Source organism: Luteimonas changyuni (genome assembly GCF_039548395.1).
GTDB lineage: Bacteria > Pseudomonadota > Gammaproteobacteria > Xanthomonadales > Xanthomonadaceae > Luteimonas.
In genome coordinates, this window is sequence record NZ_JBCLUZ010000003.1 from 110,740 (window position 1) to 158,078 (window position 47,339).

At 70.6% G+C, this 47,339-nt stretch carries 43 protein-coding genes (1 of these 43 running past the window's edge); 29 read left to right on the forward strand and 14 right to left on the reverse strand.

The features are described from left to right. The 3 genes in view from murD to WCD84_RS02205 are tightly spaced (each overlapping or abutting the next) and all read right to left on the reverse strand, a layout consistent with a single transcriptional unit that may run on beyond the window. Positions 1-1,173, reverse strand: partial view of a UDP-N-acetylmuramoyl-L-alanine--D-glutamate ligase gene (gene murD, locus WCD84_RS02195; RefSeq protein ID WP_343280268.1) — the 5' portion only. The gene continues 267 nt to the left of window position 1, outside the view; the window shows 1,173 of its 1,440 coding nt (coding positions 1-1,173); its start codon is at positions 1,171-1,173; its stop codon lies off the left edge, out of view. Further along, the gene (murL, locus tag WCD84_RS02200) at positions 1,154-2,530 is read right to left on the reverse strand and encodes a UDP-N-acetyl-alpha-D-muramoyl-L-alanyl-L-glutamate epimerase (protein ID WP_343280269.1); all 1,377 of its coding nucleotides are present in this window, start codon (positions 2,528-2,530) and stop codon (positions 1,154-1,156) included. Before murL ends, murD begins: the two co-directional genes overlap by 20 nt. Next, a complete protein-coding gene (locus WCD84_RS02205) occupies positions 2,527-5,160 on the reverse strand; it encodes a bifunctional aspartate kinase/diaminopimelate decarboxylase (RefSeq protein ID WP_449280051.1) in 2,634 nt (877 codons plus the stop codon). The genes murL and WCD84_RS02205 overlap by 4 nt, the downstream gene beginning before the upstream one ends. A 161-nt stretch (positions 5,161-5,321) precedes the next feature. Between WCD84_RS02205 and WCD84_RS02210 the strand changes: the two genes are divergently transcribed. Continuing rightward, entirely contained in the window at positions 5,322-6,197 is an 876-nt protein-coding gene (locus tag WCD84_RS02210) for a PhzF family phenazine biosynthesis protein (protein WP_343253823.1), read from the forward strand. Positions 6,198-6,311: 114 nt separating this feature from the next. Here the strand turns inward: WCD84_RS02210 and WCD84_RS02215 are convergent, their stop codons facing one another. After that, a complete protein-coding gene (locus tag WCD84_RS02215; protein WP_343280270.1) occupies positions 6,312-8,027 on the reverse strand; it encodes an amidohydrolase in 1,716 nt (571 codons plus the stop codon). A gap of 109 nt (positions 8,028-8,136) precedes the next feature. After that, the gene (locus WCD84_RS02220; protein ID WP_343277686.1) at positions 8,137-8,571 is read right to left on the reverse strand and encodes an OsmC family protein; all 435 of its coding nucleotides are present in this window, start codon (positions 8,569-8,571) and stop codon (positions 8,137-8,139) included. Positions 8,572-8,815: 244 nt separating this feature from the next. Between WCD84_RS02220 and fusA the strand changes: the two genes are divergently transcribed. The 6 genes from fusA to WCD84_RS02250 all read left to right on the forward strand — a co-directional run bounded on the left by fusA (position 8,816) and on the right by WCD84_RS02250 (position 14,201). After that, positions 8,816-10,879 carry an elongation factor G gene (fusA, locus tag WCD84_RS02225; protein WP_343280271.1) on the forward strand — a complete coding sequence of 688 codons (2,064 nt, stop codon included), beginning with the start codon at positions 8,816-8,818 and terminating at the stop codon, positions 10,877-10,879. Positions 10,880-11,021: 142 nt separating this feature from the next. After that, positions 11,022-11,411, forward strand: coding sequence for an HU family DNA-binding protein (locus WCD84_RS02230; RefSeq protein ID WP_343253826.1), 390 nt, complete (start codon positions 11,022-11,024; stop codon positions 11,409-11,411). A gap of 153 nt (positions 11,412-11,564) precedes the next feature. Then, complete coding sequence (locus WCD84_RS02235; protein WP_343253827.1) at positions 11,565-12,215, forward strand: tellurite resistance TerB family protein; 651 nt, start codon at positions 11,565-11,567, stop codon at positions 12,213-12,215. Between the two features lies 1 nt (position 12,216). After that, positions 12,217-12,807, forward strand: a complete 591-nt coding sequence (locus WCD84_RS02240; RefSeq protein ID WP_343280272.1) for a M23 family metallopeptidase — start codon at positions 12,217-12,219, stop codon at positions 12,805-12,807. 69 nt (positions 12,808-12,876) lie between these two features. Further along, entirely contained in the window at positions 12,877-13,308 is a 432-nt protein-coding gene (locus WCD84_RS02245) for a hypothetical protein (RefSeq protein ID WP_343280273.1), read from the forward strand. A gap of 89 nt (positions 13,309-13,397) precedes the next feature. Next, a complete protein-coding gene (locus WCD84_RS02250) occupies positions 13,398-14,201 on the forward strand; it encodes a hypothetical protein (protein ID WP_343280274.1) in 804 nt (267 codons plus the stop codon). 15 nt (positions 14,202-14,216) lie between these two features. On the opposite strand, the gene WCD84_RS02255 is transcribed toward WCD84_RS02250, so the two are convergent. Next, positions 14,217-14,714, reverse strand: coding sequence for an SET domain-containing protein (locus WCD84_RS02255; RefSeq protein WP_343253831.1), 498 nt, complete (start codon positions 14,712-14,714; stop codon positions 14,217-14,219). A gap of 193 nt (positions 14,715-14,907) precedes the next feature. Between WCD84_RS02255 and WCD84_RS02260 the strand changes: the two genes are divergently transcribed. The 13 genes from WCD84_RS02260 to WCD84_RS02320 all read left to right on the forward strand — a co-directional run bounded on the left by WCD84_RS02260 (position 14,908) and on the right by WCD84_RS02320 (position 28,739). After that, the gene (locus WCD84_RS02260; protein ID WP_343280275.1) at positions 14,908-15,375 is read left to right on the forward strand and encodes an SUF system Fe-S cluster assembly regulator; all 468 of its coding nucleotides are present in this window, start codon (positions 14,908-14,910) and stop codon (positions 15,373-15,375) included. Positions 15,376-15,392: 17 nt separating this feature from the next. Next, entirely contained in the window at positions 15,393-16,862 is a 1,470-nt protein-coding gene (gene sufB / locus WCD84_RS02265) for a Fe-S cluster assembly protein SufB (protein ID WP_343253833.1), read from the forward strand. 122 nt (positions 16,863-16,984) lie between these two features. Further along, complete coding sequence (sufC, locus tag WCD84_RS02270; protein ID WP_343253834.1) at positions 16,985-17,752, forward strand: Fe-S cluster assembly ATPase SufC; 768 nt, start codon at positions 16,985-16,987, stop codon at positions 17,750-17,752. Continuing rightward, positions 17,752-19,023, forward strand: a complete 1,272-nt coding sequence (gene sufD, locus WCD84_RS02275; protein WP_343280276.1) for a Fe-S cluster assembly protein SufD — start codon at positions 17,752-17,754, stop codon at positions 19,021-19,023. The genes sufC and sufD overlap by 1 nt, the downstream gene beginning before the upstream one ends. Then, positions 19,023-20,288, forward strand: a complete 1,266-nt coding sequence (locus WCD84_RS02280; RefSeq protein WP_343280277.1) for a cysteine desulfurase — start codon at positions 19,023-19,025, stop codon at positions 20,286-20,288. The genes sufD and WCD84_RS02280 overlap by 1 nt, the downstream gene beginning before the upstream one ends. A 28-nt stretch (positions 20,289-20,316) precedes the next feature. Next, entirely contained in the window at positions 20,317-20,841 is a 525-nt protein-coding gene (locus WCD84_RS02285; protein WP_343280278.1) for a GNAT family N-acetyltransferase, read from the forward strand. Then, positions 20,838-21,173 carry a non-heme iron oxygenase ferredoxin subunit gene (locus WCD84_RS02290; RefSeq protein WP_343280279.1) on the forward strand — a complete coding sequence of 112 codons (336 nt, stop codon included), beginning with the start codon at positions 20,838-20,840 and terminating at the stop codon, positions 21,171-21,173. Before WCD84_RS02285 ends, WCD84_RS02290 begins: the two co-directional genes overlap by 4 nt. A 251-nt stretch (positions 21,174-21,424) precedes the next feature. After that, complete coding sequence (locus WCD84_RS02295) at positions 21,425-23,803, forward strand: TonB-dependent receptor domain-containing protein (protein WP_343280280.1); 2,379 nt, start codon at positions 21,425-21,427, stop codon at positions 23,801-23,803. An 18-nt stretch (positions 23,804-23,821) separates the two neighbouring features. Beyond that, positions 23,822-24,463: a PepSY-associated TM helix domain-containing protein gene (locus WCD84_RS02300; protein WP_343280281.1), complete on the forward strand. Its 642-nt coding sequence runs from the start codon at positions 23,822-23,824 to the stop codon at positions 24,461-24,463. 17 nt (positions 24,464-24,480) lie between these two features. Continuing rightward, positions 24,481-24,996, forward strand: coding sequence for a DUF2271 domain-containing protein (locus tag WCD84_RS02305; RefSeq protein WP_343280282.1), 516 nt, complete (start codon positions 24,481-24,483; stop codon positions 24,994-24,996). Positions 24,997-25,123: 127 nt separating this feature from the next. Then, positions 25,124-25,990, forward strand: coding sequence for a DUF4198 domain-containing protein (locus WCD84_RS02310; RefSeq protein ID WP_343280283.1), 867 nt, complete (start codon positions 25,124-25,126; stop codon positions 25,988-25,990). Beyond that, on the forward strand, positions 25,990-27,048 hold the full coding sequence (locus tag WCD84_RS02315; protein WP_343280284.1) for an FAD:protein FMN transferase: 1,059 nt from the start codon (positions 25,990-25,992) through the stop codon (positions 27,046-27,048). The genes WCD84_RS02310 and WCD84_RS02315 overlap by 1 nt, the downstream gene beginning before the upstream one ends. Next, entirely contained in the window at positions 27,045-28,739 is a 1,695-nt protein-coding gene (locus WCD84_RS02320) for a sulfite reductase subunit alpha (protein WP_343280285.1), read from the forward strand. The genes WCD84_RS02315 and WCD84_RS02320 overlap by 4 nt, the downstream gene beginning before the upstream one ends. A gap of 47 nt (positions 28,740-28,786) precedes the next feature. Here WCD84_RS02320 and WCD84_RS02325 read toward each other — a convergent pair whose 3' ends face one another. After that, complete coding sequence (locus WCD84_RS02325) at positions 28,787-29,452, reverse strand: HutD/Ves family protein (protein WP_343280286.1); 666 nt, start codon at positions 29,450-29,452, stop codon at positions 28,787-28,789. 116 nt (positions 29,453-29,568) lie between these two features. Beyond that, positions 29,569-29,907, reverse strand: a complete 339-nt coding sequence (locus WCD84_RS02330; protein ID WP_343253846.1) for a ComEA family DNA-binding protein — start codon at positions 29,905-29,907, stop codon at positions 29,569-29,571. 198 nt (positions 29,908-30,105) lie between these two features. On the opposite strand from WCD84_RS02330, the gene WCD84_RS02335 reads away from it, so the two are divergent. Continuing rightward, a complete protein-coding gene (locus WCD84_RS02335; RefSeq protein ID WP_343253847.1) occupies positions 30,106-31,614 on the forward strand; it encodes a M20 family metallopeptidase in 1,509 nt (502 codons plus the stop codon). Positions 31,615-31,761: 147 nt separating this feature from the next. Next, positions 31,762-32,037 carry a GlsB/YeaQ/YmgE family stress response membrane protein gene (locus WCD84_RS02340; protein WP_343253848.1) on the forward strand — a complete coding sequence of 92 codons (276 nt, stop codon included), beginning with the start codon at positions 31,762-31,764 and terminating at the stop codon, positions 32,035-32,037. Positions 32,038-32,646: 609 nt separating this feature from the next. Here the strand turns inward: WCD84_RS02340 and cysC are convergent. The 3 genes from cysC to WCD84_RS02355 are packed head-to-tail and all read right to left on the reverse strand — an operon-like array spanning position 32,647 to position 36,796. Next, positions 32,647-34,476, reverse strand: a complete 1,830-nt coding sequence (gene cysC / locus WCD84_RS02345; protein WP_343253849.1) for an adenylyl-sulfate kinase — start codon at positions 34,474-34,476, stop codon at positions 32,647-32,649. Next, positions 34,476-35,381 carry a sulfate adenylyltransferase subunit CysD gene (gene cysD, locus WCD84_RS02350; RefSeq protein ID WP_343280299.1) on the reverse strand — a complete coding sequence of 302 codons (906 nt, stop codon included), beginning with the start codon at positions 35,379-35,381 and terminating at the stop codon, positions 34,476-34,478. The genes cysC and cysD overlap by 1 nt, the downstream gene beginning before the upstream one ends. A 5-nt stretch (positions 35,382-35,386) precedes the next feature. Next, positions 35,387-36,796, reverse strand: a complete 1,410-nt coding sequence (locus WCD84_RS02355; protein ID WP_343280287.1) for a mannose-1-phosphate guanylyltransferase/mannose-6-phosphate isomerase — start codon at positions 36,794-36,796, stop codon at positions 35,387-35,389. An 84-nt stretch (positions 36,797-36,880) separates the two neighbouring features. On the opposite strand from WCD84_RS02355, the gene WCD84_RS02360 reads away from it, so the two are divergent. The 3 genes from WCD84_RS02360 (at position 36,881) to WCD84_RS02370 (ending at position 39,227) form a co-directional block, all read left to right on the forward strand. Beyond that, complete coding sequence (locus tag WCD84_RS02360) at positions 36,881-37,894, forward strand: aminoglycoside phosphotransferase family protein (RefSeq protein WP_343253851.1); 1,014 nt, start codon at positions 36,881-36,883, stop codon at positions 37,892-37,894. 10 nt (positions 37,895-37,904) lie between these two features. Then, positions 37,905-38,612, forward strand: coding sequence for an N-acetylmuramate alpha-1-phosphate uridylyltransferase MurU (gene murU / locus WCD84_RS02365; RefSeq protein WP_343280288.1), 708 nt, complete (start codon positions 37,905-37,907; stop codon positions 38,610-38,612). Between the two features lie 171 nt (positions 38,613-38,783). Further along, entirely contained in the window at positions 38,784-39,227 is a 444-nt protein-coding gene (locus WCD84_RS02370) for a hypothetical protein (RefSeq protein WP_343253853.1), read from the forward strand. Positions 39,228-39,414: 187 nt separating this feature from the next. Here WCD84_RS02370 and WCD84_RS02375 read toward each other — a convergent pair whose 3' ends face one another. From WCD84_RS02375 to WCD84_RS02385, 3 genes are all read right to left on the reverse strand, one after another. Further along, the gene (locus WCD84_RS02375) at positions 39,415-40,287 is read right to left on the reverse strand and encodes a pirin family protein (RefSeq protein WP_343280289.1); all 873 of its coding nucleotides are present in this window, start codon (positions 40,285-40,287) and stop codon (positions 39,415-39,417) included. A gap of 188 nt (positions 40,288-40,475) precedes the next feature. Further along, positions 40,476-42,644, reverse strand: coding sequence for a bifunctional 23S rRNA (guanine(2069)-N(7))-methyltransferase RlmK/23S rRNA (guanine(2445)-N(2))-methyltransferase RlmL (gene rlmKL, locus WCD84_RS02380; protein WP_343280290.1), 2,169 nt, complete (start codon positions 42,642-42,644; stop codon positions 40,476-40,478). Next, on the reverse strand, positions 42,641-43,177 hold the full coding sequence (locus tag WCD84_RS02385; protein ID WP_343280291.1) for a hypothetical protein: 537 nt from the start codon (positions 43,175-43,177) through the stop codon (positions 42,641-42,643). The genes rlmKL and WCD84_RS02385 overlap by 4 nt, the downstream gene beginning before the upstream one ends. 66 nt (positions 43,178-43,243) lie before the next feature. Between WCD84_RS02385 and WCD84_RS02390 the strand changes: the two genes are divergently transcribed. From WCD84_RS02390 to WCD84_RS02405, 4 genes are all read left to right on the forward strand, one after another. After that, complete coding sequence (locus WCD84_RS02390; protein WP_343280292.1) at positions 43,244-43,804, forward strand: N-acetylmuramoyl-L-alanine amidase; 561 nt, start codon at positions 43,244-43,246, stop codon at positions 43,802-43,804. A gap of 59 nt (positions 43,805-43,863) precedes the next feature. Continuing rightward, positions 43,864-44,766, forward strand: a complete 903-nt coding sequence (gene tesB / locus WCD84_RS02395; protein WP_343253858.1) for an acyl-CoA thioesterase II — start codon at positions 43,864-43,866, stop codon at positions 44,764-44,766. A gap of 4 nt (positions 44,767-44,770) precedes the next feature. Beyond that, positions 44,771-45,628, forward strand: coding sequence for a hypothetical protein (locus tag WCD84_RS02400; protein WP_343280293.1), 858 nt, complete (start codon positions 44,771-44,773; stop codon positions 45,626-45,628). 95 nt (positions 45,629-45,723) lie between these two features. Continuing rightward, on the forward strand, positions 45,724-46,857 hold the full coding sequence (locus tag WCD84_RS02405; protein WP_343277656.1) for an RNA polymerase sigma factor: 1,134 nt from the start codon (positions 45,724-45,726) through the stop codon (positions 46,855-46,857). Positions 46,858-47,339 lie beyond the last annotated feature (482 nt).

Below are 47,339 nucleotides of genomic sequence, written 5' to 3' on the forward strand. Positions count from 1 at the left end.
CAGCGCGTGGATGCGTGGGCCGTTCTGCCCCGTGGTGACGATCACCGCCGGCGCCTGCGTGCGCATGCGTGACGCGAAGTCCGACCAGTCCAGGCCGCGGTCATGCCCGCCGACCAGCAGCGCCACGCGTCGGTCCCGGTACACATCGAGTGCGGCCAGGGTGGCGTGCGGCGTGGTGCTGATCGAGTCGTTGACCCAGGTGGCGGCATCGCGCGTACCCAGCACCTGCAGCCGGTGCGGGAGCGGACGGAAGCCGCGCGCCGCCGGCGCCAGCGCCACGGCGTCGTGCCCCAGCGCCTCGATCGCCGCGAGCGCCGCGCACAGGTTGCCGCGGTTATGGCGGCCGGGCAGCGGCACGTCGCGGGTGTCGAACAGGGCCTCGCCGCCACGATGCAGCACGTCGCCGCGCAGGTGCCAGCCGTCACCGCGCCCGTACCAGCGCACTTCGGTGGCGGGATCCAGCCGGGCGCCCAGCGCCGCCAGCCGCGGATCGGCGGCGTTGAGCACGGCAATCCTCGGCCTCGCCCGCGTCACCAGCGCCAGCTTGTCCTCGATGTAGCGGTCTTCGCTACCGTGCCAGTCCAGGTGCTCGGGGAAGATATTGGTGACCACGGCCACGTCCGGGCGCACGCCGCCCGCGGCCACGTCGCCGGTCTGGTAGCTGGACAGTTCGACCGCCCAGGCCTCGGCGCGCCCGTCCAGCAGTTCCAGCAGCGGCAGGCCGATATTGCCGGCCAGCGCCGTGCGCACGCCGCCCGCGCGCAGCAAGTGGGCCAGCAGCGCGGTGGTGGTGCTCTTGCCCTTGGTGCCGGTGACACAGGCGACGCCGCGCGCGATGCCATCAGCGTCCGCCCGCTCGCCGAACCACAGCGCGGTACCGCCGATGAACGCGGTCCCCGCATGCGCGGCCAGGAGGGCCTCGGGCCGGTAGGGACTGATGCCCGGCGACTTCACCACCACGTCGAAGGCGGAGAGGCGGCCAGCGCTGGCATCGGTTTCGACCGTCAGCAGCCCGTCGCCGAGCGCACCTGCCGACGCGGCTTCTTCAGCGGCGCAGAACAAGGTCAGCGCCTGCGTGGGAAGCCTGGCCCGCAGCGCATGCCAGGCGGCGCGACCCTCGCGTCCCCAGCCCCACAGCGCGACCCGGCGGCCCTCAAGCTGCGAAATACGCATGCAGCCGGCTCCAGACCGCGTCGGGAATGCCGTGCTCCGGATCGGCCACCAGCAGCGGCGCGATCTCCAGCCCACCGGCGTCGATCTGCGGCAGGATCTCGCGGCCGAAGCGCTGCACCACCGCGTCCTCGCGCCACTCCGGGCGCGCCGCCAGCGCCGCCATCGCCGCGCGCGACTCACGCGCCTCGCCCACGCATTCGAAGGGCTTGTGGTCGTGGTATTCCATCAGCGCGTCGTAGCCGGGAATCTGCGCGGGATCATCAAGCAGGTTGCGACCGAGGATGCCGACCAGGCGCGGCTTGGGCATGAACGGCGCCAGCGCCAGGAACACGAAATGGCACTTCGGGCAGGCCCCGCACCAGCGGCTGGTGGGGCGCTCGCCAAGCAGGTGGAAGTTGCGGTTGCAGCTGGAGAACCAGGCGTCGTAGCGATCGCTGCGCGCGAACTGGCGCGCCACCGCCAGCTCCGACAGCGGCCGCAGCAGCGAGTAGTAGCCGAGGTCGGCCGCGACGTGCCGCTTGAGGTAGCCGGCAAAGGCCTGCTCGAAGGCCCAGCCCTTCGACCACTGGTGGTTCACCTCGCCGGTGCCCTCGATCAGGCTGCCGTAGCTTGCCGAGCGCTCGTTGGAGAACACCACCTGGTCGACGCCCAGCACCACCGCGGCCAGGGCCAGGATCGCCGAGTTGATGGCGGTGACCGGGATGTGGCCGTTGTACGCGCCCTGGCGGTTGTACTCGAACAGTTCCGCCGCAAGCTGACGCTGGATGTTGAGCGTCGGCAGGCCGGTGCGTTCGGCGCAGGCGCGGATCAGCTGCGAGCCGCCGATCCAGGACACCGTCTGGTCGATGCCCGCGGCACGCAGCGCTTCGATGGACACGAGCGAATCCTTGCCCCCGCCAATGGCAACCAGCGCGTGGCGGCGGAGTCCCAGCGCCGGCGCACCCGCTGCGCCATCGGCGCTTCGCACATCGTCCGCCCGCCGCGGGAAGCGGATCCGGCCATGGAGGTCGAGCCCATTGCGGTACGCGAACTCGCCGAGGCCCTGCAGGTAGATCTCTTCCAGCAGCATCGCGGTGTCGTGATCGATGGCATATCCATCGATGCGGATGTCCTCCGGCACCGCCGCCTTGTAATAGCTGACGCCGGCGACCAGGTGCAGCAGGCGGAGCGCCTGCGTGACGGCTTCCATGCGCGCGCCGTCGAGCCTGAACGGCGCGCCGGGCACGACCACCGTCTCCACCAGCTCCGGCCCGCTGTCGAACGCGTACACAAGCCGCGCGACGCCGGTGCCGGGATCGAAGCTGCAGTCGACGAAGCGGAAACATGCCACCGCCGTGCGATCGAACACGATGTTCATTCCCTGCTCTCCGTGCGCACGCTTTCCAGGAGCACGCCTTCCTGGAGCACGCTTTCACCCGGCAGCGCGCGCAGGTTGTAGGTATTGGCCATGGCCATGCCGTAGGCGCCGGCGTCGGCGACCAGCAGCACGTCGCCCGGCGCGGTACTGCACGGCAGCGGCCGCTGGTGGCCGAGCACGTCGCCGGATTCGCAGATCGGGCCGACGACGTCGAACGCCAGGATGTCCCCGCCCTCCGGCCGCGACAGGTTGTGGATGTCGTGCCAGGCCTCGTACAGCGCCGGCCGCATCAGCACGTTCATGCCGGCGTCGGCGCCCACGCGGCGCACGCCGCCCTTCTCCACCACCTGGGTGGCGGTCAGCAGCAGCACGCCGGATTCGGCGACCAGGAAGCGACCCGGCTCGATCGCCAGGCGATAGCCCGGATAGGCCGCCTTCACCTCTGCCAGCCCCGCGGCCCAGGCCTCGAGGTCGAAGGGTTCATCGTCCTCGCGGTAGGGGATCGGCAGGCCGCCGCCGATGTCGATGGTGTCGATGCTGCCGATGCGCTCGGCGATCCCGCCCAGCGCGTCGCAGACCTCGCGCCAGTGGTCGGGCGTGTCGACGCCGCTGCCCAGGTGCGCATGCAGGCCGGTGATGCGCACGTCGATGCGGCGCGCGGCGGCGACGAAGTCCGCGATCCGGTCGACCTGCAGCCCGAACTTCGATGCCAGCCCGCCGGTGCGTACTTTCTCGTGGTGGCCTTCGCCGCGGCCCAGGTCGACGCGCAGCCACAGCGCGCGCCCGCGGAACACGTCGGGCCGGCCCTCCAGCGCCTCGACGTTGTCGAGGGTCACCGTGGCGCCGCGCTCGAACGCCAGCGCGTATTCGTCCATCGGCGCGAAGCTCGGCGTGAACAGCACCCGCGCCGGATCGAGCTCGGGCAGCACCGAGAACACGTGCGCGATCTCGCCGGCGGACACGCATTCCAGGCCGAAGCTTTCCTCCACCAGCAGCCGCAGGATGGCCGGGTGCGGATTGGCCTTGATCGCATAGAAGCGGCGGTCGACCGCGGCCACCGCCGCCAGCTGGCGGGCACGGGCGCGCACCATGGCAAGGTCGTAGGCGTAGCGCGGCGTGCCTTCGGCGGCCAGCGCAAGCAGCGCGTCGCGGCGCGCATGCCACCACGGCGCCGGGCGCCGGCGCAGGCCGCCCTGGATCTCGCGCCAGCGCGGGCCGAAGACCTCGGCTTCGCGCACGGGCATCGCACCGCTGGCGATGAGTTCTTCGTGGAGTTCCTGCATGAGTCCCTCTGCGTCGGCTTCGTCGATGACGAAGGTCAGGTTGAGATCGTTGGACGACTGCGAAATCAGGTGCACGCGTTCGCGGCCGAAGGTGGCCCAGACATCGGACAGTTTGTGCAGCAGCGAGCGCATGCCGCGCCCGACCAGGGTGATCGACGCGCAGGGCGCGATCACCTTCAGCCGGCAGCTGCGGGCAAGGTCCGCGGACAGGCGCTCGAGCACGTCGGTGCTGACCAGGTTCTCGCTGGGGTCGAGCGACACGGTGACGTTGGTTTCCGACGAGCCGATCAGGTCCACCGACAGGCCGTGGCGGCGGAAGCATTCGAAGATGTCGGCGAGGAAGCCCACCTGCTGCCACATGCCGATGGTTTCCATCGACACCAGGACCACGCCGTCGCGGCGGCTGATGGCCTTGACGCCGGGCACGGTGTCGGCGCCGCCGTCGATGCGCGTGCCCGGGAGTTCCGGGCGCGCGGTGTCCAGGATCGCCATCGGCACGCCGGCGTCGCGGCAGGGCTTGATGGCCCGCGGATGCAGCACCTTGGCGCCGGTGGTGCAGATTTCCTGGGCCTCGGCGTAGTCCAGCCGCGCCAGCAGGCGCGCGTCGGGCACCTCGCGCGGGTTGGCGCTGAACATCCCCGGCACGTCGGTCCAGATCTCGACGCGCTCGGCACCGAGCAGCGCGCCGAAACAGCCCGCCGAGGTGTCGGAGCCGCCGCGGCCCAGGGTGGCGGTGCCGCCGTCCTCGTGGCGGGCGATGAAGCCCTGGGTGAGCACCATTGCGTTGGGCTGCGCGTCGAAGCGCGGGCGCCAGGTGCCCCCGACCTCGCGGCGGCATGACACCGACAGCCGGCGCGCCCAGTCGTTCTGGTTGGGCAGCGACTCCGCCTGCAGCCAGTCGCGCGCATCGCACCAGCCGAAGTCCAGGCCCTGGGCACGCAGGTAGGCCGCGCCCAGCGTGGATGACAGCAGTTCGCCCTGGGCCAGCAGTTCGGCCTGCCATGCCAGCGGGCGACTGGCGGCGCGCGGCTCGGCCACCAGGGTGCGCAGGGCATCCAGCCGCGCCCCGACCGCCGCGTCCGGGTCAAGCCCCAGCGCCACCGCGAAGGCACGGTGCCGCTCCACCAGGTCGTCCAGCCGAACACGGGCGTCGGCCGCGCCGTCCGCGATCGCCGTGAGCTCGTTGGTGACCCCGGACAGCGCCGAAACCACCACCAGCACGCGGCGGCCGCCTGCGGCGCGCGACGCGGCAAGGCGTCCGATGGTGTCCCAGCGCTCGCGCTGCGACACCGAAGTGCCGCCGAACTTGAGCACGATCCAGCGGGCGGATTCGGGAATGGTGATCATGGCGTCGGGCGTGGGCACAGCCTGCAATTCTAGCCGCGTGCATGGTCCCGGCGCTGCCCGGCCGGCGCCCACCGGACGCCTGGCGAGCCCCTGGCGACGGCCGCAGGCCATCCCGGCGCGGGCGCCGCGGCTACACTGGCGCGCCCGCGCTGGAGCTCCCGATGACCGCACGTCCCTACGTCCAGCTGGACGTGTTCTCCGACCGCGCCGGCGCCGGCAACCCGCTGGCCGTCATTCCCGACGCCGGCGACATCAACGACGCCACCATGCAGGCGATCGCACGCTGGACGCGGCTGCCGGAAACCACCTTCGTCTTTCCCTCGCCCACCGCATCGGCCGACTACGCCGTGCGCATCTTCAGCCCGCGCCGCGAGGTTCCCTTTGCCGGCCATCCCAGCGTCGGCACCGCGCACGTGCTGCTGGACCGTGGCCTGGTCAAGCCGCGCGACGGCATCCTGGTCCAGTCCTGCGCGGTCGGCGAACTGCCGCTGCGCGTGGACGGCGAAGGTGCGTCGCGCACGGTCGCGGTGCGCACGCCGCGCGCGAGCGTGGTCGAAGTCGCCGGCGCCGACGATCCGCGCCTGCGCGATGCCCTGGGCGGCCTCGTCACGGGGGCGCTGCCCCCGGTGCTGATGGACGGCGGCCGCCGCTGGTGGCTGGCCGAGCTGCGCGACGAAGCCGAACTGCGTTCGGCGACGCCCGACTGGGCCGCGATCACGGCCCTGGCCGAAGCCACCGGGGCCATGGGCCTGTGCGCGTTCGCGCGCAGCGAGGACCCGGTCTATTACCTCGCCGTCCGCGCCTGGGTGGGCTCGCCGGCGCCGTTCGAGGACGCAGCGTCCGGCGCGGCGAACGCGACGCTCGCCGCGTGGCTTGCCGAACGCGACGCTCTGCCCGGCGACGACGGCTTCTACCGCATCAGCCAGGGTCGCGAAGTCGGGCATGACGCCATCATCGAACTGCGCGTCGATGCCGACGGCGAAGTCTGGTCCGGCGGCCGCGCGCGCAGCATCGTCAGCGGCAGCATCGACTGGTAGCCCCGCCGCCCCCTTGTAGCAGCCGCGCCTGTGGGGAGCCGCGCGTGTGTAGCCGCGCCGCTTTTGTGGGAGCCGCTATAGCGGCGATCGTGGCAATCGCAGCTGTAGCTGCTCCTACAGGTGGGGCGCTTTCGTGGGAGCCGCCATGGCGGCGACTTCGGCCTCGTACACCGGTCGCCCATCGACCCAGGTCGAGCGCACGGTGAGCGAATCGAGTTCGCTGCCGGGGATCGCCAGCGGATCCTCGCCCAGCACCACGAAATCCGCGCGCAGGCCCGGGACCAGGCGGCCGGTTTCGTCCTCGTCGAACGCCGCCCGGGCCGCGCCGGCAGTGAAGCCGTACAGGGCCTCGGCCGCGGTCAGCGCCTGGTCCGGAAGCCATCCGCCCGGCGGATGTCCATGCACGTCCTGGCGGGTCACCGCGGCAAGCAGGCCAAGTCGGGGATCGGGGAACTCGACCGGGAAGTCCGAGCCCAGCGCCAGCGGCACGCCGGCCTTTTCGAAGCTGCGCCAGGCATAGGCACCGGCAAGCCGCGCCTCGCCCAGGCGCTCACCGGCCCAACCCATGTCGGATGTGGCGTGCGTAGGCTGCATCGACGCGACCAGGTGCAGGCCGGCGAAGCGCGCGATGTCACCCGGCGCCATCACCTGCGCATGTTCGACGCGCCAGCGGTGGTCGCCAGCCGAATCTGTGCCCAGAACGCGCCCGTAGACATCAAGCACCAGGCGGTTGCCGCGGTCGCCGATGGCATGGGTGGCCACCTGCAGGCCGCAGCCGTGGGCGCGGCGCACCGCGGCCTCGAAGTCCTCTTCGCTCTGCACCAGCAGGCCGCGGTTGCCCGGATCATCGCTGTAGTCCTCGATCAGCGCCGCGCCGCGGCTGCCAAGCGCGCCGTCGATCATCAGCTTCACGCCGCGCATGTCCAGCCGGCCCGAGGAATGGCTGTAGTGCCCGTCGCGGCAGAGTTCGTCCACCAGGCCGCTGTCGCGCTGGGCGTAGGCGCGCACGCGCAGGCTGAGCGCGCCGCGGTCGGCGAAGCGCTTCATGCGCTCGAGCCCGCCGCGGGAGGTGCCCATGTCGTGCACGCCCGTGAGGCCGAGGCCTGCGACGTGGCGAAGCGCACGCTCCAGCGCACGGTCCTGCCATGCGTCGTCGGGCGCGGGTGCGGCGGCATAGACCGGCTGGGAGGCCATGTCGATGAACACCCCCGTGGCCTGGCCGTCTTCGCGCAGCACCAGGCCGCCTTCGGGCTGCCAGTCGCCGGACAGGTCGCGCCCGGCCGCGCGCATCGCCGCGCTGTTGGCCCAGGTCGCGTGTCCGTCGATGCGCTCGAGCACCACCGGGCGCTCCGGGAAGGCGGCGTCCAGCACCGCGGCCGTGGGGAACGCGCTGTCGGGCCACAGGTTCTGGTCCCAGCCACGGCCCATCAGCCATGCGCCCTGCGGCAGGTCCTTCGCGAACGCCTGCAGGCGCTGCACGATTTCGTCCGTGCTGCGCGCGCCGACAAGATCGGCCTGCATCAATGCCTCGCCCAGGCCGATGAGGTGCGCATGGGCGTCGATCAGCCCCGGGATGACCGTGGCGTTGCCGGCATCGATGCGCTCGGCGTCGGGGTGCCGCGCGGCCAGCGTTCCGGCATCGCCGACGGCGAGGATGCGGCCGTCGGCGCCCCAGACCATCGCGGTGGCCACCGGCATGTCCGCATCCGAGGTATGGATCTGCGCCGCGGTCAGGAGCTTTTCGCCATCGGCGGCGAGGACGTTTCCGGCCAGGGCAAGCAGCACGCTTGCGATGGCGGGGGCGAGGATCGTGGCGGCGTTGCGGCGCATGCGGCGTGGCTCCGTGGATGGACCGCGCCGACTATGTCCGCGATCGCGCGGCGGGGCAACGTGCCCTTTTCGCCCGCAGCCCGCCGCGCAGCTCCGACACCGCCGATCCTCAGGCCAGGAGTTCGGCCTCGAGCGTGATCGGCACCGCCGACAGCGCCTTGGACACCGGGCAGTTCTTCTTGGCGTCGTCGGCGATGGCGCGGAACTTCGCGTCCTCGATGCCCGGCACCTTGGCCTTGGTGAACAGCCTGATCGCGCTCAGCGTCGGCCCGCCTTCCATCGACAGGTCGACCTCGGCGCGCGAGTCCACCGACTCGGCCGGATGCCCGGCTTCGGCCAGTGCATTGGCCAGCGCCATGGTGAAGCAGCCGGCGTGCGCCGCGGCGATCAGCTCTTCCGGATTGGTGCCCTTCTCGTCGCCGAAGCGGCTGTTGAAGCCGTAGCGGGTGTCCTGCATCAGCCCGCTGGCCGGGGTGCTGATGCTGCCGCGGCCGGACTTGAGGTCGCCTTCCCAGTGTGCGGTGGCCTTGCGCGAGATGCCCATGGTGGTGCTCCGTTCTTCATATGGACCCGACACGCTAGCGGCTCCATCGTTACGCCGGCGTTTGGCGATCACGGCGTTCGGCGCACCCTGCCCAACGCGCATGCTGCGTCGCAACGCGACGCCCGCGCACGCGCCGCGCTACTGTGCCTTTCCGCCATGACCGCCCGCCGTGTGCAGGCCCGGTCGCAGCATGCGACGGACAGCCATGACGTCCTTTCCGCCCAGCCAAGGGAGAAACGGACTCATGTCCCATGCAACCCAAGACATCCGCAACGTGGCCCTCGCAGGCCACCCTGGCGCCGGCAAGACCACGCTGTTCGAAGCCCTGCTGCATGCCGGCGGCGCGATCCAGGCGGCAGGCAGCATCGAACGCGGCAGCACGGTCTCCGACTTCGATCCGCTGGAACGCTCGCGCGGGCATTCCATCGATGCCGCGATCGCCGGCATCGACCACCGCGCGGCGGACGGCAGCCGCGTCCACATCAACCTGCTAGACACGCCGGGCTACCCGGATTTTCGCGGCGCCGCGCTGTCGGCGCTGTCGGCGGTGGAGACGGTCGCGGTGGTGGTGGACGCCGACACCGGGATCGGACACGGCACCCGGCGGATCATGGAGCACGCCGCGCGCCGGGGACTGGGCCGCGCCATCGTGGTCAACCGCATCGACGCCGAGGGCGCGGACTGCGCGCGCCTGCTCGGCGAGCTGCGCCGGGAGTTCGGCCCCGAAGTGCTGCCGGTCAACCTGCCGGCCGAAGGCGGGACGCGGGTGGTCGACTGCTTCGCCGGCGGCGGTGGCGACAGCGACCTCGGCCCGGTCGCGGAGTGGCACCGGCGCATCCTCGACCAGGTGGTCGAGGTCGAGGAGTCGGTGATGGAGCACTACCTGGACGGCGGCGAGTCCGCGCTTGGCCGCGACGAGCTGCACGACGCCTTGGAGCAGTGCCTGCGCGAAGACCACCTGGTGCCGGTGTGCTTCGTCTCCGCGCGCACGGGCACCGGCCTGCGCGAGTGCCTGGACACCATCGCCGGCCTGTTCCCGCACCCGGGCGAGGCGAATCCGCCGCCGTTCAAGCGCGGCAGCGGCGACGGCGCGAACGCGGTGGCCTCGCGCCCGGACCCCGACGCGCACGTGATCGCCGATGTCTTCAAGATCATCAACGATCCCTTCGTCGGCAAGCTCGGCGTGTTCCGGGTGCACCAGGGCACGGTGAGGCGCGACCAGCAGCTGTTCGTCGACGACGCCCGCAAGCCGTTCAAGGTCGCGCACCTGTACCGGATCCAGGGCAAGGACCACGTCGAGATCGAGCAGGCGGTGCCCGGCGACATCGCCGCGGTGGCCAAGGTCGAGGAGCTGCACTTCGACGCCGTGCTCCACGACAGCCACGACGAGGACCACATCCACCTCGAGCCGATGGCCTACCCCCGGCCGATGTTCGGCCTGGCGGTGGAGGCCGGCAGCCGTGGCCAGGAGCAGAAGCTCGCCACCGCCCTGCACAAGCTGTCGGAAGAGGATCCCTGCTTCCAGGTCGAGCACGACGCCGAGACCAACGAGACCGTGGTGCGCGGGCTCTCCGAGCTGCACCTGCGCATCCAGCTGGACCGCCTGCGCGAACGCCACGGCGTCGAGGTGCATTCGCGGCCGCCGCGCATCGCCTATCGCGAAACCGTCAGCGCCGCCGCCGAAGGCCATTACCGGCACAAGAAGCAGACTGGCGGCGCCGGCCAGTTCGGCGAGGTCATGCTGCGCGTGGAGCCGCTGCCGCGCGGCGCCGGATTCGAGTTCGTCGACGCGGTGAAGGGCGGCACCATCCCCGGCCAGTTCATCCCCGCGGTGGAGAAGGGCGTGCAGCAGGCGATGGCCGGCGGCGCCGTGGCCGGGCACTCGATCCAGGACGTGCGCGTCACCGTGCTCGACGGCCGGCACCACCCGGTCGACAGCAAGGAGATCGCGTTCGTGACCGCCGGGCGCAAGGCCTTCCTCGACGCGGTCGCCAAGGCTTCGCCGAAGGTGCTCGAACCCATCGTCGACCTGGTGGTGACCTCGCCCGAGGCGCACATGGGCGACATCAGCGGCGGGCTTGCCGGGCGCCGCGCGCGCATCCTGGGCACCGATGCGGCGCGCGGCGGCAACATCGTCGTCAAGGCGCAGGTGCCGCTGTCGGAGCTCGATGGCTACCCCGCCGAACTGCAGTCGGCGACCGCGGGACGGGGCCGTTATTCGCTTGATTTCAGCCACTACGAGCCGGTTCCGGCGCAGCTCCAGCAGGCACTGGCCGCTGCCTGGCATCCCGGCCGGGACGACGATTGAGCAGGGGCCGGGCGCGCGCGGCGCAGGAAAGATCGGGTTTTACCGCGCTTTCCACTTGGCGTGGCCCCGGGCATGCCCTACATTGCGATTGCCGACGGGGTCGGCCCGACTACCCATTACCGATAAACGGAATCACATAAACATGGCGAAGAAAGCAACCAAGGCGGTCAAGAAGGCCGCCCCGAAGAAAGTCGCTGCTGCCAAGCCGGCCGCGCCGAAGCCGATCAAGGACGCCCTGACCAAGTCCGGCCTTGTCGCGCACATCGTGGAGGGCACCGGCCTTGCAGCCAAGGACGTCCGCGCCGTCCTCGCCTCGCTCGAGGGCGCAGTGCACGGTTCGGTCAACAAGAAGGGCATCGGCAGCTTCACCCTGCCCGGCCTGCTGAAGATCACCTCGGTCAAGGTGCCGGCCAAGCCCAAGCGCAAGGGCATCAACCCGTTCACCAAGGAAGAGCAGTGGTTCGCCGCCAAGCCCGCCTCGGTGAAGGTCAAGGTGCGTCCGCTGAAGAAGCTGAAGGACGCCGCTGCCTGATCGCAGCGCTCCAGTGCTCCACCTGCTCGGGACGGCAATCGCCGTCCCGAGTTGTTTCCGGGCAACGGCCACGTTTTCGCAACACGCCTGCGCGCATCCTCGTCCGGTCGCCGGCCGCATGCCGGCTCCTCCCCCGCACCACAGGGCACACGCATGAACCTGCAAGGCTTCCTCGACCACCTCCTGAAGTCCCAGTCCGCCACCCAGGCGCCGGGCGCGCAGCCATCGACTGGCGGCAGCCTGCTCAATGCCGACTTCGGCAAGGGCGCGATCACCGGCGGCGCGCTTGGCCTGCTGCTGGGCAAGAACAAGTCCACGCGCAAGCTTGCGACCTATGGCGGCCTGGCCGCAATCGGCGTGATGGCCTACAAGGCCTACGGCGACTACAAGACGCAGCAGGGCAATGCGCAGGCCGCTCCGCCGCAGACCGTCGACCGGCTTCCGCCGCCGCAGGCGGCGCTGCACAGCGAGGCGATCCTGCGCGCGCTGGTGGGCGCGGCGAAGGCCGACGGCCACATCGACGAGCGCGAGCGCGGGGTGATCGAGGGCGAGTTCGCGCGCCTGAACCCCGGCAGCGAAGTGCAGCAGTGGCTGCACGCCGAACTCGCCAAGCCGCTGGATCCGGCCGAGGTCGCCCGCGCGGCGACGACGCCTGAAATCGCTTCGGAGATGTACCTGGCCAGCCTGATGGCGGTCGACGAGCAGAACTTCATGGAGCGCGCCTACCTCGACGAGCTCGCGCGCCAGCTCAAGCTCGACGAAGACCTGCGCCAGCGCCTGCAGAACGAGCTCCAACGCGCCTGACGTGCCCGCGCTCGTCCGCCTGCTTGCACGACTGGTCGCCTGGCTGTTCGTCCTGGCAGCGCTCGCTGCACTGGCGTACTGGGCCTGGGACCAGCCGTTCATGGCCAGGACGCGGACGCACTGGGAACTCTCGCGCATGCCGCCGCCGGTTGCGGTGGCGATGCCGGTCGAAGGGGTGGACGCCAGCAGGGTTGCCGACACCTTCGGCGCACCGCGCGGGCGGGACCGCAGCCACGAGGGCGTGGACATCTTTGCCGCGCGCGGCACGTTGGTGACGAGCTCCACGCGCGGCATCGTGACCGCAGTGCGCGAAGCTGGACTCGGCGGCCGCCAGGTCTGGGTGACCGGTCCCGCGCGGCAGCGCCACTATTACGCGCACCTGGACGACTGGGCGGAAGGCATCGCGGTCGGCGACGTGGTGTGGCCCGGTGATCCACTGGGCACGGTGGGCGACACCGGCAACGCACGCGGCACCCCGCCGCACCTGCATTACGGCATCTACGGCGAAGGCGGCGCCATCGATCCGCTGCCGTTGCTGCGTGCACACGGGCGTGGCGCTACGTCAGTAGACGCGACGACCGCGCGGCCGTGATCGACGGCCACGCGGCACGGCGCTAGGCTTTGGCCATCGCGCGGCGGCACCGCGCTCCACTGGACCGGCATGGACAAGCGCTTCTGGATTTGCGGGATCGTGGTCGGCGCTGCCGGCCTGCTGCTCGGCTTCCTGGTCCACGGACTGCTGCTGCGGCCCGACTACCAGGCACTCGCCCAGCTGTATCGGTCGCCCGAGCAGGCCAACGCGCAGGCGGCATGGATCATTCCGGCGTATGCGTGCCTTGGCCTGGCAATGATCTGGCTGTACCGGCGGATGCCGGCAAGCGACGGCGTCGACCTCGGCCGCGGCGCGCGCTTCGGGCTGGCGGTGGCGCTGGTTTCCTACGTGCCCTGGCACATCCTGGCCTTCGTCGGGCAACCGCTGCCGCCGTCGCTGGTGCTGCGCCAGGTGGCCTTCGACCTGCTTGCGATGGTGCTGCTCGGGATGCTGTTGGCCTGGCTGCAGCCGCATCGGCGGGTGCTCACCTCGCTGTCCTGATGCGGCATTCACAAAGAGACGGGTGCTGACGATGCGTTCATCGCCGGCGCGTATCGTCTGGCGCAGCCTCCGCACGCGCATACGCCACCATGTCCCCACTGCAGTTGCTGACCATTGCCGTCCTGGCATCCGCCCTCGCGGGCTGCGGCGATGAAGCCGCCACGCCTGCCGCCGTCGCGGAGGAGGATTTCGAAACCCTGCCCGCGCCCGCGCAGCCGCGCAGCGGCGGCGTGACCGGCATGCCCGATGCACCCGGCCCCGGCGCCGTCCCGCTTGCCGGCCCGAGCGCCTCGCTGGCGACCGAAGGCGCCGAGCCGGGCACGCTGTTCTCCGACGGCATGGCGCTTCCCGCGCTGCCCGGTGCCGATGGCACGCCTTCCGGCCAGGCGACGCTGCCGCATTTCACCGACGCCCGTGGAGCCCAGGGCACGTTGCCACCGCTGGAAGACAACCCCGAGACGGGACTGGGCGCCGGCCCCCTGCCCGGCGCCGCCGAGATGGCCGCGCCCGCATCCACGCCGCCAGCGGCATCGTCGGCGCAGGAAGCGGCCAGCGCGGTCCGCGCCTATTACGACGCGATCGGTGCCGGTGACTTCAATCGCGCCTATGCCGCCTGGTCCGACGGCGGCCGCAGCAGCGGTCGCACCCCGGAGCAGTTCGCATCGGCCTTCCAGGACACCCGCGTCATCCGCGTCTCGATCGGCGCCCCGGGCCGCGTGGAGGGTGCCGCCGGCTCGCGCTACGTGGAGGTGCCGGTGACCGTCACCAGCCGCGGCGCCGACGGCCGCGAGCTGCGCCAGGCCGGCAGCTTCGCGATGCGCAGCTCCGTGGTGGAGGGCGCAGTGCCGGGCTGGCACATCGTTTCGGCGGACCTGCGCGAACTGCAGCCCTGAGCCGCTCCGGGCCGGTCAGCGCTTCGGCTGCAGCATCGTGCCGGTGCATTCCGGCGCGCCGCAGCGGCAGCCCCAGAGCTTCTTCAGCTTCGGGGTGTGGCGTTCGTCCAGGGTGATGCCGTAGTTGTACGTCAGCTCCTCGCCCGGCTCGATGCGCCGCAGCGCCTCGATGAACACCTTGTCCTTGTGCGGGCGGCCCTTGTCGTCCTCTTCCACCACGGCTTCGCAGTTCGGCGCGCAGCTGTGGTTGATCCAGCGCGCGACGCCGCTGTCCATGTTGCCGTCGATGACGTACTCGTCGTTGAGGGTGAACAGGAACGTGTGGCCGTTCTCGTCGAGTTCGCCGTATTCGGAATCGACCTCGTCATGGCTGCGGAGCCTGCCCTTGTAGCGGACGATGCGCTCTTCCTTCTCGATCACCGCGGTGGCGAACACGCCGTTGCCGTGGATCTCCGATTGGCGGGCCTCGATCTTCTTGTCCTTCTTGCCGGACGTGTCCTTGCTCTTGGCCATCTGCGGCATCGTCTCGCTGGGAAACGGTCATTGTGGTGGAAGCGCGGTCGTTCTTCCATCGCACACGCGCAGCCACCCCCTGTAGAGCCGCTACAGCTGCGATCACGCGTGCCTCGCGTCCCGGCAAAAGCCGGTTGGACGCGACCGGCGCAAATGGTACAATTTCGGTCCTCTTTAAGGGCCACCGCCTCCGATGCTGCGCGTCACCCGCCTCACCGACTACGCCACCGTGGTGCTGACCGTGCTTGCCGCGGAGCCGGACCGCGTCCTGAGCGCGGCCGAGCTGGCGGAACGCGCGGGACTGGAAGCGCCCACGGTCAGCAAGCTGCTCAAGCCGCTGGCGCAGGCCGGGCTGCTCGAGGCCTTCCGCGGCGCGCACGGCGGCTACCGCCTGTCGCGCCCGGCGTCGGAGATCAGCCTGATCGCCATCGTCGAAGCCATGGAAGGGCCGCTGGCGATGACCGAGTGCAGCCTCGAGGACGCCAGCTGCGGCATCGCCGAACACTGCGGCGCGCGCGCCAACTGGCGGCGCATCAACGACATCGTCGCCGACGCCCTGCGCGGCGTCAGCCTGGCGCAGATGCTTGAAGCGCCACACCCCCGATCCGGGGCCGGCCCGGGTGCGTCCAGACGCATCCCCGCCCGCCTCGCCACCGTATGAAGACCCAGGCAGCCCCCATGGCCACCCAGATCGAAGCATCCATCGAACCCGTTGCGAACCGGGAAATCCACGAGCAGCTCGGCCGCAAGTACGAGGCCGGCTTCATCACCGACATCGAGTCCGACTCGCTGCCGCCGGGCCTGGACGAAGACACCATCCGCGCCCTGTCCGCGATCAAGGAAGAGCCCGGGTGGATGACCGAATGGCGCCTCGAGGCCTACCGCCACTGGCTGACCATGCCGGTGCCGCACTGGGCCAAGCTTTCGATCGCGCCGATCGACTTCCAGGCGATCAGCTACTACTCCGCGCCCAAGGGGCCGAAGTACGCGTCGCTGGACGAGGTCCCGCAGGAGCTCCTCGACACCTACGACAAGCTGGGCGTGCCGCTGCACGAGCGCGCCAAGCTCGCCGGCGTGGCCGTGGACGCCGTGTTCGACTCCGTCTCGGTCGGCACCACCTTCCGCAAGGAGCTGGCCGAGAAGGGCGTGATCTTCTGCTCGATGTCCGAGGCGATCAAGGAACACCCGGAGCTGGTGCGCAAGTACCTCGGCACCGTGGTGCCGACGGGCGACAACTACTTCGCGGCGCTGAACTCGGCGGTGTTCTCGGACGGCTCGTTCGTGTTCATCCCCAAGGGCGTGCGCTGCCCGATGGAGCTCAGCACCTACTTCCGCATCAACGCCGGGCATACCGGCCAGTTCGAGCGCACCCTGATCATCGCCGAGGAAAGCTCGCACGTGAGCTACCTGGAAGGCTGCACCGCGCCGATGCGCGACGAGAACCAGCTGCATGCGGCCGTGGTGGAACTGGTCGCGCTCGATGACGCCGAGATCAAGTACTCGACCGTGCAGAACTGGTACCCCGGCGACGAGAACGGCGTTGGCGGCATCTACAACTTCGTCACCAAGCGCGCCGAGTGCCGCGGTGCGCGCAGCAAGGTCATCTGGACCCAGGTCGAGACCGGCTCGGCGATCACCTGGAAGTACCCGAGCTGCGTGCTGCTGGGCGACGATTCCTCGGGCGAATTCCACTCGGTGGCGCTGACCCACCACCGCCAGCAGGCCGACACCGGCACCAAGATGATCCACCTCGGCAAGCGCACCAAGTCGAAGATCATCAGCAAGGGCATCAGCGCCGGCCACGGCCAGAACACCTACCGCGGGCTGGTGAAGATCGGCTCGAAGGCGGAGGGCGCGCGCAACTACACGCAGTGCGACAGCCTGCTGATCGGCAAGACCTGCGGCGCGCATACCTTCCCCTACATCGAGGTGAAGAACCCCAGTGCCACCGTCGAGCACGAAGCCACCACGTCGAAGATCAGCGACGACCAGATGTTCTATTGCCGCAGCCGCGGGCTGGGCGAGGAGGACGCGGTCAGCCTGATCGTGGATGGCTTCTGCAAGCAGGTCTTTCGCGAGCTGCCGATGGAGTTCGCGGTGGAGGCGAAGAAGCTGCTTGAAGTGAGCCTCGAGGGCTCGGTCGGCTGATCCACCGCGTTGCCGGTGCCCGGTCGTGCTGCATCGGGATCGCGGCCATGGCCGCTCCCACAAACTCCCATCGCGGCTCCCACGATGATTCGTGGTTGCTCCACACCATTCCAGAGAACGACATGCTGAAGATCACCAACCTCCACGCCACCGTCGGCGGCGACCGCGAAATCCTCAAGGGCCTTGCGCTGGACGTGAAGCCCGGCGAAGTGCACGCCATCATGGGTCCCAACGGCGCCGGCAAGTCGACGTTGGGCAACATCATCGCCGGCCGCGACGGCTATGACGTCACCGCGGGCACGGTCGAATTCGAGGGTGCCGACCTGCTGGCGCTGGACCCCGAGGAGCGCGCGGCCGCCGGCGTCTTCCTCGCCTTCCAGTACCCGGTCGAGATCCCGGGCGTGAACAACACCTACTTCCTGCGCAGCGCGCTCAACGCCCAGCGCAAGGCGCGCGGCGGGGAGGAGCTGGATTCGATGCAGTTCCTGAAGCTCGTGCGCGAGAAGCTCGGCGTGCTGCACCTGGACGACAAGCTGCTGCACCGCGGCGTCAACGAGGGCTTCAGCGGCGGCGAGAAGAAGCGCAACGAGATCTTCCAGATGGCGGTGCTTGAGCCGAAGCTGGCGATCCTCGACGAGACCGACTCCGGCCTCGACATCGACGCCCTGCGCCAGGTCGCCGACGGCGTCAACGCGCTGCGCTCGCCCGACCGCGCCTTCCTCGTGATCACGCACTACCAGCGCCTGCTCGAGTACATCAGGCCCGATTACGTGCACGTGCTGGCCGACGGCCGCATCGTCGAATCCGGCGGGCCCGAGCTTGCCCTGCAGCTCGAAGCCCAGGGCTACGAGTGGCTGCGCGAGCGCAAGGTGCCGGAGGCGGTGGCGTAATGGCCGCACTGCTCGATTCCCTTTCGGCCGGCTTCAGCGGCAGCGGCGCCCGCCGCGTCGCGCTTGATGCCGCGCTGCGCGACGGCCTGCCGCACGCGCGCAGCGAAGCCTGGAAGTACACCTCCCTGCGCACGCTGGAGCGCCGCGGCTTCTCGCCCACGCCGCTGCCGCATGCGGACGTGGATCCGGCGCTCATCGCCGACATCCCGGCACCACGCCTGGTCTTCGCCAACGGCCGCTTCAATGCCGCACTGTCGGACATCTCCGGGCTGCCCGAAGGCGCGCGCCTGCTGTCGATGGCCGAAGCGATGGCCGATCCCGACCCGCGCGAGAGCAACGTGCTGGCGCGCAGCTACGAGCGTGCGGACGAGATCTTCGCGCGGCTCAACGCCGCGCTCGCCGACGACGGCGCGGTGCTGCGCGTGGCCGAAGGCGTGGCGGTGGACGTGCCGGTGCACCTGGTGTTCCTGGGACTGCCGGCGGAAGGCGACCTCGCCTGGCACGCACGCCACCTGGTCGAACTGCGCCGCGGCGCCTCGGCGACGGTGATCGAACACCACCTGGCCGGCGGCGACCACGCCCACCTCGGCAACGCCATCGCCCACGTGCACCTGGCCGCCGGCGCCGTGCTGCGCCATGCGCGCATCCAGGACGAATCCGGCCGCGCCACGCTGTTCACCCGCACCGACGCCGTGCTCGCGCGCGAGGCCAGCTACCGGCGCCTGGACCTCGAGCTCGGCGGCGCGCTGTCGCGCCACGAGCTCAACGTGCGCCTGGAAGGCGACAAGGCCGAACTGGTCGCCAACGGCGTGCTGCTGGCTGCCGGCCGCCGCCACCTCGACACCCGCCTGGGGATCGAACACATCGCCCGCGACACCCGCTGCGAACTGGTCTGGCGGGGCATGGCCGCGGGCCGCGGCCGCGCCGTGTTCCACGGCGGCATCGAGATCCGCGAAGGCGCCGACGGTACCGATGCCCGCCTGTCCAACAAGAACCTGCTGCTGTCCGACACCGCCGAGATCGACACCCAGCCGGTGCTGGTGATCCACGCCGACGAAGTCACCGCCGCGCACGGCGCCACCGTCGGCCAGCTCGATGATGCGGCGATGTTCTACCTGCGCTCGCGCGGACTGCCTGAAGAGGAGGCGCGCGCGCTGCTGACCGCCGCGTTCGTGCGCGAACCGCTGCTGTCGGTGGTGGAGACCCCCGCGCACCGCGAATTGCTGGAGGCAAGGCTGGACCGGGCGGTCGAAGCGCAGGTACTGGTGTGATGGATCCTGGCGAGCTTCACCCGCCGGCGGGAGGTGGGGATCCGGCCACGATTGACTGGGCGGCGGTGCGGGGGGACTTCCCGCTGCTGCAGCGGGAGGTCCACGGCAAGCCGCTGGTGTATTTCGATTCGGCCAACACCGGGCAGAAGCCGGCCGCGGTGATCGATGCCGTCGACGGGTTCTATCGCCGCCACAACGCCAACGTCAGCCGCGCCGTGCACCAGCTCGGCAGCGAGGCGACCGAGGCCTACGAGCAGTCGCGCGCGAAGCTTGCGCGCTTCATCAACGTACGGCCCGACGACCTGGTCCTGACCAGCGGCACCACCTTCGCGATCAACCTGGTCGCCTACTCCTGGGCGCTGCCGCGTCTCGGCCCCGGCGACGTGATCCTGCTCACGCGCATGGAGCACCACGCCAACATCGTGCCCTGGCAGCTGGTCGCCCAGCGCACCGGCGCGCGCATCGACGTCGTCGACCTGCTGCCCGACGGCAGCCTCGACATGGACATGTTGCGCGCGAAAATGACCGGCGCCGTCAAGCTGCTCGCCGTCGCCCACGTCAGCAACGTGCTGGGCACCGTCAATCCTGTGGCCGACATCTGCCGCGAAGCGCGCAGGCGCGGCATCGTCACCGTGGTCGACGGTTCGCAGGCGCTGCCCCACCGCCCGGTCGACGTCGCCGCGATCGGCTGCGATTTCTACGCGCTGACCGGCCACAAGATGTGCGCGCCCACCGGCACCGGCGCGCTGTGGGCGCGGCGCGAGCACCTCGAGGCCATGCCGCCCTTCATCGGCGGCGGCGAGATGATCAAGGAAGTGCGGCTGGACGGCGGCACCGTGTTCAACGACCCGCCACGCAAGTTCGAGGCCGGTACGCCGAACATTGCCGGCTTCGTCGGCATGGGCGCCGCGGTCGACTACCTTTCGGCGCTGGGCATGGAGCGTGTCGAAGCCCGCGAGCAGGAATTGCTGGCGCACCTGGACGAGGAGTTCGCCAAGGTCGACGGCCTGCGCGTCTTCGGCACCGCACCGGGCAAGGCGGCGGTGGTCTCGTTCGCGATCGACGGCGTGCACTCGCACGACCTCGCCACCCTGCTCGACCTCGAGGGCATGGCCGTGCGCTCCGGCCAGCACTGCGCGCACCCGCTGCTGGAGTGGCTGGGCGTCACCGCCACCTGCCGCGCCTCGCTGGCCTTCTACAACACCCATGACGAGATCGACGCCTTTATCGCCGCGCTGCGCAAGGTCCGCAAGCTGCTGGCGTGACGCGGGCGCGAGCCGGCAGAATCACGCCATGGATGAACTCCACTTCCGCGCGGCTACCGAAGCCGACATCAACGCCATCGTGCGCCTGGTCACCCGCGCCTACCGCGGCGAGGCCAGCCGCGCCGGCTGGACCACCGAGGCCGATTTCCTCGACGGCGAGCGCATCGACCCCGACGTGGTCCGCGCCGACATCCGCCAGCCGCGCAGCCGCGTGCTGCTGGCCCTGCGCGACGGCGCGCCGCTAGCCTGCGCGCACGTCGCCGATACCGGCGGCGCCGGCTATTTCGGCATGTTCGCGGTGGAGCCGACCCTGCAGGGCGGCGGCATCGGGCGCGCGGTGGTCGCCGAATGCGAGCGCATCGCGCGCGGGGAGTGGGGCCTGCCGTGCATGCGAATGACGGTGATCGACCTGCGCGCGGAGCTGATCGCCTGGTACCAGCGCCTGGGCTACCAGCGCACCGGCGAACACAAAGCCTTTCCCTACGACGACGCCCGCTTCGGCGTCCCCCGACGCAACGACCTCCGTTTCGAGGTGCTGGAGAAAATGCTGTGAGCGAAGCCTGGACCTTCGTCTGCCCCGGAGCCGAGCTGCTGCCGGGCGAAATGAAGACCGTGTTCGACGAGGTCAGCGGGGCGCCGATCCTGGTGGTGAACCTCGACGGCGAACTCTACGCGCTGGAGGACATCTGCAGCCACGAGGACTTCGAACTCTCCGCCGGTGCGCTCGACGCCGACGAGGGCACGATCGAGTGCGTGCTGCACGGGGCCAGGTTCGACGTCCGCGACGGCAGCGCGCTGTGTGCGCCGGCGTATGAGCCGGTGGCGAAGTTTCCGGTGAAGCGTGAGGCGGATGGGGGGGTGTGGACGAGGGATGATCGGGACTGAGTCCTGATAGCAGCGCGTCGGGACCCGTGGGGATCCGGTTCTGTGGAGGGGGCGGGTCGCAGCTATAGCTGCTCCTACAGTTCGGGGTGCGGGAATTGGGGTGAATGATTCCCCGTTGCGGTTGCTAATGGTTCTCATTACCATGGCGATCCGCTGAATGCGTGCGGACGGCCCTCGGGTTGCCGCGCACGCTTCCCCGTCAAGCCGCCGCCAGACGTGGACCCCCACTGATTTCCGGAGCCAGTCCGTCCATGTCCACACCCGCCGCCCGCCTGCGCGTGCGCCACGCACCCGTGCGCACCGCGCTGTTTGCCGCAATCACCGTCCTGCTGCCGCTGTCCACTGCGCTCGCGCAGGATGCGACGTCCGATGGCAGCGACGCGACCACCTTCGACACCCTGGTGGTGACCGCCGCCGGCTTCGAGCAGAAGATCACAGACGCCCCGGCCAGCATCAGCGTGATCACCCGCGAGGACCTGGCCACGCGGCCCTACGTGACCCTGACCGACGCCGTGCGCGACCTCGAGGGCGTCGACGTCGGCGAGACCTCGGACAAGACCGGGCAGAAGACCGTCAGCATGCGCGGCATGGGGCCGGACTACACGCTGATCCTCATCGACGGCAAGCGCCAGAACAACCACGGCGACATCTATCCCAACAACTTCGGCGGCAACCAGTTCAACCACGTGCCGCCGCTGGACATGATCGAGCGCATCGAAGTGATCCGCGGGCCGGCGTCCACGCTGTACGGCGCCGACGCCCTGGGTGGCGTGATCAACATCATCACCCGCAAGGTCGGCGACCGCTGGATGGGTTCGGCCACGGTGTCGCACAACCTGCAGGAAAACGACGACTTCGGCAGCGACAGCACCTTCGACTTCGCGGTCATGGGGCCGCTGGTCCAGGACACGCTGGGCCTTGCCGTGCGCGGCTCCTGGTACGACCGCAATTCGTCGACGCCCGAGTACGAAGTCATCACCGCTCCCGACGGCACGGAGTTCGAGCGTTCGCTGGGCTTCGGCGGCGGCGGCAAGACCGTCGACAACACCAACAAGAGCGCCGGCGTGACCCTGAGCTGGACGCCCGGCGAGTTCCAGAGCGTGGTGTTCGAATACGACAAATCCGAGCAGGTGTACGACAACACGCCGTACATCAACAACCTCGGCACCGAGACCTACCCGCTGGGCACGGTGGACGGGCTGGGCGGCATCTGGCGCGCGCCGCCGCGCGTCGGCTATGCCGCCGACCAGGAGTTCACCCGCGACCAGTGGTCCGTGACCCACCAGGGGCAGTGGGAGTTCGGCAACAGCTTCCTGTCGCTGTCGCATATCGACACCGCCAACCACGGCCGCACCCTGCCCTTCACCGTGGCCGAGCGCCTGCTGCACGAAGACATCTACTGCGACAACGCCGCCACCTGCGACACCGGTCCGTATGCCGGCCTGGGCCGTGAAGAACGCCAGCAGCTGGCGGTCGAAGCCTTCCTGCCGCGCCCCAAGCGCACCATGGAAAGCCGCCAGTACACGCTCGACGGCAAGCTCGACTTCGCGCTGGGCGCGAACCACCACGTGATCGTCGGCGGCCAGGTCGTCGACGGTGAGCTCGAAGACGGCGTGTTCGGCATGGAAGGCGGCGGCGACGGCGGCGGCACCGTGCAGGAGCACAAGATGTGGTCGGTGTTCGCCGAGGACAACTGGAACCCCATCGACGCGCTGACCGTCACCCTGGGCCTGCGCCACGACGACCACAACATGTTCGGCAGCCGCCTCAGCCCGCGTGCGTACGCGGTCTGGGACCTGGCCCCGGCCTGGACCCTGAAGGGCGGCGTCAGCACCGGCTACAAGACGCCCAAGACCACCGACCTCTACGACGGCATCATCGGCTTCGGCGGCCAGGGCACGTCGCCATTCGTCGGCAATCCGGACCTCGAGCCGGAGACCAGCGTCAACACCGAGGTCGCGCTGTACTGGACCGCGCCCGAGGGCGGGCACAACTTCAACGTCACCATCTTCCGCAACGATTTCGACGACAAGATCGCCCGCGGCGAGACCAGCCAGAGCTGCGAGGAGACCGGCGGCGTGCGTCCCTGCGCCAACCTTGGCGACTTCGGCCTGCTGGGCTATACGACCTACGCGCAGAACATCAACATCGACGAGGTGCGGATCCAGGGTGCGGAAGTCGCCGGCCGCTGGGGCATCAGCGAGGCCTGGTCGCTGCGCGCCAACTACACCTTCACCGACAGCGAGCAGCTGAGCGGCGACGACAAGGGCCTGCCGCTGACCAACACCGCCAAGCACATGGTCAACGCCAGCCTCAACTGGCAGGCCACGGATGACTTCAGCATGCAGTTGTCGTCGGAAACCCGCTCCAAGCGCTACCGCGACGTGATCGACGGCGTCCGCTACGACTACGAGGACTACACCGTCCTCCATCTCGGCGCGCAGTACCGTTTCAGCGAGAACGTCCGCCTCAACGCGCGCATCAACAACCTGCTCGACGAGGACTTCACCAGCTTCCGCACTGTCTGGACGCAGGATCCGACCGGCGCCTACGAGCCGACCTATTACGACGACTACAACAACAAGGACAAGTCGCGGAACCTGTGGCTCAGCCTGAACGTGCAGTTCTGACCCGACGCCGGCTCCGACGTGACCCGACCCTCCGCACCTTCCGGCAACGCCGCGGCCCAGCGCCGCGGCTTCTGGCTGCGCACGCTGCACCAGTGGCACTGGATCAGCTCGGCGGTGTGCCTGGTCGGCATGCTGCTGTTCGCGGTCACCGGCATCACGCTCAACCATGCCGCGAAGATCGAGGGCAATCCCGAGGTCGGGAACCGGCAGGTCGAACTGCCGGCGGAACTGCTGCCACAGCTCGAAGCCCACGTCGAAGGCACCGCGCCGCTGCCGCGCGAGCTCAAGCGCTGGCTTCGCGACGAACTCGGCGCACCGACCGGCGGTCGCGAGGCCGAGTGGTCCGAGGACGAGGTCTACCTGTCGATGCCCGGCCCCGGCCGCGATGCATGGCTTGCCATCGACAAGGCCGGCGGCACCGTCGAGTACGAACGCACCGACCGCGGCTGGATCTCCTACCTCAACGACCTGCACAAGGGCCGCAACTCCGGGCCGGCCTGGGGCTGGTTCATCGACATCTTCGCCATCGCCTGCATCGTGTTCACGCTGACCGGGCTGTTCCTGCTGCAGATGCACGCGCGCCAGCGCCCCTCCACCTGGCCCTGGGTGGGGCTGGGCCTGGTGGTGCCGGTGCTGCTCGCCCTGCTGTTCATCCATTGATCCACGAGAGGCCACGCATGCGCATTCCCCTGACCATTGTCCTTGGCGGCCTGCTGGCCACGCCGGTATACGCCGCGGAGCTGACCGTCGAGGTCGAGATCCCGTCGATGACCGTGGCCGAGTACCACCGTCCCTACGTGGCGGTGTATGTCGAAGGCGCCGACGGCAAGGCCGCCGCCGACCTGTCGGTCTGGTACCTGATGAAGGACACCGCCGAAGGCCATGGCACCAAGTGGCTGCCCGACCTGCGCCAGTGGTGGCGCAAGTCCGGGCGCACGCAGCAGATGCCGGTGGACGGCGTCACCGGCCCGACCCGTCCCGCTGGCCGCCATGCATTGAAGTTCGACGCCCGCGATCCGCGGCTGTCCGGCCTCGCGCCGGGGCGCTACAGCATGGTCGTCGAAGCCGTGCGTGAAGTGGGCGGCCGCGAACTGCTGAAGATCCCCTTCGACTGGCCGGCGAAGGCCGCGCAGTCGGGCAAGGCGCAGGGCAAGACCGAACTCGGCGCGGTGAGCCTCGCCATCAAGCCTTGAATCCCACTCGAACGAGCCTCGGCACGCAGGCCGCACGACACGACGGCCCACCACACGCCGGCCCCCCGGCACGCCGGCCACACGGCACGCCGGCCCCAAGACACGCATTCCCTTCTGGAGACCGAAGATGAAGAAGACCCTCGCACTCGCGCTTGCCCTGGCCGCCGTGCTCCCCATGACCGCCTCCGCGCACAAGCAGTGGATCATCCCTTCGCAGGCCGTGGTCAACGGTGGTGACGTGTGGGTGACCTTCGACGCCGCGGTGTCGAACCAGCTGTTCTTCCCCGACCACGTGCCGATGCGCCTGGACGGCATCACCGTCACCGCGCCGGACGGCAGCAGCGTGGAGCTGGCGAACGGCGCCACCGGCAAGTACCGCAGCACCTTCGATGTGGAACTCGCGCAGCAGGGCACCTACCGCATCGCCAACGCCGGCAGCGGCATGTCGGCGCGCTGGGACACGGCCGAAAGCCTGGCCGCGAAGGCGAAGGCCGAGGCCGAAGGCAGGCCCGCCGGTCCCGACGCCCGCGGCGGCTTCCTGCGCAGCGCCACCGCCGAGGACCTGACCACCAAGGTGCCGAAGGACGCGCAGAACCTGGAAGTCACCGAGACCGTCCGCCGCGTCGAAACCTTCGTCACCAACGGCGCGCCCAACACGACCGCGCTCGCCGCCACCGGCACCGGCATCGAGCTGGAGCCTGTGACCCACCCCAACGACCTGTTCGCGGGCGAGGAAGCGACCTTCCGCATCCTGGTCGACGGCAAGCCGGCCGCCGGCCTCGAGTTCGAGATCGTCCGCGGCGGCACCCGCTACCGCAACGCCCAGGACGACATCGCCACGACCACCGACGCCGAGGGCCTGCTCCGCGTGACCTGGCCGGACGCCGGCATCTACTGGCTGGAAACCGGCCTGCAGGACGACAAGGCCAGCCTGCCGCAGGCTACCGGCCGCCGCCTCGGCTACGTCGCCACCCTGGAAGTCCTGCCGCAGTAATGGCCCCGCACGTCGCCGTCGACGCGCGTCCCACCCTTGCGGTGCACTCGCTGGGTGGCGCCACCATGGGCACGCTCTGGCGGGTGTCGGTCGCGGCGCCGCCCGGCGCCGACCTGCACGCCCTGCACGACGGCATCCAGGCCTGCCTGGATCGCGTCGTCGCGCAGATGAGCACATGGGAGCGCGACTCCGACATCAGCCGCTACAACCGCGCGCCCGCGGGCAGCTGGCAGGCGCTGCCGCAGCCGTTCTTCAACGTGCTGCGCGACGCGCTCGCACTTGCCGCGGACAGCGGCGGCGCCGTCGACCCGACCGTCGGGCCGCTGGTCGAGGCCTGGGGCTTCGGCCCCTTCGGGGGTGGCGGACGCGTGCCGGACGCGGAGACGCTGGCCTCGGCGCGCGCGCGAACCGGCTGGCAGCGGGTGCTCCTCGACGCGGCGGGACAGCGGGCGCTGCAGCCCGGTGGCGCCGGCCTGGACCTGTCCGGCATCGCCAAGGGCCACGGCGTGGACGCGGTGGTGGACTGGCTGCAGGCGCAGGACGCGCCCGCCGCGCTGGTCGAGGTCGGTGGTGAGCTGCGCGGCTACGGCCGCAAGCCGGACGGCAGCGCCTGGAAGGTCCTGGCCGAAGCCTGGCCTGACGACGATGGCGACGATGACGGCCTCGGACTGGGCGTCGCGAACGGATCCGGCGGCGGCGCGCGCCCGGACACGGCCCGGGACCGTGCTGCCGCAAGCTGCGTGATCCAGCTCGACGACGCCGCGGTCGCCACCTCGGGTGATCACTGGCATCGCTTCGAACAGGACGGCCGCCTGTACTCGCATACGATCGATCCGCGCACCGGCGCACCGGTCGCGCATGCCCCGGCCGCCGTGACCGTGGTTGCCGGGACCGCGCTCGCAGCCGACGCCTGGGCGACGGCACTCACGGTGATGGGGCCGGAGCGCGGCTTCGAGCTGGCACAGGCCCGCGGCATGGCCGCACGCTTCGTACTGCGCGACGCCGAGGGCGTGCGCGAACGCAGCACCGACGCGTACATGCAGCGACTCGCGCAGTGAGCGGCGCGTCCGTCACCCGGCGCGCACGCGCGGCACAGGCCGGCATCCTGCTCGCGCTGTGCGCCGCCGCGCTGGCCTTGGTACCGCTGCATGACGACGCCTGGTGGCCCGGTCCGCCCGGCACCACGCAGGGATGGCTGGCGACGCTGCTTGCGGCCGCCTATCTGGCGGCCAGCGCCGCGAAGCTCCGGCACGCGCGTCGCGACGCGCGCGCGCGGGCCTCGTCCGCAGCCGCAATCACCGACGCAGCCGAGGCCGACGACTGGCTCGTGGTCCATGCCAGCCAGACCGGCCAGGCGCTGGACTTCGCCCGGCGCACGGTGGACGCGCTGCAAAGCGCCGGACTGCGCCCCCGCCTGCGCGAGATCGCGACGCTCGATGCCGCGTCGCTCTCTGCCGCGAGGCAGGTGCTGTTCATCGCCAGCACCACCGGCGAAGGCGACGCACCCGACCCGGCCGCGGCCTTCATCCGCGACACGATGCATGCCGGCATCGCCCTGCCCGGCCTCCGCTACGCGGTGCTGGCCCTGGGCGACCGCAGCTACCAGAACTACTGCGCCTTCGGCCACGCCCTGGACCAGTGGCTGCGCGACGCGGGGGCCAGGCCGCTGTTCGACATCGTCGAGGTCGACAACGGCGACCCCGCTGCCCTGCGCCACTGGCAACACCACCTCGGCGTCGCCGCCGGCGCCCCGGAGCTGCCCGACTGGTCGCCCGCAAGCTATGCCCCGTGGACCCTGGCCGCACGGCGCGAACTCAATCGCGGCAGCCCCGGCGGCGCCGTGCACGAAGTGGTCCTGTCGCCGCCCAGCGGCAGCGACCCGCAGTGGCGCGCAGGCGACATCGCCGAAACCGGTCCGCGCCAGGCGCCCCGGGCCGTGGTCGCGCTGCTGGTCGCCACCGGCCTGGATCCGGCGACGCAGGTGCGCGTGGGCGACGGACACGCGTCCCTGCGCGACCTGCTGGCGCGCTCCCACCTTCCGGATGCGGGCGAGCTCCTGGGACTGGACGCCCAGGGCGTCGCCTCACGCCTGCAGCCGTTGCCGCACCGCGAATACTCCATCGCATCGGTTCCCGGGGAAGGCGGGCTGCGGCTGCTGCTGCGGCGCATGCTGCGTCCGGACGGCAGCCCGGGCATCGGCAGCGGCTGGCTCTGCGACCACGCGCAGCCTGGCGGCATGATCGACCTGCGGATCCGCGCCAATCCCGGCTTCCACGGCCCCGGCGCCGGCACGCCGCTGGTGCTGGTCGGCAACGGTACCGGCATCGCCGGCCTGCGCGCGCACCTGGCCGAACGCATTGCCGCCGGTGGCCACCGGAGCTGGCTGCTGTTCGGCGAACGCAGCGCCGGCCGCGACTTCCACCTGCGCGAGGACATCCTGCAGTGGCTGGACCACGGCGCGCTTGCGCGCCTGGACCTCGCGTTCTCGCGCGATGCCGAGGGTGCCGGACTTGCAGAATCGGCCGTCGGCGGCGGCGGCGCGGCGATCCACCGCGGCTACGTGCAGGACGCCCTGCGCGCCGAATCCATGCGCCTGCGCCGTTGGGTCGACGACGGCGCCACGATCCTCGTCTGCGGAAGCCTGCAGGGCATGGCGCCGGGCGTGGACGCCGCGCTGCGGGAGATCCTGGGCGATGCGGCGGTGGAGCGGATGCGCGTGGACGGCCGGTATCGGCGGGATGTCTATTGAGCCTGCGTCGTGCCTGTGCCCCGCTGGTGGAAATGACTGCTGCAGGATTACCGCGTGAGGCGGGCGTCCGGGTCGCGGCTATGCAGCTGTAGCTGCTCTTGCATGGGGCCTGGCGGCGATGGCTCGATGCGTATGAGCAGCAGCTCGCCGGCGCCTTCGATCAGGCAGCGCCTGCGCGCGGCATCGGCTTCCAGCATGGCGCTGTCGCCCATTTCAAGCAGTGGCAGCGCATGGTCGCCCCCGACCGTGGCCTGGCCCGCCAACACATGCACGACCCACGCGGCGCCCGGATCGACGAACAGCAGCATGGAACCCACCAGCGGCCGATGCCACAGCTGCGGCGCCACGCGCCCGTCCTGCCACATCAGGTTGAACACCTCGACCCGCCCCGCCCGCAGCCGGGCCTGCACCGCGGCCTCGCCGCTGAAGCGCTGGCGTCCGTGCGGCGGTGCCAGCACGCGCTCCGGCCCGTCGCCGAAGTCCAGGGCAAGGCCTTCACCGGCCAGCAGCACCTGCTCGCGCTGCACGCCGGGAAAGACGGAGTACGGCCCGTCGGCTTCGATCTCCGCGATCGACAGCCGCCAGTCCCAGCCTTCGCCGGCACCACGGGAGGCCGCGTGGATCTCGCGCGTCCAGCCCAGGCCGTTGCGCCAGCGCAGGCGCCGGTATTCATTGGCGGGAAGATGGCGTGCGAAGGCCGCGTCGCTGGACATGACGGCAGTGTAGCGCCGCATGCATGCCCTCTCGAAGGCGCGCGGGACGCGTCCCTGCGTCCCGCCACGCCGTTGCCGCACCAGGTGCGTCCCTGCACCCGTAGCACGGAGTCGCGTCAGGGCGTGGAGGCGGCGACGGGCTTGGCGGCCGCCGGCTTCTTTGCCGCGGCGGGCTTGGCCGCGCCGCCACCGACGACGATGCGGTCGCGGTTCCGCTCGACCGTCTTCAAGCCCACGCCCTTGACGTTGACCAGTTCGTCGGCGCTCTTGAACGCGCCGTTGGCCTTGCGGTAGGCCACGATGGCCTCGGCCTTGGACATGCCGATATTGACCATCACGCTTTCGATGGTCGCGGCGTCGGCGGTGTTGATGTTGACCTTGTCACTGGCGAAGGCGCTGCCGGCCATGAGCAATGACAACAGCACCGGTGCGAGTACGGACTTCAGGGGAATCATGGCGCTCTCCTTGCGTGGTTGGGTTTCCTTTCCACCGGGCCATCCTGGCGCCGGCGTGGCCAGTCTCGACGCCTGCCGCGGGCCAGGGCCATCGCCACGACGCCCGCGCAAGCGCCGGCCCGCAACGCGTCGCAGCGTCCGGAAACCCTGACACATGGGGCGTAGAATCGGGCTTTCCCCGCAAAAAAGGCCTCCGCGATGGACACCAGCCTGATCAACCCCGACAGCGCCGAGAAGTTCGTATCCGCCAAATGGGACGACGAAATCGTGCCGCAGCTGGTGGAATACATCCGCATCCCCAACAAGTCACCGATGTTCGACGCCGACTGGGTGAAGCACGGCTACATGGAAGACGCGGTCAGGCTGATGGAAGCCTGGGCGCGCGCGCAGCCGATCCCCGGAATGCAGCTGGAGGTGGTGCGCCTTGAAGGCCGCACGCCGCTGATCTTCATCGACATCCCCGCGACCAACGGCGGCAACGCCGACGACTGCGTGCTGCTCTACGGCCACCTCGACAAACAGCCGGAGATGACCGGCTGGGACGACGACCTCGGCCCCTGGAAGCCGGTGCTGCGCGACGGCAAGCTCTACGGCCGCGGCGGCGCCGACGACGGCTACGCGATCTATGGCTCGCTGACCGCGCTCATGGCGCTGCAGGAACAGAAGGTCCCGCACGCGCGCTGCGTGGTGCTGATCGAAGCCTGCGAGGAATCCGGCAGCTACGACCTGCCCGCCTATGTCGACCACCTGGCCGACCGCATCGGCCAGCCTTCGCTGGTGGTCTGCCTGGACTCGGGCTGCGGCAACTACGACCAGCTCTGGTGCACCACCTCGCTGCGCGGCCTGGCCGGCGGCAATTTCAGCGTCAAGGTGCTGGAGGAAGGCGTGCACTCCGGCGACGCCTCGGGCGTGGTACCGTCGAGCTTCCGCCTGCTGCGCCAGCTGCTGTCGCGGATCGAGGACGAGGCCACCGGCCGCATCCTGCTGGATGGCCTGCACGTGGAGGTCCCGGCCGAACGACTCGCGCAGGCGCGCAAATGCGCCGACGTGCTCGACACCGCCGTGTTCGACAAATTCCCGTTCCTGCCCGGCATGACGCCGATGAGCGACGACCTCACCGAGCTGGTGCTCAACCGCACCTGGCGCCCGGCGCTGTCGATCACCGGCATCGGCGGCATGCCCTCGCTGGAATCGGCCGGCAACGTGCTGCGCCCGGAAACCGCGGTGAAGCTCTCGCTGCGGCTGCCGCCGACGCTCGACGGCAAGCGCGCCGGCGAGCTGCTGCAGGAGGCGCTCCTGAGCGACCCGCCGAACGGTGCCAAGCTCAGCCTCGAGCTCGAGAAGGCTTCGAGCGGCTGGAACGCACCGGCGATGGCGCCGTGGCTGGGCAACGCGGTCGATGCCGCCAGCCAGGCCTTCTACAAGCGCCCGGCCATGTACATGGGCGAAGGCGGCTCGATCCCGTTCATGGGCATGCTCGGCGAGAAGTTCCCGGGCGCGCAGTTCATGATCACCGGCGTGCTTGGCCCGCACTCCAATGCCCACGGTCCCAACGAATTCCTGCACATCGACATGGGCAAGCGGGTGACCGCCAGCGTGGCGCAGGTGATTGCCGCCCACCAGGCCGCAAGCGCGCGCGGCGAAACCACGGGCGCTGCTGTTGCCGCCGACAGCGGTACGCGGCACGGCGACCACGGCTGCTGCTGAGGCTTCTGCCGAGGCTGCTGCCAAGGCCGCAGCCGGCTCCTGTGGGAGCGGCCATGGCCGCGATCCCGCTCCGCGATCGCGGCGCGGGACACACCCGCCACCGCCCCTGTTAAGCTCCCGCGGTCATCCACGCAAGAGGGGCGCGTCATGGAAGGTGTATTCGGCGGCAGCAGCTGGCTCTGGATCATCCTGGTCGGCTTCGTGGTCGGCGTGCTCGCGCGCCTGATCAAGCCCGGCAAGCAGGGCATCGGCATCATCATGACGATCGTGCTCGGCATCGTCGGCGCGCTTTTTGCCGGTTGGGTCGGACGCCTGCTGGGGTGGTACGCGGAGGGCGAAGCGGTCGGCTTCATCGCATCGCTGGTCGGCGCGATCGTGCTCCTGTTCATTGCCGAGGCCATCAAGGGCAAGCGCAGGCGCTGAGCCGGCGCGGGCATTGCATATACGAAAAGCCGGGCATTTCCCGGCTTTTTTTGGTTCTTCTCGCGACTGCGTGGGGTTCGGATGATTGCTCCGGGAAGGTGCGCGCTACCCGCCGTGGAGGCAGGGGGGATGCCCAGCCGGAATATGCGCATCCTGCTCCCAGTTCCGGCCGCCGGCCATCCATGGCCGGCTCTGGGCATCCCCCCTGCCTCCACGGCGGACCCGGACCTTTTGCGCGGTGGTGGACGAGGGTAACGTCGACGCAGATGTCGCAACCGGGCGGTCGTCACCGGATCAAGCGGCACAGCCACGCCAGGGCGACCCCTACGATCGCGAGCGCACCCGCTCTTGATCTTCGACCCGAAGCAGGAACACGCCACGGCCCGTCCCGTGCACAGGGGGTGTGCGGACAGCCGGCCTTGGGAGCAGGACGCGGACAGGCCGGGGGAGCACACCCCCTGTGTGCGGGACGGGCAGCGCGCATCCCAACGGAGCGACTCCCGCCCCCACTGTCGCGTCACCCGGAGCCTCGAGAAAAACCGGCACTTCAACGGACCGGCCGTACGCCTCCCCCTCAATCGGAAGAAGAACCTTTTTTCAGGGCAGGCCTCAGTCCAGAAGCGCTGCGATCACGCGTTCCGCAAGCACCTCGGGCCCTGCCGACATCGTGTCCAGCACCAGCTCGGCATCCTCCGGCCGCTCATAGGGCGAGTCGATGCCGGTGAAGTTGGGCAGCTCGCCGCGGCGCGCCTTGGCGTAGAGGCCTTTGACGTCGCGGCGCTCGGCTTCGGCCAGCGGCGTGTCCACGAACACTTCGATGAAATCGCCCTCGGCGAACAGCGCGCGCGCGGAGCGACGCTCGGCGCGGAACGGCGCGATGAAGCTCACCAGCACGATCAGCCCGGCGTCGGTCATCAGCCGCGCGACGTGGGCGATGCGTCGCAGGTTCTCCACGCGGTCCTCGTCGGTGAAGCCAAGGTCGCGGTTGAGTCCGTGGCGGACGTTGTCGCCGTCGAGCAGGTAGGTGTGGCAGCCGCGCGCGACCAGGCCGCGCTCGACCAGGTTGGCGATGGTCGACTTGCCGGAGCCGGACAGCCCGGTGAACCAGACGCAGCGCGGGCGCTGGCCCTTGAGCGCGGCGCGCACGCTGCGGTCCACGTCCAGCACCTGCCAGTGGATGTTGTCGGCGCGGCGCAGGCCGTGGCGGATCATGCCGGCGCCGACGGTGGCGCGGGTGAGCAGGTCGACCAGCACGAAGCTGCCCAGCACGGGTTCCCGGGCGAACGGCGCGAACGGAATCGGGGCGTCGAGCGCCAGCGAGACTTCGCCGATGTCGTTGGCCTGCAGCCGCTTGGCCGCCAGCGGCTGCAGCGTTTCAGGATCCAGCCGATGCTTGATGTCGCCCACGCGGGCGCCGACACTGCGGCTGGCCAGCTGCAGCTGGTAGCGGCGGCCGGGAAGGAGCGCAGCCTCGTCGAACCAGAGCAGGTCGGCGGCGAACTGGTCGCTGGCGGCCAGCGGCGCGCCGGCGGCGGCCAGCACGTCGCCACGGGCGGCGTCGACGTCTTCCGCCAGGCGGACGGCAGCGGCGTCACCTGCGTGTACCGCTGCGACGTCGACGCCACCGCGGCGCAGGCCGGCAACGGTCGCGGCCACGCCGTCGGGCTCGATCCGCAGCGCATCGTCCACCCGCAGCGTGCCCGAGGCCATGGTGCCGGCCAGCCAGCGCCCGCCGTCATCGTCGCGCAGCACCAGCTGCACGGGCAGCCGCGCGGCAAGGTCGGCGTCGCGCGCCTCGACCTGCACCGACTCGAGGTGCTCGAGCACCGTCGGCCCGTCATACCAGGGCATCGCCTCCGAACGCGTGGTGACGTTGGCGCCGGTCGCCGCGGCCAGCGGGATCGCGACGGCATCCGCGATGCCAAGCTTCGCGGCGTGCGCGCGGTAGGTGCCTGCAATCGCCTCGAACGCGGCGCGATCGTGGCCCACGCGGTCCATCTTGTTCACCGCCAGCAGCACGTGGCGGACGCCGAACATCGCCGCGATCGCGGTGTGGCGGAAGGTCTGCGGCAACAGCCCGCGGGTGGCGTCGACCAGCACGATCGCGAGGTCGGCGACCGACGCACCGGTGGCCATGTTGCGCGTGTACTGCACGTGCCCCGGACAATCGGCGATCAGGAAGCGGCGGCGCGGCGTGTCGAGGTGCCGCCAGGCGACATCGATGGTGATGCCCTGCTCGCGTTCGGCATCCAGGCCGTCGAGCAGCAGCGCGTAGTCGATATCGTCGCCGCGGGTGCCGTGCACTGCGCTTGCTTTCGCCAGCGCGGCGCGCTCGTCGTCGGGCACGCGGCCGGCCTCGGCCAGCAGGCGCCCGATCAGGGTGCTCTTGCCATCGTCGACGCTGCCGCAGGCGACCAGGCGCAGGAAGTCGCCCGCCATCAGAAGTAACCCTCGCGCTTCTTCTTCTCCATCGAATCCCCATCGGCGTGGTCGATCAGGCGACCGGCGCGCTCCGACTGCGTGCCCGCCTCCATCTCGGCGATGATCGCGTCGAGGTCGGTGGCGTCGGACTCGACCGCGCCGGTCAGCGGATAGCATCCAAGGGTGCGGAAGCGCACGCGGCGCAGCACTGGCGCCTCGCCGGGCTCGAGCCGGAAACGCGTGTCATCGACCATCACCAGGGTGCCGTCGCGCTCGACCACCGGGCGCTCGGCGGCGAAGTACAGCGGCACCACCGGGATGCCTTCGCGGCGGATGTAGCGCCAGACATCGAGCTCGGTCCAGTTCGACAGCGGGAACACGCGCATGCTCTCGCCCGGATTCACCCGCGCGTTGTACAGGTTCCACAGCTCCGGTCGCTGCCGGCGCGGATCCCAGCGCTGGTTGCCGTCGCGGAAGGAAAACACGCGCTCCTTGGCGCGCGACTTTTCCTCGTCGCGGCGCGCGCCGCCGATCGCGGCGTCGAAGCCACCGGCGTCCAGCGCCTGGCGCAGCGCCTGGGTCTTCATCACTTCGGTATGGCGGCTTGCGCCGTGGCTCTGCGGACCGATGCCGTCGCGCACGCCGTCGGGGTTCACGTGCACGCGCAGGTCCACGCCGGTCTCGGCGGCGCGCCGGTCGCGGAAGGCGATCATCTCGCGGAACTTCCAGGTGGTATCGACGTGCAGCAGCGGGATCGGCGGACGCCCCGGGGCGAAGGCCTTCAGCAGCAGGTGCAGCAGCACCGAGCTGTCCTTGCCGATGGAATACAGCATCACCGGCTTGCGGCACTGCCCGGCGACCTCGCGAAGGATGTGCAGGCTCTCGGCCTCGAGCCGGTCGAGCTGGCTGTCGCTCACGGCCACCTTGCTCACGAGCGCCCGTAGACGTCTTCGTAGCGGACGATGTCGTCTTCGCCCAGGTAGTCGCCCGACTGCACTTCGATCAGTTCCAGCACTTCGCTGCCCGGGTTCTCCAGCCGGTGCTTCGCACCCAGCGGGATGTAGGTCGACTGGTTGGCGTGCAGCTCGAAGACTTCGTTGTCGCGGGTCACGCGCGCGGTGCCGCGGACCACGATCCAGTGCTCGGCCCGGCACTTGTGCGACTGCAGCGACAGCCGCCCGCCGGGCTTGACCTTGATGCGCTTGACCTGGAAACCCGCGTCCTGGTCGATCGAGTCGTAGCTGCCCCAGGGCCGGTGGACCTCGCGATGGAGCACGGCGTGACTGCGATCGTCGGCCTTGAGCCGCGCGACCACGTCCTTGACCTGCTGCACCCGGTCCTTGTGCGCGACCAGCACCGCATCGTCGGTCTCCACCACCACCAGGTCGTCCACGCCCACCAATGCCACAAGCCGGCGCGAATACGCGTAGCTGTTGCGGCTGTCGATCGCGATCACGTCGCCATGGCCGGCGTTGCCATCCGCGTCCTGCTCGCTGACCTGCCACAGCGCCGACCACGAGCCGACGTCGTTCCAGCCGATGTCCACCGGCAGCACCATGGCGCGGCCGGTCTTCTCCATCACCGCGTAGTCGATCGAGTCCGACGGCGAGGCGGCGAAGGCATCCCTGTCCAGGCGCACGAAGTCGCCGTCGCGGGTAGCGCCGTCGCTGGCGCGTCGCACCGCGTCGAGCATGTCCGGATGGAAGCGTCCCAGCTCTTCCAGGTAGCGCGAGGCGCGGAACAGGAACATGCCGCTGTTCCAGTAATAGCCGCCGGCATCCAGGTAGGCCTGGGCGGTGGCGGCGTCGGGCTTCTCGACGAAGCGCAGCACGTCGCGCACGCCGCTTCCGACGGCCGCTCCGGCCTGGATGTAGCCGAACCCGGTTTCCGGCGCTTCCGGCACGATGCCGAAGGTGACCAGCGCACCCGCTTCGGCGGCCGCGGATGCTTCGCCCACGGCTGCGCGGAACGCCTCCCCATCGCGCACCACATGATCCGACGGCAGCACCAGCAGCAGCGGATCGGCGCCACCGGCCATGGCCTGCAGGGCCGCGGCGGCGATCGCCGGGGCGGTGTTGCGGCCGACCGGCTCGAGGATGATCGCCGCGCCCTCCACGCCCACCTGTCGCAGCTGCTCGCCGGCCAGGAAGCGATGCTCCTCGTTGGCAACCACGATCGGCGCCAGCGACGCCAGCGGCGCTACCCGCAGCCAGGTGTCCTGCAGCATGGTGTGCTCGCCCGTCAGCGCCAGGAACTGCTTGGGATACGCCTCGCGCGACAGCGGCCACAGGCGCGTGCCGGAGCCGCCGGAGAGGAGCACGGGTTGCAGCTGCATCATGGCAAGGCGCCTGGCTGTCTAAGGAGGAGCGCGAAGTTTACCCTGTGCGCACCGCCGCCCCGCCGGCCACCGACCGCATCCCGCATGACCACCGCCAGTGACGAAACGCACGCGACCGGGCGCCTGGCCTGGGCGCGCATGGCCGCCGGACGACCCGGCCTTGTGCTTGAACGCGCGTCGACCGACGCCGGCTTCCGCAGCTACTGGCGCACGGCCGGCAGCGCCGATGCCAGCCTGATCGTGATGGACTCGCCCCCCGCGCTGGAGGACGTGCGGCCCTGGCTGAAGATGCACGGACTGCTCGAGCGCGGCGGCGTGCGCGTGCCGCGCGTGCTGGCGCGCGACGTGGAGCGCGGCTTCCTGCTGCTGGAAGACCTCGGCGTGGACACGCTGCTCCACGCCATCGACACCGGCAACGCCGATGCCTACTTCGACGCCGCCATCGACCAGCTGCTGCACATCCAGGCGATCCCCGCGCCCCCCGACCTGCCGCACTACGACGAAGCGCTGCTTGCGCGCGAGCTCAGGCTGTTCGACGACTGGTTCCTTGGCCGGCACCTCGGCGCGACCCTCGGCTGCGCCGACATGGACGCGCTCGACCTCGTCTACCGGGTATTGATCGACAGCGCCCTGGCCCAGCCGCGCGTGCTGGTGCATCGCGACTACATGCCGCGCAACCTGATGCCTGTGGCCGGCGGACTGGCCGTGCTGGACTTCCAGGACGCGGTGCTTGGCCCGGTGTCCTATGACCCGGTGAGCCTGTTCAAGGACGCTTTCCTCAGCTGGCCGCAGGCGCGGGTCGACGGCTGGCTGACCGGCTACCACGCGCGCGCGCTGGCGGCAGGCGTGCCGGTGCCTGCGTCACCGGAGCGCTTCCTGCGCGATGCCGAACGCGTCGGCGTGCAGCGCCACCTGAAGGTGCTTGGCATCTTTGCCCGCCTCCACCACCGCGACGGCAAGCCGAAGTACCTCGCCGATGCGCCGCGCTTCCTCGCCTACCTTGATGAAGTGCTCCCCCGGCACCCGGAGCTCGCGCCGCTGGCCGGCGTGCTCGACCGCCATGTGCGCCCCGCGCTGGCGGCGACGGCGGCCGGCTGAGGAGCGCGCGATGAAAGCCCTCGTCTTCGCGGCCGGCCTTGGCGAACGCATGCGCCCGCTGACCGACACCACGCCCAAGCCGCTGCTTGATGCCGGCGGCAAACCCCTGATCGCCTGGCACCTGGAAAAGCTGGCCGCCGCCGGCGTGCGCGACGTGGCGATCAATATCTCGTGGCTGGCGCCGCAGTTCCCGCTGATGCTTGGCGACGGCTCGCGCTGGGGCCTGCGACTGCACTACTCCCACGAGGGCGATACGCCGCTGGAAACCGGCGGCGGCATGCTGCACGCGCTGCCGCTGCTCGGCGATGAGCCCTTCATCGCGGTCAATGGAGACGTGTGGTGCGACTACGATTTCGCACGCCTGCCCGACGCTCCCGAAGGCGATGCCTGGCTGCTGCTGGTCGACAACCCCGGCCACCATCCACGCGGTGACTTCGCGCTCGACGCGGAAGGACGCGTGCATGCGGACGGTGCGCCGCGCCTGACTTTTTCCGGCATCGGCGTGTACCGGCCGGCGCTGCTGCGGGACTGGCGCGATGCCATCGGCGATGCACACGGCGCGGACGCCCATCCGCCGCGCTTCAAGCTCGCGCCCCTGCTGCGTGCGGCGATGGCCCGAGGCATGGCCTCGGGCGAACACCACCGCGGCCGCTGGACCGATGTCGGCACGCCGCAGCGGCTGCAGGCACTGTCGCGCGAGATCGCAGCGGACGCGTGACCCCGGCGCGCGTCCGCGTGTGCCTCGCCGGTTTGACCGGAGCTGGACGAACACGATGAAAACGGCCCCGGGATGCAACAAACGTGACGCACGTCACGGACTTTGTCGCGCCGCACAAGACAGGATCAGGCGAGGCGCACATCGATCCGTGCCGCCCAAGGGGGAACAACCATGAAAACAGGCACCGTGCTGGCCACGGCTTTTCTGCTTGCGGCAGGCAGCGTGCATGCGCAGTCTGGCGGCGACTGTCCCGCGCTTCCGGCAAGCAGCGGCCTCGCCTGGGAAAAGCTTGACGGCAAGGACTACACCTTCTGCAAGGCCATCCGCGCCAGCGACGGCGCGCAGATGCTGGCGGTGATGATCACTGGCGACGCGCCGTTCCGCCCGCGCCGCGGCAACCGGACGGTGGAAACCGTGATCGATGGCCAGGACACCTGGTGGTACCGCAGCGAGCTCTCGGGACCGGCCGGCATCGAAGTGCGCGAGACACTGGTCGAACTGGATCGCGGCAACGTCGCCCACATCTCCTTGCGCGGCGACGAAGCACAGCTGTCCGAGGCCATGTCACTGGCCGAGCAGCTGCGCTTCGACGTCATCCGCCTCTCGACCAACTGAATCCAGCCGCCCGGTCGACGCATGCGGGCCTGGCCTCCCGCGCCGGGCGCCGACGCTCCGCAGCAGGCGAGTGGCCTTCGCAAGCGCACGGCCGGTGGCGCTCGCCGCGGCCGCGCCCTGCACGTGGTGATGACTGCCATCAACCGCGGCCGTCCAGGTGGTGCCGATCATCGGCGCCACGCTTCCCTCAGAACCGGCCCTGCTGGAAGTCGACGAAGGCCTGCATCAGCTCTTCGCGCGTGTTCATCACGAAGGGGCCGTGGCGTGCCACCGGCTCGCGCAGCGGCCGGCCCGACACCAGCAGCATGCGTGCCCCGGCCCCGCCCGCGTCCACGCGCAGCGCGTCGCCACCACCAAGGACGCCGAGTTCATGGCTGGCCAGGGTGCGCGCCTCCTCGCCGCAGCCGATGGCGGCCTCGCCTTCGAATACGTAGACGAACGCGCTCTGGCCCTCGGGCAGCCGGTGTTCCCAGGCCACGCCCGGCGCCAGCGACACGTCCAGGTACAGCGGATCGGTGGCCGGCTGTTCGATCGGCCCGCGCACGCGGCGGCCATCGGCGGCGGCGATCTCCCCGGCCACCACGCGGACGTCCACGCCCTCCGCCGGGGTAACCCGCGGGATGCGGTCGGGCGCGAACTCCTGGTAGCGCGGCTCGGTCATCTTGTCCTTCGCCGGCAGGTTCACCCACAGCTGGAAGCCGCGCATGCGGCCTTCCTCCTGCTCGGGCATCTCCGAATGCACCAGGCCGCGGCCGGCGGTCATCCACTGCACGCTGCCGGGCACCAGGAGGCCTTCGTTGCCGTGGTTGTCGCGATGGCGCATGCGGCCGTCGAGCATGTAGGTGACGGTCTCGAAGCCGCGGTGCGGATGCTCCGGGAAGCCCGCGATGTAGTCCTCGGCGCGGTCGGTGCCGAATTCATCGAGCAGCAGGAATGGATCGAGTTCGGGCAGCCCGGCGCCGCCGATCACGCGCGTCAGCTTCACGCCGGCGCCGTCGGAGGCGGGCTCGCCGCGCAGCTTGCGCACCACGCGGGTGGAGTCGAACTGGGTAACGGTCATGGGGAACTCCTCGTCGGGGCCACCCCAATCATGGTGCCGCGTCGCCCCCGGCACAGCCCCCGCCGGCGAAACGCTGCGGTTCCGCTGCCGACGTTTGGGCCTGCAGGGGCTGTGGGAGCAGCTATGGCTGCGATCCGGTAGTGCGGAATCGCAGCTATAGCTGCTCCTACAAAAAAGGCCGGGCTGGATCAGTCCGTTCCGTCGCGCCGGGTCAGGCGCCAGGCCTTGTGGATCCGCGGGTTGCGCGCGAAGTCCGGCGGGATCGTTTCGGCGGTGATGTCCTCGCACTCCGCGAACGCCGCCACCGCCTCGTCGTCCAGGCGGAAGCGGCGGTAGTTGTTGGAGAAGTACAGCACGCCGTCCGGGGACAGCCGTGCCACCGCAGCCTGCAGCAGGCGCACGTGCTGGCGCTGCATGTCGAAGTCGTCCGCGCGCGCCGAGTTCGAGAACGTCGGCGGGTCGCAGAACACCAGGTCGTATTCGCCGGTGTCCGCCTCCAGCCAGGCCACGGCATCGGCCTGCACCAGGCGGTGCGCGCTGCCGCCGAGGACGCGGCCGTCGACGCGGTTGCCGCGCAGGTTGTCCGACGCCCACTGCAGGTAGGTCGCCGACAGATCGACGCTGGTGGTGCCGGCCGCGCCGCCCACCGCCGCATGCACGGTGGCCGCGCCGGTGTAGCAGAACAGGTTGAGGAAGCGCTTGCCGCGCGCCTCGCGCTGCAGGCGCGCGCGCAGCGGGCGGTGGTCGAGGAACAGGCCGGTGTCGAGGTAGTCGAACAGGTTCACGCGCAGCAGCGCCGCGCCCTCGCGCACGGTGATGTATTCGTTGCGGCGCAGGGACGCGGCATCGGCGTACTTGCTGCCGCCCTTGCCGCGCGCGCGGACCTTGGTCGCGACGCGCTCGCGCGTAACGCCGAAGACTTCGCGCGCGGCCGCCAGCACTTCGCCGAAGCGGCGGCGCACGTCGGCGTCGGGGATGTCGGCGGGCGCGGCGTACTCCTGCACGTGCAGCCAGGTGGCATCGGGATCGTCTGCCTCGGTGTAGACATCGATCGCGGCCGAGTATTCGGGCAGGTCGGCGTCGTAGGCGCGGTAGCAACCGATGCCCTCGCGCACGCGCCAGGACTTCAGCGCGCGCAGGTTCTTGCGAAGGCGGTTGGCGAGCATCTGCGCGCCAGGCGACAGCGGGCGCGGCACGGCGTCCTCGCGCAGCGGCGGCTGCACCGGGTCGGCGACCAGCAGCGAGCACTCCAGCGCGCCGTTGAACACCTGGTAGACCTTCTGCGGGCGCAGGCCGGTGGCGCGCGCCAGGTCCGGGCTGCCGCAGAGCAGGCTGGCGCGCCAGTACGGCGCGATCCGGCGCAGGGCGTCGCCAAGGCCGCGGTAGAGCTGGGCGTCGGCGGCCAGGCGCGCGTCGTAGGGCGGGTTGCTGGCGACCAGGCCGCGGACCTGGGCCATCGGCCGCAGCGCGGCGACCTGGCGCTCTTCCAGCTGCAGCACGTCGCCGAAGCCGGCAGCGGTCGCGTTCTCATGCGCGGCCCGCAGCGCCGCGGGATCGACGTCACTGCCGTAGAACACCGGCCGCAGGGCCTCGCGCCCCACGCGTTCCCGCTCAAGCGCTTCATCGCGCAGCGTGGCCCAGACGCCGGCATCGAAGCCGCTCCAGCGCGACGGCTGCACATCGCCATGGCGCAGCAGGCCGGGCGCAACGTCCGCGGCCATGGCCGCGCCTTCGACCAGCAGCGTGCCGCTGCCGCACATCGGATCCAGCAGCGCGCCACCCTCGGCATGCACCTGCGGCCACTGGCCACGCAGCAGGACCGCGGCGGCCAGGGTTTCCTTCAGCGGCGCATCGCCCTGCGCGCGACGCCAGCCGCGGCGATGCAGGGAGCCGCCGCCGAGGTCGACGGAAAGGATCGCGCGGCCCTTGCGCACCACCAGGTTCAGCCGCAGGTCGGGCGCATCCAGGTCGACGTCCGGGCGCGCCCCGGTCTCGGCGCGCAGGCTGTCGACCACGGCGTCCTTGACCCGCAGCGCTGCATAGCGCGCATGCGTGATCCCTTCGCCGGACACCCGGGCATCGACCGCCAGCGTGCGGCCCGGCGCCAGGTGGCTGGCCCACGGCAGGGCCACGGCGTTGCGGTACAGCGTGTCTTCGTCGTCGCAGTAGAACTCGGCCAGCGGCCACAGCACGCGGCTGGCCAGGCGCGACCACAGCACCGCGCGCTGGGCGTCGGCGAGCTCGCCTTCGACGTTGACGCCGGCGACGGTGGCGGTCGCGCGCGCGCAGCCGAGCGCAACCAGCTCGTCGGCCAGCAGGTATTCCAGGCCCTTGCCGCAGCTTGCGAAGAATTTCACGGCGACAGCGCGCCCAGCAGGTCGGCGAACAGCGCCGCCGAAGCTTCGACATGCGCGGACAGGCGGTGGCTGTCGTCGACCAGCAGCAGGCGGTCGCGACGCGGCATCGCCCAGGCGACGACATCGGCGGCCGGTATCAGCTCGTCGTGCCAGCCGTGGATGATCGCGGTCGGCACCGCCGCGGCCTGGAGCGGGTAGGCCTTGGCCAGGTTCACCGGCGGCGCCATCAGGAACAGCGCGCGCGTGGGCACGTCAAGCGAGACCCGGCCGGAGATCCAGGCGCCCAGGCTCGACCCCGCGAGCACGAGTGGGCCTTCGGCGGCGCGGGCGGAGGCGAGCGCCTGCAGGTGGGCCAGGCGCCGGGCGACGTCGCCCAGGTCGCTGACGTCATGCATGGCGTCGAAGCCGGTGTAGTCCGGACGTTCGTGGCTCCAGCCCAGGCGTTCGGCGACCTCGGCCAGCGCGGTGACCTTGGTGGCGTCGGGGCCGCTTTCGAAGCCGTGCGACAGGATGCAATGGCCGCGTGCGGTCATGGGGTCCGGGGAGGTTCGGGGGAATGTGAATGCTAGCATCGCGCCGTCCCCCGCCCCGGCCGCGACGTGCGCATCGACCCCCTGCCCTACGAGTCCCTGCTGGAGACGCGCCCGCTGGCGCAGGTCGACCTGGTGGTCATCCACTGCACCGAACTGCCGGACCTCGCCGTCGCGCGCGAATACGGCGAACGTGTGCTGTATCCGGCCAGCGGCACGGGCAACAGCGGGCACTGGTACGTCGATCGCGACGGCGCAACGGAACGCTGGGTGGATCCGGCGCGGGTCGCGCACCACGTCCGCGGCTTCAACCCGCGCTCGGTGGGCATCGAACTGGTGAACACCGGGCGCTGGCCGGACTGGCTGGATTCACGCCGCCAGACGATGGCCGAGCCGTATCCCGACGCACAGATCGAGGCGTTGGCGGCACTGTTGGCGGTGCTGGTGACCGAGCTGCCCGCCCTGCGCTGGATCGCCGGCCACGAGGATCTCGATACCGGCATGGTTGCCGCTGACGACGATCCCGCGGTGCAGGTGTGGCGCAAGCGCGATCCCGGACCGATGTTCCCCTGGCAGCGGGTGCTGGACGCCACGCCGCTGCGGCGCCTGCCCCTGCCTCCGCCGCTCTAGCTCGGTTGCGGGCGCGCTTGCCGGCCGGGATTCACCGCACGCCACCGTATAATCGGCGGATGCCCAACAGCACCCCCGCTCCCGCGTCCGAACTGCTCGACCTGCTCACCCTCGAGCGCCTGGAAGACGACCTGTTCCGCGGCCAGAGCCGCGACATCGGCACCAAGTACGTCTTCGGCGGCCAGGTGCTGGGCCAGGCGCTGTCGGCGGCGCAGTGCACGTTGACCCAGCCGCGCGGCGCGCATTCGCTGCACGCCTACTTCCTGCGCGCGGGCGACATCGAGCATCCGATCGTCTACGACGTCGACCGCACCCGCGACGGCGGCAGCTTCTCGGTGCGCCGGGTGACCGCCATCCAGCACGGCAAGGTCATCTTCTTCTGCGCTGCGTCGTTCCAGGAGCCGGAAGGCGGTGCCGAGCACCAGCTGTCGATGCCCGAAGTACCGCAGCCCGAAGACCTGGAGCCCGCGCCCGCGATTCCGGACAAGGTGCTGGCGAAGCTGCCGACCAAGATCCAGCGCTGGCTCGACCGCAGCGGCCCGTTCGAGTTCCGCCACGTCTATCCGCGCGACGAACTCGACCCGCCCAAGCGCCCGCCCTACCAGCAGGTCTGGTTCCGCCTGGCTGAAAAGGTCGGCGATGCGCCCGAGCTGCACCGCGCGCTGCTCGCCTACGCCTCCGACTTCCACCTGCTCGGCACGGCCACGTTCCCGCACGGCATCAGCTACTACCAGCCGAAGGTGCAGATGGCTTCGCTCGACCACGCGCTCTGGTTCCACCGCCCGTTCCGCGCCGACGACTGGCTGCTCTACTCCATCGACAGCCCCAGCGCGCAGGGTTCGCGCGGACTCGCCCGCGGCATGATCTACGACCGCGCCGGCCGCCTGGTCGCGAGCACCGCGCAGGAAGGGATGATCCGGGTGGTCGAAGGGCAGCCCGGGCAGGTCCCGGCGCGGAGCTGACGCCGTGCGCCAGGTGTTTTCCAGCGCCCGCATCGAGAACGTCGAAGCGGTGGCCCGGCTGCTTGAAGAGGCCGGCATCGAGGTCCGGATCAGCAACGGCCGCTCCTACCGTGGCGCCATCCGGGGCAATTTCAGCTATCGCGACGGCAACAACAGCGGGCCGCGCCCGGCCGTCTGGGTGATCCGCTCCGACCAGCAGCCGGAGGCGCGCCGCATGCTGCGTGAAGTCGGCCTGCTGCAGGACACCACGCCGCGCAGCGAAAGCTTCATGCCGCCGCCGCCTTCACTGGCCGGAGGCACCAGCTCGCCGCTCTCCGCGCGCGGTGGCGGACGCTTCCGCTACGGGCTGCTGCTGGGGGTGGCGGTGATGGTGGCGCTGGTGATGATCGCCTACCGCGCCAGCCGTGGTGGTGGCGACGATGACGCCTTGGCCGCCGCGCCGGCGGCATCCGTCCCGGGCGCGTCCACGCCGGCCGGAAGACAGGCGCCCGCGTCGACGTCCGCTGCCGACATGCCGCTTGTCGCCACCCTGCCCGACGAAGCCTTCGTGATCGCCACGCCGCCGGCGCTGGCGGCCACCCTGCTGCGCGAAGCGCTGGAGGCCGCCGGCACGCGGCGCGGCTGCCTCGGCATCGACGGCGCCGACCCGGACCCCGCGCTCCTGCAGGCGCTGGCCGGCGAAGGGTTCGACGTGGTCCCGGCCTCGGACTGTGCCGATGCACGCCTGCTGGTGAGCGTGTCCGACTACGCCACCGACGGCTCCGGCAGCGGCACCGTGCGCCTGGCCGTGGACGGGGACGAGCCCCGGAACCTGGCCGTGCGCCGCGACGGCCAGGACTGGCTGCGCGAAGACGCGGATTGAGGCAGCACCGGGCGGAGCCTGCCATGGGTCACGTTTCCCGCACCGCCGCGTCTGGATAGGATGGCGCCTGCCCGGTGCCGCCACGCGAGCAGCCCATGACCACCTGCGCCATCGATGCCCTGATCCACCGCGACCTGCCCGCCGCGGCCGACGGCTGCCAGCAGGCCTACACCCGCATCATCGTCGCCAGCCAGAACACGGTGACCGCGGTGGCCCTGGCCATCACCCGCGATCCGACCGCCAGCGAGGACATCGCCCAGGAGGCCTTCCTGTCCGCCTGGCAGAACCTCAAGCGCCTGCAGAACCCGGCAAGCTTCCTGCCCTGGCTGCGCCAGATCACCCGCAACCTGGCCTATGACCACCTGCGCCGCCACCGCCAGCGCGTGATCGGCGGCGAGGCCGCGGAAATCGCCATCAACCATGCCGCCGATCCGTCCGCGCTGCCCGAAGAGCAGCTGCTCGACGCCGAACGCGAGCGCATGGCCGCCGAGCTGATCTCCGAGCTTCCCGAAGAGAGTCGCGAAGTGCTGCTGCTGTACTACCGCGAAGGCCAGAACTCGCGCCAGGTGGCCGAACTGCTGGGCCTGTCCGACGCCGCCGTGCGCAAGCGCCTCTCGCGCGCCCGCAAGAGCCTGCGCGAAGACCTGCTGTCGCGCGTTGGCGACTTCGCCCGCTCCAGCGCGCCGGGCACGGCGTTCGCGGTGGGCGTCACGGCCATGCTCGGTTTCAGCCGGCCCGCAGCCGCGGCGGGCTTCGCCAAGGTCGGCGGCAGCGTCATCGGCGGCGTGTTCGGCAAGGGCGTGCTCGGGACGGCCGGCGCGCTTGGCGGCGGCCTGCTGGCCGGGCTGGTCACCGCCTGGCTGTGCCGGAAGATGCTCGTGGCCTACGCCGACGACGAGGCCGAGCGCGGCGGGATCCTTCGCGTCTACAACACCTACATCTGGACCTCGTTGCTGGCCGTGGGCCTGACCCTGGCGTCGGCCTTCACCTTCGACAGCCTGGTGCCGACCTATGCGCTCGCCCTGGCCGCGATCGCGGTACTGAACTACCAGCTGCTGGGTCCTCTGGCGCGGACCATGCAGCCGCTGCTGCGGCGCGACGCCATCCGCAACCCCGAAGGCGCGCGCTCGAGGCAGCTGCTGTACCGGCTGACCTTCGGCACCAGCGGCGTGGTGATCAGCAACGTGGCGATCATCGGCGGGCTGGTGTTGCTGTACCTCAAGGGCTGATCGGCGACATGCGCTCCGGGCGTTGAAAAGGCTCTTCTTTCGACTGGGGGAGAGACCTACGGCCGGTCCGGCGTTGTGGCTGGTTCTTCTCGAGGCTCCGGGGTGCTGACGTGACAGTTGCGGCGTTGTTGGGCCGGGAGCTGCTCGACTGGGGTCCGCGTTGCACGTGCCGCGCACTTCTCCGTTCTGGTCCGCGCTGCCCGTCCCGCGCACAGGGGGTGTGCTGCGCCGGCCGTCTCCGCGTCCTGCTCCCAGCGGCCGGGCGCCGGCCATCCATGGCCGGCTCTCCGCACACCCCCTGTGCACGGGACGGGCCGTGGCGTTTCTTGGCTTCGGGACGGAGATCAAGAGCGGGCGCGCGCTCGCGGATCGTGGCCGTGGTGTGACGTGGCCGTGCTGCTTGATCCGGTGACGATCCGCCCGGTTGCGACATCTGCGTCGACGTTGCCCCCGTCCACCACCGCCCAAAAGGTCCGGGCCCG

What these genes read in the sequence shown, in the direction of transcription:
- WCD84_RS02330 (WP_343253846.1), bottom strand. Translation starts at nt 29,907, where the DNA reads ATGATTCCCCTGAAGTCCGTACTCGCACCGGTGCTGTTGTCATTGCTC.
- murL (WP_343280269.1), bottom strand. Translation starts at nt 2,530, where the DNA reads ATGAACATCGTGTTCGATCGCACGGCGGTGGCATGTTTCCGCTTCGTC.
- WCD84_RS02250 (WP_343280274.1), top strand. Translation starts at nt 13,398, where the DNA reads ATGTCCCCACTGCAGTTGCTGACCATTGCCGTCCTGGCATCCGCCCTC.
- sufC (WP_343253834.1), top strand. Translation starts at nt 16,985, where the DNA reads ATGCTGAAGATCACCAACCTCCACGCCACCGTCGGCGGCGACCGCGAA.
- WCD84_RS02205 (WP_449280051.1), bottom strand. Translation starts at nt 5,160, where the DNA reads ATGATCACCATTCCCGAATCCGCCCGCTGGATCGTGCTCAAGTTCGGC.
- WCD84_RS02210 (WP_343253823.1), top strand. Translation starts at nt 5,322, where the DNA reads ATGACCGCACGTCCCTACGTCCAGCTGGACGTGTTCTCCGACCGCGCC.
- WCD84_RS02340 (WP_343253848.1), top strand. Translation starts at nt 31,762, where the DNA reads ATGGAAGGTGTATTCGGCGGCAGCAGCTGGCTCTGGATCATCCTGGTC.
- WCD84_RS02355 (WP_343280287.1), bottom strand. Translation starts at nt 36,796, where the DNA reads ATGATGCAGCTGCAACCCGTGCTCCTCTCCGGCGGCTCCGGCACGCGC.
- WCD84_RS02220 (WP_343277686.1), bottom strand. Translation starts at nt 8,571, where the DNA reads ATGGGCATCTCGCGCAAGGCCACCGCACACTGGGAAGGCGACCTCAAG.
- WCD84_RS02315 (WP_343280284.1), top strand. Translation starts at nt 25,990, where the DNA reads ATGGCCCCGCACGTCGCCGTCGACGCGCGTCCCACCCTTGCGGTGCAC.
- WCD84_RS02360 (WP_343253851.1), top strand. Translation starts at nt 36,881, where the DNA reads ATGACCACCGCCAGTGACGAAACGCACGCGACCGGGCGCCTGGCCTGG.
- WCD84_RS02280 (WP_343280277.1), top strand. Translation starts at nt 19,023, where the DNA reads ATGGATCCTGGCGAGCTTCACCCGCCGGCGGGAGGTGGGGATCCGGCC.
- WCD84_RS02285 (WP_343280278.1), top strand. Translation starts at nt 20,317, where the DNA reads ATGGATGAACTCCACTTCCGCGCGGCTACCGAAGCCGACATCAACGCC.
- WCD84_RS02245 (WP_343280273.1), top strand. Translation starts at nt 12,877, where the DNA reads ATGGACAAGCGCTTCTGGATTTGCGGGATCGTGGTCGGCGCTGCCGGC.
- WCD84_RS02335 (WP_343253847.1), top strand. Translation starts at nt 30,106, where the DNA reads ATGGACACCAGCCTGATCAACCCCGACAGCGCCGAGAAGTTCGTATCC.
- WCD84_RS02260 (WP_343280275.1), top strand. Translation starts at nt 14,908, where the DNA reads ATGCTGCGCGTCACCCGCCTCACCGACTACGCCACCGTGGTGCTGACC.
- WCD84_RS02310 (WP_343280283.1), top strand. Translation starts at nt 25,124, where the DNA reads ATGAAGAAGACCCTCGCACTCGCGCTTGCCCTGGCCGCCGTGCTCCCC.
- sufB (WP_343253833.1), top strand. Translation starts at nt 15,393, where the DNA reads ATGGCCACCCAGATCGAAGCATCCATCGAACCCGTTGCGAACCGGGAA.
- WCD84_RS02385 (WP_343280291.1), bottom strand. Translation starts at nt 43,177, where the DNA reads ATGACCGCACGCGGCCATTGCATCCTGTCGCACGGCTTCGAAAGCGGC.
- WCD84_RS02325 (WP_343280286.1), bottom strand. Translation starts at nt 29,452, where the DNA reads ATGTCCAGCGACGCGGCCTTCGCACGCCATCTTCCCGCCAATGAATAC.
- WCD84_RS02375 (WP_343280289.1), bottom strand. Translation starts at nt 40,287, where the DNA reads ATGACCGTTACCCAGTTCGACTCCACCCGCGTGGTGCGCAAGCTGCGC.
- tesB (WP_343253858.1), top strand. Translation starts at nt 43,864, where the DNA reads ATGCCCAACAGCACCCCCGCTCCCGCGTCCGAACTGCTCGACCTGCTC.
- WCD84_RS02215 (WP_343280270.1), bottom strand. Translation starts at nt 8,027, where the DNA reads ATGCGCCGCAACGCCGCCACGATCCTCGCCCCCGCCATCGCAAGCGTG.
- sufD (WP_343280276.1), top strand. Translation starts at nt 17,752, where the DNA reads ATGGCCGCACTGCTCGATTCCCTTTCGGCCGGCTTCAGCGGCAGCGGC.
- WCD84_RS02405 (WP_343277656.1), top strand. Translation starts at nt 45,724, where the DNA reads ATGACCACCTGCGCCATCGATGCCCTGATCCACCGCGACCTGCCCGCC.
- WCD84_RS02230 (WP_343253826.1), top strand. Translation starts at nt 11,022, where the DNA reads ATGGCGAAGAAAGCAACCAAGGCGGTCAAGAAGGCCGCCCCGAAGAAA.
- murU (WP_343280288.1), top strand. Translation starts at nt 37,905, where the DNA reads ATGAAAGCCCTCGTCTTCGCGGCCGGCCTTGGCGAACGCATGCGCCCG.
- WCD84_RS02305 (WP_343280282.1), top strand. Translation starts at nt 24,481, where the DNA reads ATGCGCATTCCCCTGACCATTGTCCTTGGCGGCCTGCTGGCCACGCCG.
- fusA (WP_343280271.1), top strand. Translation starts at nt 8,816, where the DNA reads ATGTCCCATGCAACCCAAGACATCCGCAACGTGGCCCTCGCAGGCCAC.
- WCD84_RS02235 (WP_343253827.1), top strand. Translation starts at nt 11,565, where the DNA reads ATGAACCTGCAAGGCTTCCTCGACCACCTCCTGAAGTCCCAGTCCGCC.
- WCD84_RS02370 (WP_343253853.1), top strand. Translation starts at nt 38,784, where the DNA reads ATGAAAACAGGCACCGTGCTGGCCACGGCTTTTCTGCTTGCGGCAGGC.
- cysC (WP_343253849.1), bottom strand. Translation starts at nt 34,476, where the DNA reads ATGGCGGGCGACTTCCTGCGCCTGGTCGCCTGCGGCAGCGTCGACGAT.
- WCD84_RS02255 (WP_343253831.1), bottom strand. Translation starts at nt 14,714, where the DNA reads ATGGCCAAGAGCAAGGACACGTCCGGCAAGAAGGACAAGAAGATCGAG.
- WCD84_RS02295 (WP_343280280.1), top strand. Translation starts at nt 21,425, where the DNA reads ATGTCCACACCCGCCGCCCGCCTGCGCGTGCGCCACGCACCCGTGCGC.